The organism is Pseudomonas sp. MD330_10 (genome assembly GCF_042610415.1).
In the GTDB taxonomy this organism is placed as follows: Bacteria; Pseudomonadota; Gammaproteobacteria; order Pseudomonadales; family Pseudomonadaceae; genus Aquipseudomonas; species Aquipseudomonas rhodesiae.
The window spans coordinates 141,501-198,562 of the sequence record NZ_JBHGZU010000010.1; the positions used below are offsets into that span (position 1 = coordinate 141,501).

At 62.2% G+C, this 57,062-nt stretch carries 47 protein-coding genes (2 of these 47 cut by a window edge); 17 read left to right on the forward strand and 30 right to left on the reverse strand.

Annotated elements, in window-relative coordinates; all coding sequences use genetic code 11:
• Positions 1–3,020, reverse strand: partial view of a dermonecrotic toxin domain-containing protein gene (locus ACFZPT_RS17395; RefSeq protein WP_080758741.1) — the 5' portion only. Its footprint begins 1,309 nt before the window's first position; the window shows 3,020 of its 4,329 coding nt (coding positions 1–3,020); its start codon is at positions 3,018–3,020; the stop codon falls past the left edge of the window.
• 149 nt (positions 3,021–3,169) lie between these two features.
• Here ACFZPT_RS17395 and ACFZPT_RS17400 point away from each other — a divergent pair, with 149 nt between their 5' ends.
• The 4 genes from ACFZPT_RS17400 (at position 3,170) to ACFZPT_RS17415 (ending at position 5,244) form a co-directional block, all read left to right on the forward strand.
• Complete coding sequence (locus ACFZPT_RS17400; protein ID WP_034098244.1) at positions 3,170–3,460, forward strand: DUF5629 family protein; 291 nt, start codon at positions 3,170–3,172, stop codon at positions 3,458–3,460.
• Positions 3,447–4,622, forward strand: coding sequence for a lactonase family protein (locus ACFZPT_RS17405; protein ID WP_034113907.1), 1,176 nt, complete (start codon positions 3,447–3,449; stop codon positions 4,620–4,622). The genes ACFZPT_RS17400 and ACFZPT_RS17405 overlap by 14 nt, the downstream gene beginning before the upstream one ends.
• Before the next feature lie 156 nt (positions 4,623–4,778).
• On the forward strand, positions 4,779–4,958 hold the full coding sequence (locus ACFZPT_RS17410; RefSeq protein ID WP_034098240.1) for a hypothetical protein: 180 nt from the start codon (positions 4,779–4,781) through the stop codon (positions 4,956–4,958).
• A 160-nt stretch (positions 4,959–5,118) separates the two neighbouring features.
• On the forward strand, positions 5,119–5,244 hold the full coding sequence (locus ACFZPT_RS17415) for a hypothetical protein (RefSeq protein ID WP_256203866.1): 126 nt from the start codon (positions 5,119–5,121) through the stop codon (positions 5,242–5,244).
• Positions 5,245–5,258: 14 nt separating this feature from the next.
• Here ACFZPT_RS17415 and ACFZPT_RS17420 read toward each other — a convergent pair whose 3' ends face one another.
• The 11 genes from ACFZPT_RS17420 to ACFZPT_RS17470 form a co-directional block, all read right to left on the reverse strand.
• Positions 5,259–5,852, reverse strand: coding sequence for a glutathione S-transferase (locus ACFZPT_RS17420; protein ID WP_034098238.1), 594 nt, complete (start codon positions 5,850–5,852; stop codon positions 5,259–5,261).
• Complete coding sequence (locus ACFZPT_RS17425; RefSeq protein ID WP_034113905.1) at positions 5,849–9,487, reverse strand: AAA family ATPase; 3,639 nt, start codon at positions 9,485–9,487, stop codon at positions 5,849–5,851. The genes ACFZPT_RS17420 and ACFZPT_RS17425 overlap by 4 nt, the downstream gene beginning before the upstream one ends.
• A complete protein-coding gene (locus ACFZPT_RS17430; RefSeq protein ID WP_047882359.1) occupies positions 9,484–10,725 on the reverse strand; it encodes an exonuclease SbcCD subunit D C-terminal domain-containing protein in 1,242 nt (413 codons plus the stop codon). The genes ACFZPT_RS17425 and ACFZPT_RS17430 overlap by 4 nt, the downstream gene beginning before the upstream one ends.
• Positions 10,726–10,815: 90 nt before the next feature.
• Positions 10,816–12,453: a BatD family protein gene (locus ACFZPT_RS17435; protein ID WP_034113902.1), complete on the reverse strand. Its 1,638-nt coding sequence runs from the start codon at positions 12,451–12,453 to the stop codon at positions 10,816–10,818.
• On the reverse strand, positions 12,450–14,198 hold the full coding sequence (locus ACFZPT_RS17440; RefSeq protein ID WP_034113901.1) for a tetratricopeptide repeat protein: 1,749 nt from the start codon (positions 14,196–14,198) through the stop codon (positions 12,450–12,452). Before ACFZPT_RS17440 ends, ACFZPT_RS17435 begins: the two co-directional genes overlap by 4 nt.
• Entirely contained in the window at positions 14,195–15,283 is a 1,089-nt protein-coding gene (locus ACFZPT_RS17445; protein WP_034098229.1) for a VWA domain-containing protein, read from the reverse strand. The genes ACFZPT_RS17440 and ACFZPT_RS17445 overlap by 4 nt, the downstream gene beginning before the upstream one ends.
• Positions 15,276–15,770, reverse strand: a complete 495-nt coding sequence (locus tag ACFZPT_RS17450) for a DUF4381 domain-containing protein (RefSeq protein WP_034098227.1) — start codon at positions 15,768–15,770, stop codon at positions 15,276–15,278. The genes ACFZPT_RS17445 and ACFZPT_RS17450 overlap by 8 nt, the downstream gene beginning before the upstream one ends.
• Positions 15,767–16,699: a DUF58 domain-containing protein gene (locus ACFZPT_RS17455; protein ID WP_034113900.1), complete on the reverse strand. Its 933-nt coding sequence runs from the start codon at positions 16,697–16,699 to the stop codon at positions 15,767–15,769. Before ACFZPT_RS17455 ends, ACFZPT_RS17450 begins: the two co-directional genes overlap by 4 nt.
• Before the next feature lie 5 nt (positions 16,700–16,704).
• On the reverse strand, positions 16,705–17,664 hold the full coding sequence (locus ACFZPT_RS17460) for a MoxR family ATPase (protein WP_034098224.1): 960 nt from the start codon (positions 17,662–17,664) through the stop codon (positions 16,705–16,707).
• Positions 17,665–17,837: 173 nt separating this feature from the next.
• Positions 17,838–18,188: a hypothetical protein gene (locus tag ACFZPT_RS17465; protein ID WP_034098222.1), complete on the reverse strand. Its 351-nt coding sequence runs from the start codon at positions 18,186–18,188 to the stop codon at positions 17,838–17,840.
• 91 nt (positions 18,189–18,279) lie between these two features.
• Entirely contained in the window at positions 18,280–19,890 is a 1,611-nt protein-coding gene (locus ACFZPT_RS17470) for a dermonecrotic toxin domain-containing protein (RefSeq protein WP_034098220.1), read from the reverse strand.
• A gap of 504 nt (positions 19,891–20,394) precedes the next feature.
• Between ACFZPT_RS17470 and ACFZPT_RS17475 the strand changes: the two genes are divergently transcribed.
• Entirely contained in the window at positions 20,395–25,263 is a 4,869-nt protein-coding gene (locus tag ACFZPT_RS17475) for an NAD-glutamate dehydrogenase (protein WP_034098218.1), read from the forward strand.
• 493 nt (positions 25,264–25,756) lie between these two features.
• Here the strand turns inward: ACFZPT_RS17475 and ACFZPT_RS17480 are convergent, their stop codons facing one another.
• The 3 genes from ACFZPT_RS17480 to ACFZPT_RS17490 form a co-directional block, all read right to left on the reverse strand.
• Positions 25,757–26,443 carry a GntR family transcriptional regulator gene (locus tag ACFZPT_RS17480; RefSeq protein WP_034113899.1) on the reverse strand — a complete coding sequence of 229 codons (687 nt, stop codon included), beginning with the start codon at positions 26,441–26,443 and terminating at the stop codon, positions 25,757–25,759.
• A gap of 17 nt (positions 26,444–26,460) precedes the next feature.
• Positions 26,461–27,162, reverse strand: coding sequence for a FadR/GntR family transcriptional regulator (locus tag ACFZPT_RS17485; protein WP_034098214.1), 702 nt, complete (start codon positions 27,160–27,162; stop codon positions 26,461–26,463).
• Between the two features lie 70 nt (positions 27,163–27,232).
• Positions 27,233–28,558 carry a C4-dicarboxylate transporter DctA gene (locus ACFZPT_RS17490; protein ID WP_169867879.1) on the reverse strand — a complete coding sequence of 442 codons (1,326 nt, stop codon included), beginning with the start codon at positions 28,556–28,558 and terminating at the stop codon, positions 27,233–27,235.
• Positions 28,559–28,776: 218 nt separating this feature from the next.
• On the opposite strand from ACFZPT_RS17490, the gene ACFZPT_RS17495 reads away from it, so the two are divergent.
• Entirely contained in the window at positions 28,777–29,406 is a 630-nt protein-coding gene (locus tag ACFZPT_RS17495; protein ID WP_034113898.1) for a DNA-3-methyladenine glycosylase I, read from the forward strand.
• A gap of 116 nt (positions 29,407–29,522) precedes the next feature.
• Here ACFZPT_RS17495 and ACFZPT_RS17500 read toward each other — a convergent pair whose 3' ends face one another.
• The 4 genes from ACFZPT_RS17500 to ACFZPT_RS17515 all read right to left on the reverse strand — a co-directional run bounded on the left by ACFZPT_RS17500 (position 29,523) and on the right by ACFZPT_RS17515 (position 33,954).
• On the reverse strand, positions 29,523–30,956 hold the full coding sequence (locus ACFZPT_RS17500) for a PLP-dependent aminotransferase family protein (protein WP_034098208.1): 1,434 nt from the start codon (positions 30,954–30,956) through the stop codon (positions 29,523–29,525).
• Positions 30,957–31,026: 70 nt separating this feature from the next.
• Positions 31,027–31,794 carry an SDR family oxidoreductase gene (locus ACFZPT_RS17505; RefSeq protein ID WP_034098207.1) on the reverse strand — a complete coding sequence of 256 codons (768 nt, stop codon included), beginning with the start codon at positions 31,792–31,794 and terminating at the stop codon, positions 31,027–31,029.
• 9 nt (positions 31,795–31,803) lie between these two features.
• Positions 31,804–32,871, reverse strand: a complete 1,068-nt coding sequence (locus ACFZPT_RS17510) for a phosphotransferase family protein (RefSeq protein WP_034113897.1) — start codon at positions 32,869–32,871, stop codon at positions 31,804–31,806.
• Positions 32,872–33,000: 129 nt separating this feature from the next.
• Complete coding sequence (locus tag ACFZPT_RS17515) at positions 33,001–33,954, reverse strand: 2-hydroxyacid dehydrogenase (protein WP_034113896.1); 954 nt, start codon at positions 33,952–33,954, stop codon at positions 33,001–33,003.
• A 260-nt stretch (positions 33,955–34,214) separates the two neighbouring features.
• Here ACFZPT_RS17515 and ACFZPT_RS17520 point away from each other — a divergent pair, with 260 nt between their 5' ends.
• The gene (locus tag ACFZPT_RS17520) at positions 34,215–35,492 is read left to right on the forward strand and encodes a serine/threonine transporter (protein ID WP_034113895.1); all 1,278 of its coding nucleotides are present in this window, start codon (positions 34,215–34,217) and stop codon (positions 35,490–35,492) included.
• A 123-nt stretch (positions 35,493–35,615) separates the two neighbouring features.
• Here the strand turns inward: ACFZPT_RS17520 and acnB are convergent, their stop codons facing one another.
• Complete coding sequence (gene acnB / locus ACFZPT_RS17525) at positions 35,616–38,225, reverse strand: bifunctional aconitate hydratase 2/2-methylisocitrate dehydratase (RefSeq protein ID WP_034098200.1); 2,610 nt, start codon at positions 38,223–38,225, stop codon at positions 35,616–35,618.
• A 398-nt stretch (positions 38,226–38,623) separates the two neighbouring features.
• Between acnB and ACFZPT_RS17530 the strand changes: the two genes are divergently transcribed.
• Positions 38,624–39,094, forward strand: coding sequence for a DUF1289 domain-containing protein (locus ACFZPT_RS17530; protein WP_034098199.1), 471 nt, complete (start codon positions 38,624–38,626; stop codon positions 39,092–39,094).
• Positions 39,095–39,167: 73 nt separating this feature from the next.
• Here the strand turns inward: ACFZPT_RS17530 and ACFZPT_RS17535 are convergent, their stop codons facing one another.
• Positions 39,168–40,031: a universal stress protein gene (locus tag ACFZPT_RS17535; RefSeq protein WP_034098198.1), complete on the reverse strand. Its 864-nt coding sequence runs from the start codon at positions 40,029–40,031 to the stop codon at positions 39,168–39,170.
• A 150-nt stretch (positions 40,032–40,181) separates the two neighbouring features.
• Between ACFZPT_RS17535 and ACFZPT_RS17540 the strand changes: the two genes are divergently transcribed.
• Complete coding sequence (locus ACFZPT_RS17540; RefSeq protein ID WP_034113894.1) at positions 40,182–40,784, forward strand: tRNA-(ms[2]io[6]A)-hydroxylase; 603 nt, start codon at positions 40,182–40,184, stop codon at positions 40,782–40,784.
• Here ACFZPT_RS17540 and ACFZPT_RS17545 read toward each other — a convergent pair.
• The gene (locus tag ACFZPT_RS17545) at positions 40,740–41,939 is read right to left on the reverse strand and encodes an MFS transporter (protein WP_099311723.1); all 1,200 of its coding nucleotides are present in this window, start codon (positions 41,937–41,939) and stop codon (positions 40,740–40,742) included. The two genes, ACFZPT_RS17540 and ACFZPT_RS17545, sit on opposite strands and share 45 nt — an antisense overlap.
• Before the next feature lie 160 nt (positions 41,940–42,099).
• Here ACFZPT_RS17545 and ACFZPT_RS17550 point away from each other — a divergent pair, with 160 nt between their 5' ends.
• Positions 42,100–42,807, forward strand: coding sequence for a winged helix-turn-helix domain-containing protein (locus tag ACFZPT_RS17550; protein ID WP_034098194.1), 708 nt, complete (start codon positions 42,100–42,102; stop codon positions 42,805–42,807).
• The gene (locus ACFZPT_RS17555; RefSeq protein WP_034113892.1) at positions 42,808–44,085 is read left to right on the forward strand and encodes an ATP-binding protein; all 1,278 of its coding nucleotides are present in this window, start codon (positions 42,808–42,810) and stop codon (positions 44,083–44,085) included.
• Positions 44,086–44,113: 28 nt separating this feature from the next.
• On the opposite strand, the gene ampC is transcribed toward ACFZPT_RS17555, so the two are convergent.
• Positions 44,114–45,256 (reverse strand): class C beta-lactamase, encoded by a 1,143-nt coding sequence (gene ampC / locus ACFZPT_RS17560; RefSeq protein ID WP_034098190.1) that lies wholly within the window; start codon positions 45,254–45,256, stop codon positions 44,114–44,116.
• Positions 45,257–45,390: 134 nt separating this feature from the next.
• Between ampC and ACFZPT_RS17565 the strand changes: the two genes are divergently transcribed.
• Together ACFZPT_RS17565 and ACFZPT_RS17570 are read left to right on the forward strand one after the other, a co-directional pair.
• The gene (locus ACFZPT_RS17565; RefSeq protein WP_034113891.1) at positions 45,391–46,269 is read left to right on the forward strand and encodes a LysR family transcriptional regulator; all 879 of its coding nucleotides are present in this window, start codon (positions 45,391–45,393) and stop codon (positions 46,267–46,269) included.
• Between the two features lie 84 nt (positions 46,270–46,353).
• Entirely contained in the window at positions 46,354–47,538 is a 1,185-nt protein-coding gene (locus ACFZPT_RS17570; RefSeq protein WP_034113890.1) for a DUF2252 family protein, read from the forward strand.
• Positions 47,539–47,631: 93 nt separating this feature from the next.
• Here ACFZPT_RS17570 and yghX read toward each other — a convergent pair whose 3' ends face one another.
• The 3 genes from yghX to ACFZPT_RS17585 all read right to left on the reverse strand — a co-directional run bounded on the left by yghX (position 47,632) and on the right by ACFZPT_RS17585 (position 50,042).
• Positions 47,632–48,519 carry a YghX family hydrolase gene (gene yghX / locus ACFZPT_RS17575; RefSeq protein ID WP_379555682.1) on the reverse strand — a complete coding sequence of 296 codons (888 nt, stop codon included), beginning with the start codon at positions 48,517–48,519 and terminating at the stop codon, positions 47,632–47,634.
• 44 nt (positions 48,520–48,563) lie between these two features.
• Complete coding sequence (locus ACFZPT_RS17580; protein WP_034113887.1) at positions 48,564–49,058, reverse strand: PaaI family thioesterase; 495 nt, start codon at positions 49,056–49,058, stop codon at positions 48,564–48,566.
• 99 nt (positions 49,059–49,157) lie between these two features.
• On the reverse strand, positions 49,158–50,042 hold the full coding sequence (locus tag ACFZPT_RS17585; RefSeq protein WP_034113886.1) for a DMT family transporter: 885 nt from the start codon (positions 50,040–50,042) through the stop codon (positions 49,158–49,160).
• A gap of 89 nt (positions 50,043–50,131) precedes the next feature.
• Between ACFZPT_RS17585 and ACFZPT_RS17590 the strand changes: the two genes are divergently transcribed.
• Positions 50,132–51,457, forward strand: coding sequence for a PLP-dependent aminotransferase family protein (locus tag ACFZPT_RS17590; protein ID WP_034114316.1), 1,326 nt, complete (start codon positions 50,132–50,134; stop codon positions 51,455–51,457).
• A 24-nt stretch (positions 51,458–51,481) separates the two neighbouring features.
• Here ACFZPT_RS17590 and ACFZPT_RS17595 read toward each other — a convergent pair whose 3' ends face one another.
• Positions 51,482–51,913 (reverse strand): nuclear transport factor 2 family protein, encoded by a 432-nt coding sequence (locus ACFZPT_RS17595; protein ID WP_034113885.1) that lies wholly within the window; start codon positions 51,911–51,913, stop codon positions 51,482–51,484.
• Positions 51,914–52,156: 243 nt separating this feature from the next.
• On the opposite strand from ACFZPT_RS17595, the gene ACFZPT_RS17600 reads away from it, so the two are divergent.
• The gene (locus ACFZPT_RS17600; protein WP_034113884.1) at positions 52,157–52,390 is read left to right on the forward strand and encodes a DUF6434 domain-containing protein; all 234 of its coding nucleotides are present in this window, start codon (positions 52,157–52,159) and stop codon (positions 52,388–52,390) included.
• Entirely contained in the window at positions 52,387–53,124 is a 738-nt protein-coding gene (locus tag ACFZPT_RS17605) for a CPBP family intramembrane glutamic endopeptidase (RefSeq protein WP_034113883.1), read from the forward strand. Before ACFZPT_RS17600 ends, ACFZPT_RS17605 begins: the two co-directional genes overlap by 4 nt.
• 29 nt (positions 53,125–53,153) lie before the next feature.
• Here ACFZPT_RS17605 and ACFZPT_RS17610 read toward each other — a convergent pair whose 3' ends face one another.
• Both ACFZPT_RS17610 and ACFZPT_RS17615 read right to left on the reverse strand, forming a co-directional pair.
• The gene (locus tag ACFZPT_RS17610) at positions 53,154–54,863 is read right to left on the reverse strand and encodes an amidase (protein WP_034113882.1); all 1,710 of its coding nucleotides are present in this window, start codon (positions 54,861–54,863) and stop codon (positions 53,154–53,156) included.
• 54 nt (positions 54,864–54,917) lie between these two features.
• The gene (locus tag ACFZPT_RS17615; RefSeq protein ID WP_034113881.1) at positions 54,918–55,706 is read right to left on the reverse strand and encodes a helix-turn-helix domain-containing protein; all 789 of its coding nucleotides are present in this window, start codon (positions 55,704–55,706) and stop codon (positions 54,918–54,920) included.
• Positions 55,707–55,789: 83 nt separating this feature from the next.
• Between ACFZPT_RS17615 and ACFZPT_RS17620 the strand changes: the two genes are divergently transcribed.
• Positions 55,790–56,104, forward strand: coding sequence for a DUF2834 domain-containing protein (locus tag ACFZPT_RS17620; RefSeq protein WP_034113880.1), 315 nt, complete (start codon positions 55,790–55,792; stop codon positions 56,102–56,104).
• 59 nt (positions 56,105–56,163) lie between these two features.
• Here ACFZPT_RS17620 and ACFZPT_RS17625 read toward each other — a convergent pair whose 3' ends face one another.
• Positions 56,164–57,062, reverse strand: the 3' portion of a protein-coding gene (locus ACFZPT_RS17625) for a GGDEF domain-containing protein (RefSeq protein WP_034098163.1). The gene runs 262 nt beyond the window's last position; only the last 899 of its 1,161 coding nucleotides appear in the window; the start codon falls outside the window, past its right edge; the stop codon is at positions 56,164–56,166.

The window sequence follows — 57,062 nt, forward strand, 5'->3', positions numbered from 1 at the left end:
GCCGGTGTGAAGCGTGGGTCGTCCTGGGTCTTCTCCATGACGGCCTGGGCCACGTCCACGCGCTTTTGCTGCTGGGTTTGCTGGCCCAGAAAGTGGCGGTACTCGCTGCTCAAGGTCTCGACGCGCTTGGCATTGAGCTGACGCCGTGCGGCGATGCGGTTGGACGGCATACCGCCGCGCAGACGCAGGCGCGTATCCACGCTCCAGTTCCCCTGTCGATCATTGCGCAAGGGCGGGCCTCGGCGGTCGCTGTCGACGGGGTCGACGATCAGTACGTCGCCAGTATTCGCTTCCATCCACACCCGAAACCACTGGCCGTCCAATTGGGCGTACCACTGGTTGTCGATGCGGTACAAGCCTTTGTGCGGCCCGCTCGCCACCGGCTCGGGCACATCGGGCGGCGGCGTGGTGCTGTAACTGTTCAGGCGTGCGCGCTGACTGGCGGTCAGGCGCCAGTGGGATTGAGCGAAACGGAAGTCCAACAGCGCTTTGTCGGTGCCTGGCAATACACCGGGCAACCCGACGCTGCCTTGATGGATACGCGGCGCGGGCGGGGCCGGCCAACGCTCGGCGAGCTGGCGCGGCAATGCCAGGGGCGGGCGCCGGCTCCGTGCTGGGGCAGTGGCGCCAGCGGGCAACGGCGGGCCTTCGAACAACGACAGGCCCAGGTTCAGCAACAGGTCGACACTGGCCAATTCCCGCGTTTGCGCATCCATGGCGTTCAGGCCCTGAATGTCTTGTTTAAGGCTGTTGTAGAGATTGCCCAGCCAGGTGGTGAGCAACAGCGGGCCGCGTAACAACGGGTACAGCACCCCACCGAACAACAATCCGCCACCTTCGAGCAGCAGTTTCCAGCGGCTTTCGTGGTTGGACACCGATTCGCGGTCGGCCTGGGCGACCAACGCGCGGGCGTTGCTGCTGTACAGGTACTGCATCAGACGACCGGTGATCAGGCATTGATGCAGTTCATCGTTCAGCCCGTCCTCCGACAGGGTGGCCGGCCCAGGCGTGCGCAGGGGGCTGAATTCATCGCCCTGGCCAAAACGCAGGTAATGGGGCTGACGAAAACCGCCGTTGGCATACACCGGGCGCGCGCTATCGCTCATCCACAGCAATACGCTGTTCTGCACCTCACCCGGGCTGGCGATGGCCTCCAACAGCGCTGCGCGGCTGGGGAATTCCAGCAAGGCTTGGGCGTAAAGCGGGCGATAGAGGATATGGGGACCACTGGCAATGTCCTGGGCTTCGATCAGGTACATGTTGGTCACCACGTCGGGGCTGGCCGCCGGATGACGCAACAGCGCCAAGTGGCGAATGACCACGCCCTGCTGATCGGCCACCGTCAGGGCCATGAGCGCGGCCACACGCCGGGCGCCGTCGCGGGTCATGCCGTTGACGCCGCGCAGGCTCTGCTCCAGGGCCAGCAGCGGCAGTTGCGCGGTGAGCTGGTCGGCGAACAGTGTTTCGCGTCGACGGGTTTCTTCACTGGGGCCCAGCAATTGGTCCTCCAGCAATCGTGGGTAATGCAGGCCGATGTCGACGCGTTCGATCAGGCCGTTCGAGCCGGTGAGGTAGTCGGCGGTCAGCCAACCCGGGACCGTCAGGCCGGCGCGATGGGCGATGCGCATCTCGCCGCTGGGGCGTGCGCTCAGGTTATTGATCGCCAGGTCGGTGAGGCTCATGCGTTCGTGCTGGGTGATGCCGACGGTGCCGGGGAAACCGGCGGAAATGGCAAAGGTCAGTTCCAGTTGGTCGGGGTCCAGTGCCGCTACGTCGGCCTGTGCCACGCCTTCAAGGCGCACCGCGTCGGCTTGCAGCTCGCGCAGCAGGCTGGCGACGGTGAAGGCGTGAATATCCGGGATGCCGCTCAGAAAGGTGCGGCCGCCGCCACGCCGCTTGGCACTGGCCAGGGCCAGGCTGTAGCGGCGGTAGGCGGCCTGGGCGCTGCTGTCGGCGCCCTTGAGGCCGCTGGGCAAATGGGTGCGCAGCGTGGCCAATAGATCCGTGGGCACGCTGGGCGCGTCGAGAAAGTACGCCGTCGGGTCGACAAGCCCGCGACAGTGCACCTGTAGCGCGGCGAACCCGCCATTGCCCGGCAGTCGCAGTGCGCCCAGGTGTTCCAACTGTTGATTGAGGATGAGCGCGGCTTGATGGTCGAATATATCGCCGTCCGGTTCGTAGCGTTGGATCAGCACTTCGTCGAGCTGATAACCGGACGCCATGCGTTGCCCCCAGGCCTGGGTCAACGCATCCATGGACGGGAACGCTTCGATAGTGCCGCCGGGGCTGCACAGCAATACCGTCGCAGTGCCATTGGTGGGGCGGGTCAGCACCAGGTGTGGGTCGAGCACCGTGACACGGCGCTCGGCGCTGCGCAGGGTGGTTTCCAGGCAATAGACCAATACCGCCTGGGCGCCGTGGCGGCTCATGCGTTGCTCACGGTCCGGGGTGGCGGTCAGTTGGTCGAGGGTTTGTCGGGCCGGTTCCGCCAGGTCGGTCCGGCGCAGGGCGGCGATATGCAGCGTGTCCTGGAGCAGGCGGGCCATCCAGCGCCATTGGCCGTTGCCGGTGTGGTCGCGCCAGTAATCGTTCAGCGCGTTCTGCAAACCCACGGGAACCGTGTCCGCCAGTTCTTTGATCAGGCCCTCGATGACTTGCATGTCCAGCCGCGATTTGCCGTCTTGCGGCAGTGTCAGCCGACGCGGCGGGCTGGTGGTGAGGTAGAAACTCAGGTTGCCGATGTCGCTGAAATCCAGGTTGGCGGTGCCGCCCAGGTAGTCCTGCACCACAGAGAGCAGCGGGCGGAATACCCACTGCTTGCCGTTGGGCGTGGCCAGGCGCGTCGCTGAGAGGTCGAGGGCCAGGGCAGGGTAGCGCTGGGCAATGGCATCGCTGAGCAGTTGGCTGACCACGTGGGCCACGTCCGGCAGCCCGGCAAAGTGAGCGGCGACCGCCTGCGCCGCGGTGTTGGTCACCCCCGGCAGCAGGGGGGCGGGGTGGACGGGGGTTGAGTCGGGCATTGGCATTCCATCGCGTTATGAGAAGGTGCCGAGCATGACAAAGCCGTCGCGCAGACCAGGCATAACCGGTTACCGCAAGCGCACAAAGCGCGCCAGGCGAGGGTGGATTGGCCTATCATCAGCGCCTTTCTTCCTGATGACTGATCCCGATGACTGCTACCGGCCTGCCCGCTGAACTTAACAACGCTGACATGCTCGAAATCGATGGCTTGCATGCCTTTGATTTCACTTCCGACGACAAAGGCCTGCGCATTACCTGCATGGACGGCCGCGCCGAAAAGCGCTGGTCGTTCAGCCTGATGCAGGTGCAGGCGGCAACCTTTGACGACGCCTTGCAAAGCTGGACCCTCACCGGTGATTCGGGCGAACACCGCCTGGTGTGCATGAGCGCCTTCACCGGCAACAATAATGACGAGGAAGACGAGCATGATGATGCGTAAATTCTGGCCGCTGCTGATGGCCGGCAGTGTCGGTGCCATGTCGGCGCAGGCCGCGCCGACAGACACCTATGAACTGTTGGTGGGCAGCTACACCGCCGGCTCCAGCGAGGGCATTTACCGCCTGCAATTCGACAGCCGCACCGGGCAGTTCCAGGGCAAACCTGTGCTGGCGGCCAAGGCCGCTAACCCGTCGTGGCTGACGGTGTCCAAGGACCAGAAGCGGCTGTTTGTGGTCAATGAAAATGGCCCCGGCCAGAAGGACGCGGTGGGGCGCGTGAGCAGCTACGCCATCGACCCGAAAAATCACCAGCTCACACTGATCAACCAAGTGCAGAGCCTGGGCAACGAGCCGACCCACTCCAGCGTCGCCGCAGACGGTCGTCACCTGTTCGTCGCCAACTATTCCGTACTGGAAGACCCAGGCGGCAGCCTGGCGATCCTGCCGGTGGACGCCACTGGCAAGTTATCCGCACCGGTGCAGTTGAGCGGGCACCCGGCCAGTCGGGTCAACCCGCAGCGCCAGGCCTCCAACCATGTGCACGCGGTGGTGTCGTCGCCGGACGGGAAGTACGTGTTCGCCAATGACCTGGGGGCGGACAAGATTTTTGTCTACCGCTACGACCCCAAGGCCAACCACGAGCTGCCCCTGACCCCGGCCGACCCGGCCTCGGTGGCATTGCCGCCGGGCAGCGGTCCGCGCCATTTGCTGTTCAGCGCCGATGGCAAGCACGCCTGGCTGACCACCGAGATGAGCGCTCAGGTCGCGGTGTTCGATTACGCCGACGGCAAACTCACACAAACCCAACTGGTCGACTTCGCCGCCGGGCAACCGGTGTCCGACAAAGCCGGCGCGGCGCTGCATGCGTCCCGTGATGGCAAGTTTTTGTATGTGAGCAACCGCGGCACCGCCAACCAGATCATCGTGTTTGGCGTGGACCCTGTCACCGCGCACCTCACCGAGCTGCAACGCCGCAGCGTGGAAGGTGACCATCCGCGCGAATTCAGCCTGGACCCGAGCGGTAAGTTCCTGCTGATCGCCAACCAGAAAAGCAATGAAATCGTGGTGGTCGAGCGCGACCCCAAGACCGGCCTGCTGGGTAAAACCGTGCAGAAATTGCTGATCGATGCACCCAGCGACCTCAAATTCCTGGTGCGTCAATAAGCCACAGGCCCCGTACGCCGGGGCCTGAGCTTTTGTATTAATTGCATTAATAGCGGCTACTGTTTCAAAGCATTTCTAAGGTTTAACCCTCGGGCGTAAGTTTGGTTCCAAGGCCTTCACCGGCCACTCAACCAACCGTACACAAGGGTTACCGACATGAATTTGAACCTGTTCTCCATCATCGCCGCTTCCGCTGTTTCCGCCACCGTAGCCTTGCCGGCGGCCGCCAGCGTGGAAGTCGCCGGTCGCAAGTCCAGCACCAGTGCCTACACTCAGAAATACCTGCAACAAAGCGCCAACTTCTATGCCGCGCTGGATCACAAAACTCAACACTGAGCCCTGCACAGCAGCAGACGCCAAACCACTGGAACGTCGATCGGCGTTCGAGTGGTTTGGCGTTTTTGCCTGGGGTGAAAAAAGCCGCTGTAATATCACATTGCCATGTGTTTAAATTTGACGCTCAACTTTTGACGCGCCCATTCCTGGAAACGACAGCATGGCCCTTCGACTCGCTGCAGCAATCCTGTTTCTGTATTCCGCCCCGATCCTGTCCTCCGTGCAGCCCCTGGAAGGCGAGCCGGAAGTGGCTCATGAGCGATTGTTGAATTTGGCCCAGGGCTAACGCGCTGGCACACCTTACGCCTTGGCCATCACGCCAATAAACAAGGGCGATTGCAGGAACTCATCCAGCCATTGCTGCAAGCGCGGGTAGGGCGCACGGGCAAACCAATCGCGGTCTACGTGGGCGAACTGACGCACGAACGGCGCCAGCGCCATGTCCGCCAGGCTGAGGTGCTCGGCCAGTAAGTAGGCGCGCTCAGCCAGCAAACCTTCCAGAGTGTGCAAGAACACTGCGCCTTCGGCCCGATAGTGTTCCATCGGGTATTCCGGGTAGCGTTCGGCGTATTTGTAGCGATTCAAGCAATGCTTGAACCCGCCGTCATTCTCGGCAATCAGCGCCAGCACCGCCGGGTCGCCGCCCAGCAACCAATCGTCGGGATCGTGCTGGGCCAGGGCCCACTGCATGATCGCCAGGCTTTCGTCGATCACCTGGCCGTCCACACTCAACACCGGCACCGTGCCCTTGGGCGAGAGTGTCAGCATCTCTTGCGGCTTGGCCTTCAAGCTCACCTCGACAATGCGCACCGCTACGCCGCTGTAGCGCAACGCCAGCCGCGCGCGCATGGCGTAGGGGCAGCGGCGGAACGAGTACAGCAACGCTTCGCTCATTTGACCTCCAAGGTGCTCAGGCCATTGCCCTGACGCTTGACCTGGATCTGCACCGGGATGCGTTCATGCATTTCCTGGACGTGGGAAATCACGGCGACTTTGCGCCCCTGGGCCTGCAAACCGTCCAGCGCGTCCATGGCCAATTGCAGGGATTCGGGGTCGAGGCTGCCGAAGCCTTCGTCGATAAACAACGACTCAATCTTCAAGGTACTGGACGCCATCGACGCCAGCCCCAGGGCTAGGGCCAGCGACACCAGAAAGGTCTCGCCGCCGGACAGCGAATGCACCGAGCGCAGTTCATCGCCCATTTCGGTGTCGAGCACCAACAGACCGAGCATGCTGCCGCCGCGCTTGAGGCGGTAGCGCCGCACCAGCTGGCGCAGCTGCACGTTGGCGTGATGCACCAGCAGATCCAGGTTGTAGGCCTGGGCGATCTTGCGGAAGGTGTCGCCGGTGGCCGAACCGATCAGGGCATTCAGCCGGGCCCAGCGTTGCCATTCTTCATAGGCCTTGGCGATCTGCTCGGCCAGCACGTTGTTGGCCTGTTGGCGACGTTGGTCTTCGGCCTGGCGCGCGCGCAGTTCGGCGCACTGCTTCTCCGCATCGGCCAGTTGCTGGCTGAGCGCGGCGAGGTGGTTGTCCAACTGTTCGGCGTCGAGGTTGCCATTGTGCAGGGCCTGGTGTTCAGCCAAGCGTTGTTCGCGCTCTTGCAGCAAGACCTTGGCTTGCTCCACGGCTTTTTCGCTGGTTTGCAGGCGCTGACGCAGTGCGCTGACCTGCGTGTCATCCATGGCCAGCAAGCGAGTGAGACCGGCATCGTCCAGTTCCGGGTGCGATGCACGCCATTGGCTCAGGCGCGCATCGAGCGCCTGTTGTTCGGTGTGCAGCGCCTGTTGGCGTGCCTGCCAAGCCTTAAGGTCGGCGGCCAGTTGGATCAAGGTGGTGCGGGTGTCTTGGAGTTGCTGGTTGGCGTCGCTCTCGCTCTGACGCGCCTGCGCCACCGCTTGCTCCAGCTGCTGCTGCCAGTGTTCCGCGCTGGTGTGGGGGCCCAGCAGCTCGGCGAGGGCTTGCGCGGCGGCCTGTTGCTGGCGGGTCAGTTCGGCCACTTGCTGGCTCAGCGCCTCCAATTGCGCCTGACGATGCTGTTGATGGGTCTGTTCTTTTTCGATGACCTGCTGACGTTCCTGTTGTTCTTCGCGTTCATCCCGTTGATGGCCTAACTGTTCCAGGCGCTGGCTGACCTGTTGATCGAGCTGCATAAAGGTCGCGGCGGGATCGTTGCGCAGGCCGTCCAGGGTGTCGGCGGGCAACAGGCTGGCGAATGCGTTGAGTTCCTGTTCCAGGCGCTCGCGGTCATTGGCCAGTTCGCGCTGCTGGTCGAGCCATTGCTGACGGGCTTGTTGGCTCGCGTCCTGGGCCGCTTGCAGTTGCTGCTGCAGGCGCCCGGCGTTCTGTTGCAGGTTGAGCAGGGCGCTCTGGCGCTGCTCGTCCTGGCTGATGCTTTGGCCGAGCTGAGCCAGCTGGGTTGCCAGCCAGGGGCTGCGTTGGGGGGCGTCCTGATTGAACAGCGCGGCGCTCAGCGGGTGGGCGTCCAGGCTTGGCTTCAGCGCCAGTTGTTGCGCGGCTAACTGCTCCTGCTGGTGCAGAAACTCCTTTTGCTGGGCGATCAAACCGCCCACTTCGCCCCGCAGCTCGGTGAGTTGCTCCTTGAGTGCATCCACCGCCTGTTGCGCCGTGGCTTGCTCGTTCTCGTCATGCCGGCCAAGGCTGTGCAGCAACGCTTCGGGTTGGTGATAGGGGTGCTCATGACTGCCGCACACCGGACACGGCTGGCCGTCCTGCAATTGTGCGCGCAACTCTTCGACGCTGGCGCTGCGGGCCAGGCGCTGACGTTCCAGCAGCTGCTGGGTCACTGTCAGCGTCTGCTCGGCCACGCTCAGATCGGCCTTGGCTTGCAGGCCGGCCTGGTTCAGTAGTTCGCGTCGCTGTTGGGCGTCGGCGAGTTTCTGGGTGAGGGTGGCGGCCTGCTGATCCAGCTGCTGCTGACTGTCCCACAGCCGCGTCAGGTCTTCGACGGCGCGTTGCTGCTTGCGATTGTCCTGCAACAGGCTGGCGAGCAGTTGGATCTGCTCGGCCACCGCCTGGGGCTCGGCGCCGGCTTCCTGGTACAGCAGGGCCAAGGCGTCGCGCTGACCGGTAAAGGCTTCGGCGGCGGTGTTGGCGCGGTGTTCCAGTTGTGCCAGTTCGGCCTGGCCTTTGTTCAGGCGATTGCCGATCAGCATCAAGTGTTGCAGGCGGTCGCGGTAAGCGGTCCAGGCATCGGCCAGGGGCGCCAGCGCGGCGCTGCGCTCAAGGTCGTCGGCCAGGCGTTGCAGGCGCTCGGCAACTTCGGCCTGTTTGGCCTGCAACGCGCTGAGGCGCGCTTGGCCTTCGCTGCTGGCGGCGGCCTGTTGCTGCTGGTCGGCGCTGTGCTTGGCCAGGTCTTTAGTCAAATGGGCGAGGCTGTTTTGCCCGTCGAAGGCCTGGCGCAGCAAGGGTACGGCGTCGCTCTGGGCTTGCAGCGCGGCCTCCAATGCGGCGTGGGCACTGGCTTGCTGCTGTTGGGCCTGGTCCTGACGCGTCAGCAACTGGGCCTGCTGCGCGATGTGCTGCTGAATCTGCGCGGCCAGCGGGGTGAGTTCCGTGGCTAGCTCGGTCTGGCGGGCGAAGTGATGACGTTGGGGCGCCAGTTGCTCCAAGCGACTGAGGTCTTCGCGCTGCGCGCCCAGGCTGTCCCAGTCGGCCTGGGCCTGTTGCAGCTGTTGGGTGGCGTCGAGCTGGCGCTCCTGCCATTCGCGCAGTTCCTTGAGCCAGGTGTGCTGCGCTTCCAATTGCTTGAGCTGGGCTTGCTGCACCTTGAGCTGCTGCTGAGCCTCGGCCAGTTGCCGGTCCAGTTCGGCGCGGTCTTCGGCGCTCAGCGGCACCACGCCCACGGCCTGGTCTTGCAACTGTTTGTGCGCGTCCCTGGCCTCCTTGGCCTTGTCGAAGGCGCGGCGGCCGAGCTGGGTGTACAGCGCCGTGTCAGTGAGTTTTTCCAGCAGTTCGCTGCGCTCGTTGTCGTTGGCCTTGAGGAACGCGCTGAACTCGCTCTGCGCCAGCAACACGGCGCGGGTGAACTGTTCGAAATTCAAGCCCAGGGCCAGTTCCAACTGGGTTTTGTATTCGGTTTTCTGGCTGGCCAGCAGTTGCTCGCTGTCCAGATCGATCAGGCTTTGCCGGCTGTTCTGCAACTTGCCGCTGGCCTTGTCGCGGGCGCGATTGGCCTCCCAGCGCGCCCGATAGCGACGGCCGCTGACGCCGACAAAATCCACCTCGGCATAGCCGCCGCCGGTACCGCGCCGGAGCAGGGTGCGCGGGTCACCGATGGAAATATCGCTGTCGGCATCTGGCATCTTCGCCTGGCCAGTGTCGCCCAGGCGCGGCACTGCGCCAAACAGCGCCAGGCACAGCGCATCTAGCAAGGTGCTCTTGCCGGCGCCGGTCGGCCCGGTGATAGCAAACAACCCGGCGCTGGCCAGGGGCTCGGCGGTGAAGTCGATCTCGAACGGGCCGGCCAGGGACGCGAGGTTTTTCAGGCGAATGGCGAGGATTTTCATGGCTGCTCCTCCTGCTGTTGCACTTCCTGGAGCAACATGGCGAAGTCCTTCAAGGTCTGTTCATCCACTTCACTGCCATAGCTGTCCTGCCAGGCGCGGCTGAACAACTCCTGGGGCGTCAGTTGGTCGAGTTCGATCAGGCGCTCGTCGTCACTTTCATTGCCACTGCGGATACCGGCGTATTCGGCGGCGATGCGCACCAGCCGCACGGCCTTGCCTTGCAGGGCGCTTTCGATCTGTTGGCGCAGGTCCGGCTGCGGCTCGTCGAGGCGCACGCGCACTTCGAGCCAGGGGTGGCGCTGGGTTTCGGCCAGCAGATCGATGTCGGGCAGATCGGCGAGTTGCTTGAGGATATCCGCCAGCGGTGCTGCGTCCAGGCGTTGCAGCTCCACAGAGCGAGGGATCAGGATCGGTTCTACGCCCACCAGGCATTGGCCCTGGAAGGTCACATCGAGAATCTGGTGTTTGTAGCCGATCTCGGAAAACGACAACGGAATCGGCGAGCCGCTGTAGCGAATGCGCTCTTCGCCATTGACCTTTTGCGGCTTGTGCAAATGGCCCAGGGCAACATAGCCGACACTGTTGTCGAACAGGCTGGCGGGCAGCGCCTCGGCATTGCCGATGATCAGGCTGCGCTCGGAGTCCTCCGACACCGAACCGCCGGCCATATGCGCATGGCTGATAGCGATCAGCGCCTGGCCTTTTTTGCGTTTGGCATTGGCGGCGGCGATCAGCTTCTCATGCACCTGGCCGATGCCGCGCAGGTAGTCGTCGCCCAACTGCGCGCCGGTCACCTCCGCCGGGCGCAGAAACGGCAACGCCAGGCACCACGCGGCAATCTTGCCTTTGGCGTTCGGCAGCGGAATCAGCAGGCGTTCGGCATCCAGTTGCCCGTCATCGAGCCACAACACGCGGCCGAGGGCATGGGTGCGCAAGCGCCGCATCAACGGCGCCGGCAGCTCGATGCGCGAGCCGGAATCGTGGTTGCCGGCGATCATCACAATGGTCAGGTCGGGGTTTTGTTCATGGGCGCTGATGATGAAGTCATACAGCCGCTCCTGGGCCTTGAGGGGCGGGTTGACCGTATCGAAGATATCGCCAGCGATCAGCAGCGCATCGGGATGCTGAGTGCCGATCTGGCGCAGCAGCCACTCAAGGAAACAGGCATGTTCGAAGTCGCGTTCCTGGCCATGGAGGTTTTGGCCCAGGTGCCAGTCGGAGGTGTGGAACAGACGCAAGGCGAACTCCGTGGGGTGGAGAGAAAGGAGGGGAGTTTACCTGTATTGCCACCCCGTTGCTCCAAACCAGGCAGATCCACTGCGGGAGGGCTATTTGGGATACAACGGCGGCAAACTGGTGGTGTCCGTCGCCGGGTCCGCTTCACGTTCAGCCATGGGGATGGCCTTGATCGCGCGCCACAAGTCTTCGCCCAGCCAGTACTGGCCGCTTTCGCTGTAGAGCGCGCCGTTCAAGCCATCCAACGCATCCGACAGCGGTACGAAGCGCGCGGCCATGTCGGCCAGGGTTTCCGGTTGTTGCCGCGCCCAGGCATCCAGCGCCTGGCGGGTCGCCTGCGGGTCGTTGGCCTGGGTGGCGCGTTTGAGGTCGTCGAGCAACGTGCGCGGGCTGGGACCGGTTTGCGCCGCGCGTTGCACCGCTGGTTGTCGGCGGGCGCGCCACCACAGGCCGAAGCCCAGCAAGGTGGTGCAGGCCAGCAGCAAAGTGCTCAGTTGCCACAGCCACAGGCGGCTATCGTCCGGAGCAGTGATGATGGTGGGGGTGGCGGGGGTGTCCACCATCAGGCTCGGGTTATTGGCCACCTGCAGGGTGCGCGCCGGCAGGCTGGTGCGCTCCAGGTGGTCCTCATGGGTGTTCCACCAAACCACATCGACGGCGGGCAGCTCCAGTGCGCCGGCGCGGCTGGGCACCAGGGCTTCGCGGTCTTCGCGGCTGCCGATCAGGCCGCGGTCGCTGGTCTGGTTGCCGAGCACCGGTTGATCCGGGTAGCGACGCAGGCCGCTGATTTCTGTGCTGGGCAGGGCCGGCAGTTGTGCGCTGGAGAGGCCCTCGGCCTTGACCGTGAGGCTGCGGGTCAGGGAGTCGCCGACCTGCACCTGTTGCGGCTCGGGGTTCCAGCTTTCGCTCAGGGTCAGGCTACGGGCCGGCAGCCACGGGGCATTGGCCGGGTAGAGCGCCGGTTTGGGCTTGACGGTCAATTGCAGAGGCGCGGAGCTGACGTGGATCAGCTTGCCCGGCTTGGTGCCTTGCAGCGTATTTTCCTGAGGCGGGCGTGATTCAACCAGGGTGGCGCTGAAGGTCTGCGCACCGACCTCCAGGCTGCCGCTGTGCTGCGGGTAGATCGCATAGCGGGTTTCGATCACGCCATGACGGATGCTGTTGATGACTTTTTCATAGGTGCGCGATTCCCCCAGTTGCTCGACGCGGGCATCGGCGATCTGTAACGGTGTAAGGCTGCTGTCGTCATACAGCGACACCGAGTGGTACACGCGCACGGTCAACAGCGCCTGGGCCTGAACGTACACACTGGACTGGTCGAGGTTGGCTTCGACGAATACCGGCGCCAGTTCCGCGCTGGTGTTCTGGCTGGCGGTTTCGATCACTTGCAGGGTAATCGGCTGGGTCTGAAGCTCGCCCACTTGAAGCGGTGGGATCACCACGGTGCCGTTTTCCTTGGGCAGCAAGGTGATGATCCAGCGCGTGGTGGCGTGGTTGTCGCCGCCCAGGGTGGTGAGCTGGTTGATCTGCCGCGTGCCGCTGACTTCAAACTGCGCATCCAGGGGCGACAGGTCGGGCTTGCCGAACTGTGTGACATCGCTGGATTCCACCGTCAGTTCCACCGTTTCCCCGGAATTGAGGCGGCTGCGGTCAACGCTGGCGACCAGGTTCGCCGCCTGGGCGGTGCTGGCCGACAACGCGAGCAGAAGCAGAAGGGTGGGGCGGCTCATCGAGTCTTGTCCTGATGTTGTTGCTGTTCGTACCAGAATTTACGCCGCAGCAGTTCGCCGGGGTTATCCGGGATCTGCCGCAGCCATTGTTCCAGGGCCTGGCGCTGTTCATCCAAACTGGCATCGGTGCGGCGCGGCGGTGGGGTCGTGGTTTGTTCGTCGCCCAACTCGCTGCCCGGGACTTCATTGCCGCCGCTAGGCGGTTTGGCGCTGGCCTGGGGATCGCCGCTGCCGGCTTCGCCCTGGCCCTGAGGGGATGCTTCGCCGCCGGTGCCGGTTTGCCCGTCGGCGCCCGGTTGCGCAGTCTGGCCCGGTTGATGGGGTTCGTCATCTGGATTTTCCGCTGGTGACTCGGGCTTTTGCTCGGCCTGCGCCTGGGCCTGTTCCTGTATCAAGGCCTCCACCAGGGCTTTGTTTTTCAACGCTGGATGCAGATCGGGTTGGGCTTCCAGCGCCTGGTCGTAGGCGTCCAGCGCCGCCTCCAGCTCGCCGGCCTTGGCCAGGGCATTACCACGATTGTAGTGAGCATAGGCGTCATTGCTCTGGGCAAAGCGCTTGGCCGCCTCGGCGTAGTTGCCGGCTTGGTAAAGCGCCACGCCCTGCCACTGCGGGTCTTCGAAGCGCTCGGCGGCCTGGGCCGGGCGTTGTTTCTTGAGCAGGTATTGGCCTTGCTGGTCGGGGCGCAGCCACAGATCCGTCAACTCAAACGCGTAACTGGGTTGCGGTGCGCTCAGCAGTAATAAAGGCAGGCAGAACAGCCAGCCGCGGCGACCGGCGCAGGCCGCCAGTAGCAGCAATGGCAGCAGCAGCCAGTAACCCTGGTCGGCCCAGGTATCCAGGCGCAGGCGTTGCCCGTCGTCGCGCAAGGTCTGCGGCGCATCCAGCATGCCGAGTTGGCGCAGGTCTTTATCATCCAGCCGCGCGGCGCGGTAACGGCCGCCCATTTCACTGGCGAACGCCTTGAGGGTCGGGCTGTCCAGGCGCGGCACCAGGATCGCGCCTTGTTCATCCTTGAGGAACTCGCCGTTCTCTTGGGTCACCGGGGTGCCCTCGCGGCTGCCGATGCCAAGGATCGACAGGCTCGGCGCCTGGGCACTTTGCAGCAGCAGACGGATGCCTTGGCGTTCCTGCTTGGACAGCGACGAGCCGATCAGCAACAGCCGTCCTTGGCCCAGGCCGGCCTGGTTCAGCAAGCCCAGGGCTTTTTCCACGGCCAGGTCGGCACGATGGCCGGGCTCGGGCATGATCGAGGGGCGCAAGGCTTCCAGCAGGTTGCCGCTGGTGGCCAGGTCGTCCGACAGCGGCACCAGGGTGTGGGCACTGCCGGCGTACACCACGATGGCGGTCTGCGCGTCGCTGCGGGCCTGCAACAAGTCATACAGCTTGCGGCGCGCCTGCTCCAGGCGGTTCGGCGGGCTGTCGGTGGCAAGCATTTCCGGGGTCAATTCCAGCAGCACCACCAAGGGGTCGGATGGTTTCTGGCTGGACTGCTCCACCCGTTGCCAACTGGGGCCGAGCAAAGCCAATAGCGCCAGCAGCCAGGCGATACCGAGCACCACCCACGGCGATTTGCTTTCGCGCCCGTTGCCGCCGCTGAGCAGCACCCCATGGAAGGCCGGCGGCAGGATCATCTGCCAGCGCCCGGCGCGTTTTTGCCGATGCCACAGTTGCCACAGCAACCAGCCGAGCAGCGGCAGCAGCAATAGCCACCAGGGGCGGAACCAGTGCGGCCATAGGTCGATCATCGACGCCTCCGCAAACGCAGGCGTTTAAGGCGTTGGCGCCATTGCGGCTTGGGTTGCAGGAACATGCCCTTGCTCGCCAACTTGTCGAACCCGCGTTGCAACGCGTTATCCGGCCAGCGCTCCTGGATCACCAGCAACAGGCTCAAAATCAGCGCCAGTGCCAACGGCGCGCTGTACAGCGCCAGTGCCGGGCGGGCCTGGGTCGGTTGCTGCTCGACCGGTTCGAGGGTGTCCAGGGTCTCTTTGATGGCTAGCAGCTCTGCGCCATCGCGGGCCCGGAAGTACTGACCGCCAGTGGCCTCGGCAATCGCTTTGAGCGCCGGTTCGTCGAGGTCCAGGCTCGGGTTGACCCCAAGGATGCCCAGCGACCCGGTTTGTTCGGGGTCGGCGCCGATGCCGATAGGGTAGATCTTCACGCCTTCTTCGGCGGCCAGGCGCGCCGCGGTCAGCGGGTCGATCTGCCCGGCGTTGTTGGCGCCGTCGGTGACCAGGATCAACACGCGACTCTGGGCCGGGCGCTGGCGCAGACGTTTCAAGGCCAGGCCGATGGCATCGCCGATGGCGGTGTTCTTGCCGGCAATGCCGATGCGCGCTTCATCCAGCCAGGCGCGCACGGTGCGGCGGTCGAAGGTCAGTGGCGCCTGTAAATATGCCTGGCTGCCGAACAGGATCAGGCCCACGCGGTCGCCTTCGCGGCTCTCCAGAAAGTCGCCGAGCAGGTGCTGGACGAGGTTCAGGCGGCTGATGTCTTCGTCCTGCCAGTGCATATCGGGGAAATCCATGGAGCCCGACACATCCACTGCCACCAACAGGTCGCGCCCACTGGCGGCGATCGGCAGCGGTTCGCCGAGCCATTCGGGGCGCGCGGCGGCGGTCAACAGTAACAGCCACAACACTACGAACGGTGCCTGTTGGCGCCAGCCCGGCAGGTTGGAGCGCGCGCGCCGGCGGGCCAGGCTTTCGAGGTCGCTGAGGTAGCTGACTTTCAGCGCCGGTTCGCCGCTGTCGGCGGCGGGCAAGACTTGGCGCATCAGCCAGGGCAGCGGCAGCAGGAGGAAGATCCACGGCCAGGCGAACTCAAACATGTTTGCGAATCCAGGTGTCGACGGCTTGGGTCAGACCGGCGATGGCCTTGTCGTCGAGTTTGCATTCGGGTTTGTAGGCGCCTTCCACCAATACCATCCAGCGCGTCAGGCCGGCGGCGGGGCAGCGGTTGTCGAGGAACGCCAGCCATTTGCGGCCGTTGAGGGTGTGGCTCTGGCTGTAGGGGTAGTCGTTGCGGCACAGGCGCTTGAGCAGGCCATTAAGTTGTTGCAGCCAAGCCCCGGCGGGCGCGCCGTCGTAGGGTTTGGGCATCAGCGCTAATTCGGCGAGGGCGGCGATGCGTAAAGGGTCCAGCGGTTGTTCGGCACGCACCACCGGGCGGCGCGTTGGCAGAAAGCGGCGCAGCGACCACGCGCCCCAGCCAAGCAGCGGAATCAGCAACAACAGCAGCCACCAACCCGGTGCGGGCGGCCAAAAACCTATGGCCGGCGGGGCGATCAGCGGTTGCAGTTGCTCAAGGCTGCTCATTGCTTTTTAACCGGGCGTTGTGGGTTGAGGTATTCGCGCAACTGCTCGACCATTTCGCTCTGGGTGCTCAACGGCATCAGCAGTACCCGCAGTTTCTGCGCGAGTAATTCCCAGCGCGCACTGCGGGCTTCGGCCTGGGCCTTGTAGGCTTGACGCAGGTCGTAATTGAGGGTGTCCAGTTCCAGTTGCGCGCCCCGCTCGGCGAAGCGCAGCAGCCCGGCGGCAGGCAGCGCATGGTCAAGGGGATCGGAGATCGGCAACAGCAGCAGGTCGCAATGGCGCGACAGCAGGCTCAATTGCTGCTCGGCGCCTTCGCTCAGCGCGCGTTCGTCACAGATCAGGATCACCAGGCTGCCCGGGCGCAGGACTTCACGGCCACGGCGCAGGGCCATGCCCAGGGCGTCGGCCTCGGGGCGGGTGTCGGTGTTTAAGCTCTGGTTGACCCGCACCAGGCGGTTGAGCAATTGCAGCAGGCTTTGCTTGCTGCGGCGCGGCTTGATTTCGTAGTGCTCGTTGTCGCCGAACACCAGCCCGCCGACCCGGTCGTTATGCCCCAGCGCCGCCCAACCGATCAGGCTGGCGGCCTGGGCGGCGAGGACCGATTTGAACATCTGGCCGGAGCCGAAAAACAGCCGGCAGCTTTGCTCCACCATGATGAAAATCGGGCGTTCGCGCTCTTCGTGGAACAGCTTGGTGTGCGGTTCCTGCGTGCGCGCCGTGACGCGCCAGTCGATGGTACGCACGTCGTCGCCGGCCTGGTACACGCGCACTTGGTCGAAGTCCACGCCGCGTCCGCGCAGCTTGGAATGGTGCAGGCCGATCAACGGGCTGCGTTGGCTGGGCGTGGAAAACAGCTGCACCTCGCGCACGCGGTGGCGCATCTCAATCAGCTCGCTGAGCGTGACGCGGATTCCATCGCTGGCATTCATCGATTTCAAGCGACGGCAACGACGTCGAGAATGCGTTGCACCACGCGGTCCTGATCGATCCCGGCGGCTTCGGCCTCGAACGACAGGATGATGCGGTGGCGCAGCACGTCGAACAGCACCGCCTGGATGTCTTCGGGGCTGACAAAGTCGCGCCCGGCCAGCCAGGCATGGGCGCGTGCGCAGCGATCCAGGGCGATAGAACCGCGCGGGCTGGCGCCATAGGCGATCCACTCGGCCATTTCCGGGTCGAACTTGGCCGGGGTACGCGTGGCCATGACCAACTGCACCAGGTATTCCTCCACCGCGTCGGCCATGTACAGGCCGAGGATTTCCTTGCGCGCGGCAAAGATCGCCTGCTGGCTGACGCGCCGCTCGGGCTTGGTTTCGCCGTTGAGCGCTTCGCCACGGGCCTGCTGCAAGATGCGCCGTTCCACGGTGGCGTCGGGAAAGCCGATTTTGACGTGCATCAGGAAGCGGTCGAGCTGGGCTTCGGGCAGTGGATAGGTACCTTCCTGCTCGATGGGGTTCTGCGTGGCCATCACCAGGAACAACGGCGACAGGTCGTAGGTGCTCCGGCCTACGCTGACCTGGCGCTCGGCCATGGCTTCAAGCAGCGCCGATTGCACCTTGGCCGGCGCGCGGTTGATCTCGTCCGCCAGCACCAGGTTGTGGAAGATCGGCCCTTGCTGGAACACAAAACTGCCGGTTTCCGGGCGATAGATTTCGGTGCCGGTGATGTCGGCGGGCAACAGGTCGGGGGTGAACTGAATACGATGGAACTGCGCTTCGATGCCTTCGGCCAACTCTTTGATGGCCTTGGTCTTGGCCAGGCCCGGCGCGCCTTCAACCAGCATATGACCGTCGGCGAGCAGGGCGATGAGCAGGCGCTCGATGAGCTTTTCCTGGCCGAGAATCTGCGTAGAAAGAAAGGTTCGCAGCGCGAGCAGCGCTTCACGATGTTCCATCGATGACGGTTCCTGGAAAGATGAGCCCGCGTGCTAAGAAACAAACACCGGGCTGGGGGGCACTACTTTAATGCATCGAGGGGCGTGGCGACTAACGGCGTAACGGGTATTTTTGGCAAAACTTGTAGGAATTTTGTGCGAAGGTGCACTTCCTGTTGTGAACACTCCCACCATTAAGTCCGGGTGTAGGTGCCGGTGCCTTTGAGGATGTTCTGCAAGGTTTGCTCCACCTCGGCCAGGTCGGAGGCGGCGGTGGCGTGGGTGATCTCCAAGTGATCCTTGCCCCCCAGTGCGTCGGCATCGCCGGCAGCCAGCTCGATGCGCAACGTCGTATCACTCAGGGTGACCTTCAGTCCATCCAGCGTCGACGGCTCGTAATCCCAGGTGAGCTCCACCTCGTCTTCGTCCGGATAACGGCTAAGCATGAACATTTCGCCGTTATTGCCGTGGCAGCACAGCATGGCCATGTTGTCTTCTTCGTCATCGCACGGGGTGGCGAGTAGGTGGGTGGTGGTCAGTTGCATGTAGAAGTCCTGTTTGAAAGGCGGCTTCGAGGCCGCCAGGCTTTAATTCTGCCATTACCTCAGGCTTTGTGCCGGCATTTGTATCAAACCCTCATCCGGGTTTCATAGCCAAGAGCTTGAGCGCGCTGCTTATGGGTTTGAACGCATTCCCCATACCGCTGCTGGCGATAGGGGAGATGGTGTTCAAGGCACCCTTTATGATGCGCTTGTCCGCATTCGGGCGTTTATTGACATGGCTGTCTATGCCGAAGCCGAGTTCTGCGCCACCCAACCCGACGCTTGCCGCTGTCAGTGCTATCCCCAGTGGCGGATAAGCGAGTCCAAGCGGAGCCAGAAGGAGCAGTCCATATTTCGCCCAACTCAGGTATTTGATCGCCGTGTTGGCCTTGTAGTCGCGATTGAGTACAAATTGAAAATCAGTAGCGCTTTTCAGATCTTGCTCGGTGCGCTGCTGGAGTTCCTCGAACGGGTTGCCTTGGACTGTTTCGCCATCGAACAGGCCACCCTCGTTAAAGTAACCTAACTCTTCCTGTTTGGAGACTGGCAGGCCATCTTGTTTAAGCCACTCGCGAGTTTGTTCTATATGAGCATCGACACCTTTGGATATGAACTCGTTGGGGAGATCCTGCGGGCGGAAATAAAGTTTGAAGTTCTCGAATTTCTCCGGGTCTTTCAATTGCTCGGCCAGCCACTTATTCATTTCTGTCTTCGAGTCAAAACCCTTCAACATGGACGCTTGATCGGGAAGGTACAACAGGACCCTGCCTGTGGACTTATCCTGAGTGTAAAAGGCGCGCATTTTATAACCTTTGAAGGTGAGGAACTTCGTTTCCAGGTTTGGGTCGGCCTTATAGGGTTGTTCCAGGTCATTGGACGTCAGGGATGAGTAACTTTTGTCGGCGGGTAGGCCGGCGACACCCATGGCAATTTTTCGATCGTTTTCAGTAAGGGACTGATCATGGTGTTGTGTGTGCGACGCCTTCAAAAAGGCGCCTCGCGATGCCTGGCTGTAGGTATGGCGGGTGTTGTTGTTCCAGTAATTTTCCAAGTATTGGTCATAGGGGGTTTTATAGCTGTTGTCCCAGACCATCTGTTTGAAGTCGGCTGCTGAGATATCGACTCTGTTACTGGCGTCATAGATATTTTCCGAGCCTGGCTGAGGCTCTGTGTAAATACCTTGGAAATGGCTGGTGAACCCGCTTTCGTTGGGGCGCGGGAACATGCCAAGGGCATCCGGTTCTTCTGTATGCCTTGAACTTTCTCTTATTTCAAAAGGGCCGTCTTCTTTTGAACGTATTGCGCCGTTATAACTCGGTTCGTCCTGCTGGTTGAGCCTCGCCGCCTGGGTCAGTGAAATTTTTTGCACAATGACCCCGCTATAAGGTGGCGTGTTGGTGCGATGGTCATAGTGAATACTCACCAAGTAGGTTTTATCGGGGTCAATATCTTTTCCGAACCTTTCCTTTAATTGGCGCCTGACCTCAAGTGAGGTGACTTGATCAGGTGTTTTTGGGGGCGTGTAGTCGGTGCGAAGTTGTTCCACGGCCTTATTGACCGACACTGGCGCTTTGAAGTAGGCCGCCGGGAACTCCTGCCGCACTGCAGGGGCTGCATCGTTCGTACTTGAGCGTGTAGAAGGCATTGCGGAAGGGGCAGCGGCTGCGGCGCCAAGAGTGGGGTTAGAGAGTGGATGCACGTTCATTTGAGCCTCATGGAGTAGTCATAGAATGAAATTGGGCTCGAACTAAGTGACAGAACTTTGCAATACGGTTCCTATAGGGAACTAAGATTTAGATTGTGTGAGCGTATGAAATTTTACCTTCCGGCCTTTGGACCCTTTTATGCACAGCAGCCCCGCGTTCAGCCGCAGCCAGCACCTGTGCGGCTATCAGGGTTGCTCTTGGTGCAACCGGGCATTGCCGGGAGATGTCCGAATATGTCGCAGTGCAGCAAGCAGTCTGCTGACTGCACTCGTTAAGCTGCGCGTTGGATGGACTTTCTGCGCGACTCTGACCTGCCCGTCGTACCGTTATCGGCAGGCGGTGCATCCAGTGGACGTCGAATGTGACCTTATTGACTTGTCCAGCTTCACCCACCTGTCACTCGGATTCGTTTATGGTTACTGACAAACCGAGATGACGGTCTCCCCACCAGGGGATAACACGCGACGCTTCCATCAATAACAAGCCCAAGCGGAGTACCACAGATGGCGTTCTTCACCGCAGCCAGCAAGGCCGACTTCCAGCACCAACTGCAAGCGGCACTGGCGCAGCACATCAGTGAACAGGCACTGCCACAAGTGGCGCTGTTCGCTGAACAATTCTTCGGCATCATTTCCCTGGACGAACTGACCCAGCGTCGCCTTTCCGACCTGGCCGGTTGCACCCTGTCTGCCTGGCGCCTGCTTGAGCGCTTTGACCACACCCAACCGCAAGTGCGGGTCTACAACCCCGATTACGAACGTCACGGCTGGCAGTCGACCCACACTGCGGTCGAAGTGCTGCACCACGATCTGCCGTTCCTGGTGGACTCGGTGCGCACCGAGCTTAACCGTCGTGGCTACAGCATCCACACCCTGCAAACCACCGTGCTCAGCGTGCGTCGCGGCAGCAAGGGCGAGCTGCAGGAAATCCTGGCCAAAGGCACTCAGGGCGAAGGTATCCAGCAAGAATCGCTGATGTACCTGGAGATCGACCGCTGCGCCAACGCCGCCGAACTGAGCGTGCTGAGCAAAGAGCTGGAGCAGGTGCTGGGCGAAGTGCGCGTGGCCGTGGCCGATTTCGAGCCGATGAAAGCCAAGGTCCAGGACCTGTTGGCCGGTATCGACGCCAGTCAGTTCAGCATCGATGGCGAAGAAAAAGCCGAGATCAAGAACTTCCTGGAATGGCTGGTAGGTAACCACTTCACCTTCCTGGGCTACGAAGAATTTGTGGTACGTGACGAGGCGGACGGCGGTCATATCGAATATGACGCCAGCTCGTTCCTCGGTCTGACCAAGTTGCTGCGCGCCGGCCTTACCGCCGAAGACTTGCGCATCGAAGACTACGCCGTGTCGTACTTGCGCGAGCCGACCGTATTGTCGTTCGCCAAGGCCGCACACCCAAGCCGCGTGCATCGCCCAGCCTACCCGGACTACGTGTCGATCCGTGAGATCGACGCCGACGGCAAGGTCATCAAGGAATGCCGCTTCATGGGCCTGTACACCTCGTCGGTGTATGGCGAAAGCGTACGTGTGATTCCTTATATCCGCCGCAAGGTCGCGGAGATCGAGCGTCGCTCGGGCTTCCAGGCCAAGGCGCACCTGGGCAAGGAGCTGGCGCAAGTCGTTGAAGTGCTGCCCCGCGACGATCTGTTCCAGACCCCGGTGGACGAGCTGTACAGCACCGTGATGTCCATCGTGCAGATTCAGGAACGCAACAAGATCCGCGTGTTCCTGCGCAAAGACCCATACGGTCGTTTCTGCTACTGCCTGGCCTACGTGCCGCGCGACATCTATTCCACTGAAGTGCGCCAGAAGATCCAGCAAGTGCTGATGGATCGCCTCAAGGCCAGCGACTGCGAATTCTGGACATTCTTCTCCGAATCCGTACTGGCGCGCGTGCAGCTGATTCTGCGGGTCGACCCGAAGAACCGACTGGACATCGACCCGCTGCAATTGGAAAAAGAAGTGATCCAGGCCTGCCGCAGCTGGCAGGACGACTATGCCAGCCTCGTCGTGGAAAGCTTCGGCGAAGCCCACGGCACCAACGTGTTGGCGGACTTCCCGAAAGGCTTCCCGGCCGGCTACCGTGAGCGCTTCGCCGCGCATTCGGCGGTGGTCGACATGCAGCACCTGCTCAGCCTCACCGAAGCCAACCCGCTGGTGATGAGCTTCTACCAGCCGCTGGGCCAGGTTTCCGGCCAGCGTGAGCTGCATTGCAAGCTGTATCACGCCGATACGCCGCTGGCGCTGTCCGACGTGCTGCCGATCCTGGAAAACCTCGGTCTGCGCGTACTCGGTGAGTTCCCGTACCGCCTGCGCCACGCCAATGGCCGCGAGTTCTGGATCCATGACTTTGCGTTTATCGCCGCCGAAGGCGTGAACCTGGATATCCAGCAGCTCAACGACACCCTGCAGGACGCCTTCGTACACATCGTGCATGGCGATGCCGAGAACGATGCGTTCAACCGCCTGGTGCTCACCGCCGGCCTGCCATGGCGCGATGTGGCGCTGCTGCGTGCCTACGCCCGTTACCTCAAGCAGATCCGCCTGGGCTTCGATCTGGGTTACATTGCCAGCACTCTGAACAACCACACCGACATCGCCCGCGAGTTGACTCGGCTGTTCAAGACCCGCTTCTACCTGGCGCGCAAACTCACCGCCGACGACTTGGAAGACAAGCAGCAGCGTCTGGAACAGGCGATCCTCAGCGCCCTGGACGACGTTCAGGTGCTCAACGAAGACCGCATCCTGCGTCGCTACCTGGACCTGATCAAGGCCACCTTGCGCACCAACTTCTACCAGACCGATGCCAACGGCCAGAACAAGTCGTACTTCAGCTTCAAGTTCGACCCGCGCGCCATTCCCGAGCTGCCCAAGCCGGTGCCGAAGTTCGAGATCTTCGTGTACTCGCCACGGGTCGAAGGCGTGCATCTGCGCTTCGGCAACGTTGCGCGGGGCGGTCTGCGCTGGTCCGACCGTGAAGAAGACTTCCGTACCGAAGTGCTGGGCCTGGTAAAAGCCCAGCAGGTGAAGAACTCGGTGATCGTGCCGGTGGGTGCCAAGGGCGGCTTCCTGCCGCGTCGCTTGCCACTGGGCGGCAGCCGCGACGAAATCGCGGCCGAGGGTATCGCTTGCTACCGCATCTTCATCTCCGGCCTGTTGGACATCACCGACAACCTGAAAGACGGCGCCCTGGTGCCGCCGGCCAATGTCGTGCGTCATGACGACGATGACCCGTACCTCGTCGTAGCGGCGGACAAAGGCACCGCGACCTTCTCCGACATCGCCAACGGCATCGCCATCGACTACGGCTTCTGGCTGGGTGATGCGTTCGCCTCCGGTGGTTCGGCCGGTTATGACCACAAGAAAATGGGCATCACCGCCAAGGGCGCGTGGGTCGGCGTGCAGCGTCACTTCCGCGAACGCGGCATCAATGTGCAGGAAGACAGCATCACTGTCGTCGGCGTCGGCGATATGGCCGGCGACGTATTCGGTAACGGCCTGTTGATGTCCGACAAGCTGCAACTGGTCGCAGCTTTCAACCACCTGCACATCTTTATCGATCCGAACCCGAACCCGGCCACCAGCTTCGTCGAGCGCAAGCGCATGTTCGAGCTGCCGCGTTCGGCCTGGACCGACTACGACACCAGCATCATGTCCGAAGGTGGCGGTATCTTCTCGCGCAGCGCGAAGAGCATCGCGATCTCGCCGCAGATGAAAGAACGCTTCGATATCCAGGCCGACAAGCTGACCCCGACCGAACTGCTGAACGCCTTGCTCAAGGCGCCAGTGGACCTGTTGTGGAACGGCGGTATCGGCACCTATGTCAAGGCCAGCACCGAAAGCCACGCCGACGTGGGCGACAAGGCCAACGACGCGCTGCGGGTCAACGGCAACGAACTGCGCTGCAAGGTAGTGGGCGAGGGCGGTAACCTCGGCATGACCCAGCTGGGTCGTGTGGAATTCGGCCTCAATGGCGGCGGTTCCAACACCGACTTTATCGACAACGCCGGTGGCGTGGACTGCTCCGACCACGAAGTGAACATCAAGATCCTGCTCAACGAAGTGGTGCAGGCCGGCGACATGACCGACAAGCAGCGCAACCAGTTGCTGGCGAGCATGACCGACGAAGTCGGCAGCCTGGTGTTGGGCAACAACTACAAGCAGACCCAGGCCCTGTCCCTGGCCGCGCGCAAAGCCTACGAGCGTGCCGCCGAGTACAAGCGCCTGATGAGCGACCTGGAAGGCCGTGGCAAACTGGACCGCGCCATTGAGTACCTGCCGACCGAGGAGCAGCTCACCGAGCGTGCCTCCACTGGCAAGGGCCTTACACGTCCGGAACTGTCAGTGCTGATCTCCTATAGCAAGATCGACCTCAAGGAAGCTTTGCTTAAGTCTCTGGTGCCGGACGACGACTACCTGACCCGTGACATGGAGACCGCGTTCCCACCGAGCCTGGTGGCCAAGTTCGGCGAGGCCATGCGTCGTCACCGTCTCAAGCGCGAGATCGTCAGCACCCAGATCGCCAACGATCTGGTCAACCACATGGGCATCACCTTTGTGCAGCGGCTCAAAGAGTCGACCGGCATGAGCCCGGCGAACGTAGCCGGTGCGTATGTGATCGTGCGTGACATCTTCCATCTCCCGCACTGGTTCCGTCAGATCGAAGCCCTGGATCACCAGGTCTCCGCTGACGTGCAGTTGGAACTGATGGACGAGCTGATGCGCCTGGGCCGCCGCGCCACGCGTTGGTTCCTGCGCAGCCGCCGTAATGAGCAGGATGCTGGTCGCGACACCGCACACTTCGGTCCGCACCTGGCTGCGTTGGGTCTTAAACTCGATGAACTGCTGGAAGGCCCGACCCGCGAAGGCTGGCAGAACCGCTACCAGGCGTACACCGAAGCCGGCGTGCCGGAGTTGTTGGCGCGTATGGTGGCAGGCACCACGCACCTGTACACCTTGTTGCCGATCATCGAAGCCGCCGACGTCACCGGGCACGATGCTGCCGAAGTGGCCAAGGCCTACTTCGCTGTAGGCAGCGCGTTGGACCTGCCGTGGTACCTGCAGCAAATCAGCGATCTGCCCGTGGCCAACAACTGGCAGGCTCAGGCCCGCGAAGCGTTCCGCGACGATGTGGACTGGCAGCAGCGCGCGATCACCATTTCGGTACTGCAAATGGCCGATGCGCCACAAGACATGGAAGCCCGCGTGGCCCTGTGGCTTGAGCAGCACCAGGACATGGCCGATCGCTGGCGCGCGATGATGGTGGAAATTCGTGCCGCGGTCGGCACGGACTACGCCATGTACGCCGTGGCCAACCGTGAACTGCTGGACCTGGCAATGAGCGGTCAGTCGGTGCTGCAATCGGCTTGATGCCCCGGTGAAACACCTGGGGGAGGGGGCTTGCTCCCGATAGTGGTGTATCAGTCATGTATAGGTTGACTGACACACTGCCATCGGGGGCAAGCCCCCTCCCACATTTGGGCCTCAGTTGGCTTCAGGTTTGTATGCGGGCTTGGCCAGCAAGAGGCATAGAAAGCACCTCGCAACCAAGCCTGGCGCGTACAAAATTGTGGGAGGGGGCTTGCCCCTGATAGTGGTGTATTAGTCATGTATAGGTTGGCTGACACACTGCCATCGGGGGCAAGCCCCCTCTCACATTTGGGTTTCAGATGGCTTCGGGTCTCTATGCTGTCTTGGCTAACAATAGGCATAGAAAACACGCCGGCACCCAGCCTGGTGCGTACAAAATTGTGGGAGGGGGCTTGCCCCCGATAGCGGTAGATCAGTTACATCCAGGTTGACTGACACACTGCCACCCGGGGGCAAGCCCTCTCCCACATTTGGGTCTTCATTTATCTGAAGGTCAGTGATGTTTCAGTAGTTTGCTTTCCAGGTGATCCAGGTGTTGGGTCATCAGGGTCACCGCAGTGTTTGAGTCGCGCTGCTCAATCGCATCCACAATGGCCACATGTTCCTGCCACGCGCAATACGTGCAGGCTTTTGCTTCAAATTGGGCGATGACCAACGATGTCAATGGCACCAGGCTGTTGAGGAACTGCGCCAACGGCGCATTACCGGCGATCGCGGCCAACTGCAAATGAAACTCCCCTGATAATCGAATCGCCGGCCCACGCTGGTCGCGCTCAATGCACTCGCGCTCGCGGGCGATCAGCTCGCGCAAGGGGCGAATCTGCGCGGGTGTGGCCTGGGCGCAGGCCAATTGCACTACGGTGACTTCGGTCATGCGCCGGGCTTCGAGGATTTGTCGGGCTTGCAGGCTGTCCGGCGCGGCGACCTGGGCGCGTTGATTGGGACGCAGGATGATCACCTGCTGATGGGAAAGTTTGGCCAGCACCCGGCGAATCACGCTGCGGCTCACGCCAAAGGTTTCGCCCAGGCCTTCTTCGGTAAAGCGGCTGGACGGGGCGATGCGTTGTTCGAGGATGGCGTCGAACAGGCGCGGGTAGATGTCGTCCACCGAGGGTTTTTTACCGGCCACCAGGCGCAGGGCAGGCAGGATCGGGTTGCGTTGCAAGGCGTGGGCGGTCATGGCCGGTCTCCAAAAAATCAGCTGCCGAGATGGTCGTCCGGGATGTTCAGGGCAATGCCCATGCGCAGACCCTCCTGGAGGATATGCCGACGCATTTCGGCGCTGGCCAGGGCGCTGTTCTTGTTACGTATGGCGCGCACCACGGCTTCGTTTTCCTGCAGGCGTTCGGCCAGGTGTTCAGGCGAGTTACGCAGTACCTGGGCGCTTTGCTTGAGGGCGTTGCGGGTCTGCTGCACCACGTTCTGAAAGATCGGGTTGGAAGTCAGCGCGAACAGCTCTTCATGAAAATCGACATAGGCGTTCAGGCCCGCTTCGGCATCGCCGGCGTCCAGGGCTTCGCGCATGTCCATCAGGGTCAGGCGTAACTGGCCGACTTCCTTGCTGCTGATGGACTGGGCCACCAGGCCGACGATAAAGGGTTCGAGGGTGTAGCGCAGTTGCAGAATGTCTTCGAGGCTGGCGTCGGCTACGGCGTCGCTGGACTGCGGATCGCTGACGCTGGTCTCCAACACGACCACGCCTTTGCCGGGCATGGAACGCACCAGGCCGAGGGTTTCCAGTACGATCACCGCTTCACGCAGACTGGGGCGGCTGATGCCCAGCTGTTCGGCCAGTTCGCGCTGGCCGGGGAGCATTTCGCCGCGGCGCCACTGACCCCGCGCCAGGGCGGCGCGTAGTTTTTCTACCACTGAATTGACGACGGTTGAGGTGCTGATCACGTCGATGGCTCCTTGATGATGCTGATACGGTGGGAGCAGTTTTGCCGCTCCCACCTGGGTAGTGTCGCCTTCAGAATTCCTGGTGCGCCGGCAATACCGGTTTCTTGGCCTGGAAGGCATAACCCTGCTGGCCGTCCAATACCTTGTTGGCGCGCTGGAGGTCGATGTCTTTTTCCCAGCGGGCAATGGCCACGGTGGCGACGCAGTTGCCGATCAGGTTAGTCAATGCGCGGCCGATGCCCATAAACCAGTCCACCGCTAGCACCAGCACCAGGCCCACCACCGGAATCGCTGGGATCGCGGTGAGGGTGGCCGCCAGAATCACCAGCGCCGAACCGGGGATGCCATGGGCGCCCTTGGAGGTGATCAACGACACCAGCAGGATGGTCAGCAGGTCGGTCATCGACAGCGGTGTGCCGGTGGCGTTGGCGATAAATACGATGGCCAGGGTCAGGTAGATCGAGAACCCGTCGAGGTTGAACGAGTAGCCGGTCGGAATCACCAGGCCCACGGTGGAACTGCCAATGCCCAGGTGCTCCAGTTTGCGCATGATCTGAGGCAGCACAGCGTCGGAAGAGGCAGTGCCCATTACGATCAGCAGCTCTTCGCGCAAGTACTTGAGCAGCGGCAGCATGCGCAGGCCCGACAGGCGCATTACCACGCCGAGGATCACGCCGACAAAGGCAAAGCAGGTCAGGTAGAAAAGGCCTACCAGGCTGCCCAGGTGTTGCAGGGAATCCAGGCCGTAGGTGCTGGTGGTGAAGGCGATGGCGCCGAACACGCCAATGGGCGCCAGGCGCACGATCATGCCCATGATGCGGAAAATCACATGGCTCAATTCGTTGATCAGTCGCGAAATGCCCGACGCCGCTTCGCCCACCAGGTTCAGCGCGCTGCCGAACAGCACCGAAAACAGTAGAACTTGCAGCACGTTGTTGTCGGCAAACGCACCGATCACTGAGTTGGGAATCAGGTCCATCAGGAATTGGCTGGTGCCGCGGATGTGCTGGCCCTTATCGGCCAGTTCGTTCAGGCCGGCGGAAGAGAGCTGTTCCAGATGAATATTGGCGCCGGTGCCGATGCCGGTGCTGAACGCCATAACCAGGCCGATCACCAACGCGATGGTGGTCAGCACTTCGAAATAGATCACCGACTTAAGGCCGATGCGCCCGACTTTTTTCAGGTCGCCGGCGCCGGAAATGCCGCTGACCACTACGCAGAACACGATCAGGCCGATCAGCATCTTGATCAGTTTGATAAAGCCGTCGCCGAGGGGTTTGAGTTGCGAAGAGAATTCGGGAAGGGCCAGGCCGCAAACAACGCCTAACATCAGGCCGATCACGACTTGCAGGAAAATCGAACGCGAGCACCATCTGAGCATGGGAGGGATCTCTATTCGGCGCCCTGGTGGTTCCAGGGCTTAATTGTTGTGGTCATACCGGTAAGTCCAGTGCAGGGCCAGTCTACGCCGGGTTTTTTTGAAATCACAAGTAATAATTCGGCGGTTGGCAGGTCCCGGTCTGACCAGTGGGTCGGTAAGGGCGATGCTTGAGCGGTTGGCGGCGTGCAAAATTTTTCGCTTATCATCCGGCGCTCGGCACAGAAGGGGGGCGAATGGACACACCAGGTTTGAGCATCGATAAGCACGGGCACCGACACTGCGCCTGGCGCGGCGCGGCGCCGGAATACCTGCATTACCACGACCATGAGTGGGGCGTGCCGGTGGCCGATGATATTCAGCTGTACGAGAAAATCTGCCTGGAAGGGTTTCAGGCGGGGATGGCGTGGATAACCATCCTGCGCAAGCGCGAGCAGTTTCGTGCAGCGTTCGACGGCTTTGATTTTCGCCGCGTGGCGCAGTACGGCGAGGCGGATATCCTGCGTCTAATGCAGAACCCGGGCATCGTGCGTAATCGGGCGAAGATCGTCTCCACCATCAACAATGCGCGGCGTGCCTGTGAGCTAGTGGACGAGACCGGCTCTCTGGCGCAGTGGTTATGGGCCTTCGAACCCGGCCCGCAAGAGCGCCCGGCCGTGGTGGACCTGGCTTACTGGACGGGTAACCCGACATCACCGGCCTCGGTGCGTCTGTCCAAGGCGCTGAAGAAGCGTGGTTGGACGTTTGTAGGGCCGACCACGATGTATGCGCTGATGCAGGCGATGGGGATGGTCAATGATCATCTTGAAGGATGCGCATGCCGCCCGCAGATTGAAGCGCTGCGGCGCCAGTTCAAGCGGCCCTGAATTGCCGACTCGGGCGGTTGAAACTGTGGGAGGGGGCTTGGCTCCGATGACGCTGGCTCAGTCGACCTCTCGTTAACTGCCCCAAAAATCCCGCCCGGCGGTCGGGTTATAGAGCGTCATGCAATCTTCAGCAGAATATCGCGCACCCTGTCCAGGGCCGGGTCGATATCCAGCAGTTCAATGGCGCCGAACCCGACAATCAAGCCTGCACGCACCGGAGTGTCATGGAAGAACACCTCCAGCGGGTATAGGCCGACGTCCACCTGGCGCGCCAGCTCCCGCAGCAGCGCAATATTGACCGGCACCTTGCACAGCGCCGCCAGGTGGAACCCCGCCACTGTGGGCACCGCTTCGAACCATGGCGACAGATCGCCCGCCAGGCGCTCCAGGATACGTTCGCGGCGCCCGGCGTATACCGTGTGGCAGCGTCGGATGTGCTTGAGCAGGTAGCCCTCGCTGATGAACTTGGCCAATGCCCATTGCGGCAGTGTGGAGCTGTGCTGGTCGGTCAGTTGCTTGGCCTTGAGTACCGCGCCGTGGATCGCCGGTGGCAGCACCACGTAGCCCAGGCGCAACTCGGGCAGCAGGGTCTTGGAAAAGGTGCCGACGTAAGCCACTACGCCGCGACTGTCCAGGCTTTGCAGGGAATCGGTAGGGCGGCCCTCGTAACGGAATTCGCTGTCGTAGTCGTCTTCGATGATGATCGCACCCAGGTCGAACGCACGCGCCAGCAAGGCTTCGCGGCGCGCCGGGCTCATGGGCATGCCCAGGGGGAATTGATGGGACGGTGTGACATAGATCAGGCGCGTGCCGTCGGGGATCTGGTCGACCTGGATACCCTGTGCGTCCACGGGCACGCTGGCGACATGGGCGCCCCGTGCCGTGAACAGTTGGCGCGCGGGGGTGTAGCCGGGGTCTTCCATGGCGACAATACTGCCCGGTTCCAACACCACGCGGGCGAGCAAGTCCAGTGCCTGTTGCGCGCCGTTGGTGACCACGATGTCGCTGTCGCGGCATTTGACCCCTCGGGAAAACGCGATATGCCCGGCGATGGCACTGCGCAACGCCGGCAGCCCTTCGGGTTGACTGTAGAAGCCGCTGTGCTCGGCGATACGCCGTAGGGCATGCTGGGTGCAGCGCCGCCATTCATCCTGGGGGAACTGCTGGCGGCTGGTGGCGCCGCCGATAAATTCGTAGCGCAGGCGCTTGTCGTTGGCGGGGTGATGCATGGGCGAGGGCAGCGCTTGCCATTTCGCCAGGTTGGCGGAGCAGGCCAGATCTGTAGCGGTTTGTACGCGATCAGGTTGTGGTGCCCAGGCGTTGACGAAGGTCCCGCGGCCAATCCTGCCCACCAGCAGGCCTTCATAGGTCAACGTGGCGTAGGTATCGGACACCGTCTTGCGCGATATGCCCAATTGCTCGGCCAGCAAGCGGCTTGGCGGCAGTTGCGCACCTGCCGTCAGGCGCCCGGCGGCGATGGCTTCGCGCAACTGCTGATAAAGCTGCGCCGCCAGGTCCTTACGCCCGTTGATGACGATGTGGAGTTCCATGTTTCATCCTGAGACAGATCGATCGGCGCCAAGATTACTCGTAAATCGATCTGTACCGCTGCGCCGGCACTCAGGACAGGAAGCCACCGTCCACATTCAGCGACACGCCGGTGGTGTAGCTGGAGGCGTCGCTGGCCAGGAACAGTACTGCACCCGCCATCTCGCTCGGGTCGGCCACGCGCTTGAGGGGGATCTGCGCCAGGGCCATTTTCAGGATCGAGTCGTTCTTGACCAGTGCGGAGGCGAATTTGGTGTCGGTCAGGCCCGGCAGCAGCGCGTTGCAGCGTATACCGAACTCGGCGCATTCCTTGGCGAACACCTTGGTCATGTTGATCACCGCGGCCTTGGTCACCGAGTAAATGCCCTGGAATATGCCGGGCGAGATGCCGTTGATCGAGGCCACGTTGATGATGCTGCCGCCGCCGTTTTCGCGCATCAGCTTGCCGGCTTCCACCGACATGAAGAAGTAGCCACGGATGTTCACGTCCACGGTTTTCTGGAACGCGCCGAGGTCGGTATCCAGCACATTGCAGAACTGCGGGTTGGTGGCGGCGTTGTTGACCAGGATATCCAGGCGCCCGAACTGCTCGCGAATACCGGCGAATACTTGGCTGATCTGCTCCATTTCACCGATGTGGCAGGCCACCGCTGTGGCCTTGCCGCCGTCGGCGATGATCGCATCGGCCACATGCTGGCAGCCTTCGAGCTTGCGGCTGGACACGATCACATGGGCGCCTTGCTGGGCCAGCAACTTGGCGATGGCCTCGCCGATGCCACGGCTGGCGCCGGAGACAAATGCGATCTTGCCGTCGAGGTCGAACAGGTGGGTCTTGGACATGGGGATTCCTTAAAGGGCTGATTTGCTGATGACATTCAGGCTCATTTGCTCAAGCAGTGCGTTCATCTGAATGAACTGCGCGAAGCGTTTGTCCTGGGTCTGGCCATGGAAGAAACGGTAGTAGATCTGCTGCACGATGCCGGCCAGGCGGAACAGGCCGTAGGTGTAATAGAAATCGAAGTTATCGATCCGGATGCCCGCGCGTTCGGCGTAGTAGTCAACGAATTCTCGGCGGGTGAGCATGCCCGGCGCGTTGCTCGGCTGGCGGCGCATCAATTGCACCGGCGCCGGGTCGGCGGCTTCGATCCAGTAGGCGAGGGTGTTGCCCAGGTCCATCAGCGGATCGCCCAAGGTGGTCAGTTCCCAATCCAGCACGCCAATGATCTGCATCGGGTTATGCGGGTCGAGGATCACGTTGTCGAAGCGGTAGTCGTTATGCACGATGCTGGAGGTGGGGTGATCGGCCGGCATCTTGTCGTTGAGCCAGGCGCGTACCGCCTCCCATTTTGGCGCATCGGGGGTCAGGGCTTTTTCGTAACGGTCGCTCCAGCCGCGAATCTGCCGCGCCACGTAGCCTTCGGGCTTGCCCAGGTCGGCCAGGCCGCAAGCGGTGTAGTCCACTTGGTGCAGTTCGACGAATTTGTCGATAAAGCTTTTGCACAGTGCTTGAGTCTTCGCTGCATCCAGGCCCAGCTCGGTGGGCAGGTCGGAGCGCAGGATGATGCCGTTGACGCGCTCCATCACATAAAACTCGGCGCCGATCACCGACTCATCGGTGCAATGCACGTAGGCCTTGGGGCAATAGGGGAAGCCATCCTTCAGTTGGTTGAGAATGCGGAACTCGCGGCCCATGTCGTGGGCGGACTTGGCTTTGTGCCCAAAAGGTGGGCGGCGCAGTACGAATTCCTGATCGGGGTATTCCAGCAGGTAAGTCAGGTTGGAGGCGCCACCGGGAAACTGGCTGATGGTGGGCGTGCCGCTCAACCCCGGGATGTGGGCCTTGAGGTAGGGATCGATCAGGCCGGCATCGAGTTCCTCGCCGGGGCGAATCTGGGTGGATTGGTCGTTCAGCGCCATGCTTATCCCTTCTGCTTATTCTAAAGGCCTCGGACTATTGGCTAATCTAATGCGCGCCACCGCCCAGCCACAAGGTCGAGGCGGTTTAATAGGTTAGCGTGTTGCAGGATGATCAACGTGCCTGATCGGTCATTTTACGGGCGGGGGCAGGGCGACCGGGGTGAGCACCGGGCGCCCGGCGAAATACTCCACCAGGTTGTCGGCCACGCGCTGCACGGTGTCATGGGCGGCCTCGGGCGACAGCCCGGCGACATGGGAGGTGAGTACGGTATTGCCCAGGCGCTTGAGGGCGTCGGGCACCTTGGGTTCGTCGTCGAACACATCCAGCGCCGCACCGCCGATGCGCCGCTGTTCGAGGGCGGCAATCAGGTCGGCGGTGACCACCACGCTGCCACGCCCGATGTTCACCAAGTAGCCATGGGGACCGAGGGCGTCCAGTACGCGTCGGTCAATCAGGTGCCGGGTGCCGTCGCCGCCGGGCGTGGCCAGAATCAAGAAGTCCGCGCTGCGCGCCAGATCCAGAGCCGTGGCGCAGTAGGTGTAGTCCACGTCATCCCGTGGTTGGCGATTGTGGTAACTGATCTCCATGCCAAAACCCAGGGCTGCGCGCTTGGCGATCTCCAGGCCGACGGCGCCAAGCCCGAGAATGCCCAGGTGCTTGCCGCCCAGGGACGGACGCATCACTTTGGGCCACTCGCCACGCCGCACTGCGGCGTCGTTCTGCGGGATGCCGCGTACCAGTGACAGCAACAGCGCCATGGCGTGGTCGGCCACCGACGGTGCATTCACGCCGGCGCCGTTTGTAACCACGATCCCGCGATTGCTGGCGGCTTGCAGGTCGACGTGTTCATAACCGGCGCCGATCACGCAGATGATCTCCAGCTGTGGCAAGGCGGCGATTTCTTCGGCGTACAGGCCCAATGGGCCACGGGTCAGCACGGCCTGGATCTGCCCGCCGTGGGCTTTGATGGCGTGGGCGCGTTCGGCGGGCGTCGGCGCCAGGATCACATGAAAGTCGTTGCTTTCGATGATGGGCAGGTAGTCGTTGATGGTTTCAACCAGGACCATAACAGTGGTGGTCATCGTAAGGCTCTTCCTTGGAGGGTAGACAGGACCAGTATGCTGGATTTGTAAGACAGAGCGTTTTATCGGGAAGGAAAATTTACTGCTCGTGGGTCGGGCAAGTTCGTGATTGTCTGCGGCTGCACCGGTCAACCATTCCTCAGCTAAGTCTTTGCTTCTTCACGAGAATCCCGGACAATCCGGCCCCTTCTATGGTCGAGACGCTGCCTGTCAGGTTTTTCTGACTCGTCCCGGCCGTGTAAATGCGGAGATCCGACCGGATGAATGATCAGGCCAATAGCGTCGACGAACGCTATGCAACGACACCTGCAACCCTCACGCGCTGGAGCCGCCAGGACACCACCTGGATGCTCGGCCTGTTCGGCACCGCCATTGGCGCCGGTACTTTGTTCTTGCCGATCAACGCGGGGCTGGGCGGCTTCTGGCCCCTGGTGATCCTGGCGCTGCTGGCATTCCCGATGACGTTCTTCGCCCACCGTGGCCTGACGCGGTTCGTGCTGTCCGGTCGTGAAGGCTCCGACATTACCGACGTGGTGGAAGAGCATTTCGGTATCAAGGCCGGGGCGTTGATCACGTTGCTGTACTTCTTCGCGATTTTCCCGATCCTGCTGATCTACAGCGTGGCGCTGACCAACACCGTCGGCAGCTTCATGGAACACCAGCTACATATCCTGCCGCCGCCACGGGCGATCCTGTCGTTCGTGCTGATCCTGGGCCTGCTGGCCGTGGTGCGCTGCGGCGAGCAGGTGATCGTCAAGGCCATGAGCCTGATGGTGTATCCGTTTATCGTCGCCTTGCTGTTCCTCGCGGTGTACCTGGTGCCGCACTGGACCGGCGGCATCCTCAGCACCGCCCGCGAGCTGCCGGCGCCGTCGGCGTTGCTCAATACGCTGTGGCTGGCGATTCCGGTGATGGTGTTCTCGTTCAACCACTCGCCGATCATTTCGGCGTTCGCGGTGGATCAGAAGCGCCAATACGGCGCCAATGCCGATGAGCGCAGCTCGCAGATCCTGTCCCGCGCGCACCTATTGATGGTGGCGATGGTGTTGTTCTTTGTGTTCAGTTGCGTGCTGACCCTGTCGCCGGCCCAGTTGGCCGAAGCCAAGGCGCAGAACCTGTCGATCCTGTCGTACCTGGCCAACCACTTCAACAACCCGACCATCGCGTTCGCCGCGCCGCTGATCGCGTTCGTGGCAATCGCCAAGTCGTTCCTGGGCCACTACATCGGTGCCAGTGAAGGCCTCAAGGGCTTGGTGCTTAAAACCGGTCGCCGCCCGGCCGCCAAGACCCTGGACCGCATGACTGCCGCCTTCATGCTGGTGGTGTGCTGGATCGTCGCCACGCTCAACCCCAGCATCCTCGGTATGATCGAGACCCTCGGCGGCCCAGTGATTGCGTCAATCCTGTTCCTGATGCCGATGTACGCCATCCGCAAAGTGCCGGCCATGGCCAAATACCGTGGGCAGGCGTCCAACGTGTTTGTCACGGCGGTTGGTCTGGTGGCGATTACGGCGTTGGTATATTCGCTGATGGCTTAAGTGGTGTGGGAGGGGGCTTGTCCTCTCCCGTCATTGTTTTGTCTTGCCACTAATGGCTTATTCCAGACACAAAAAAACGCCGCGTATCTTGCGATACGCGGCGTTTTTCACATCAACACACCGTTAAGCTTGCAGCACCGGGATGTTGGCGCTGGCCGCGATCTTGCGGAACTCGGCGATCTGGTCGAAGTTCAGGTAGCGGTAGACGTCGCTGGCCATGGTGTCCAGCTTGGCCGCGTAGCCCATGTACTCCTCGACGGTCGGCAGGCGACCCAGGGTCGAAGCGACAGCCGCCAGCTCAGCCGAAGCCAGGTAGACGTTCGCGCCGTCACCCAGACGGTTCGGGAAGTTACGGGTCGACGTCGACACCACGGTGGAGTTCGGTTCTACCCGTGCCTGGTTACCCATGCACAGCGAGCAGCCCGGCATTTCCATGCGTGCGCCAGCCTTGCCATAGATGCCGTAGTAGCCTTCTTCGGTCAGTTGGTGAGCGTCCATCTTGGTCGGCGGCGACAGCCACAGACGGGTTGGCAGCTGACCCTTGACCTGTTCCAGCAACTTACCGGCAGCGCGGAAGTGACCGATGTTGGTCATGCAAGAACCGATGAACACTTCGTCGATCTTCTCGCCGGCAACGCTGGACAGCAGACGGGCATCGTCCGGGTCGTTCGGTGCGCAGAGGATCGGCTCGTTGATCTCGGCCAGGTCGATCTCGATGATTTCGGCGTATTCGGCGTCGGCATCGGCTTCCATCAGCTCCGGGTTGGCGACCCAGGCTTCCATCGCTTGGGCGCGACGTTCCAGGGTGCGTGCATCGCCGTAGCCTTCACCGATCATCCAGCGCAGCAGGGTGATGTTGGAGTTCAGGTACTCGGTGATGGACTCTTTGGACAGCTTGATGGTGCAACCGGCAGCCGAACGTTCGGCCGAGGCGTCGGACAGTTCGAACGCTTGCTCCAGGGTCAGGTCGTTCAGACCTTCGATTTCCAGGATGCGGCCGGAGAAGGCGTTTTTCTTGCCTTTCTTCTCTACGGTCAACAGGCCAGCCTGGATCGCGTAGTAAGGAATGGCATGAACCAGGTCACGCAGGGTGATGCCAGGTTTCATTTTGCCTTTGAAACGCACCAGGATCGATTCCGGCATGTCCAGCGGCATGACGCCGGTGGCGGCGGCGAACGCGACCAGACCGGAACCGGCTGGGAACGAAATGCCCATCGGGAAGCGGGTGTGGGAGTCGCCGCCGGTGCCGACGGTGTCCGGCAGCAGCATGCGGTTCAGCCAGCTGTGGATGATGCCGTCGCCTGGACGCAGGGATACACCGCCACGGGTCATGATGAAGTCAGGCAGGGTGTGGTGGGTGGTCACGTCGATCGGCTTTGGATAGGCCGCGGTGTGGCAGAAAGACTGCATCACCAGATCGGTGGAGAAGCCCAGGCACGCCAGGTCTTTCAGTTCGTCACGGGTCATCGGACCGGTGGTGTCCTGAGAACCTACGGTGGTCATCTTCGGTTCGCAGTAGGTGCCTGGACGCACGCCTTTGCCTTCCGGCAGGCCGCACGCCTTGCCGACCATCTTCTGTGCCAGGGTGAAGCCTTTGCCGGTGTCGACCGGGGCTTCTGGCAGCTTGAACAGATCGGTCGGGCCCAGGCCCAGCTCGGCACGGGCCTTGTCTGTCAGGCCACGGCCGATGATCAACGGGATACGGCCGCCGGCGCGGACTTCGTCCAACAGCACTGGGGTCTTCATTTCGAAGGTGGTCAGGACTTCATCGGTGCCGTGCTTGCAGACTTTGCCAGCATGCGGGTACAGGTCGATCACGTCGCCCATGTGCATGTTGGTGACGTCGAACTCGATTGGCAGTGCGCCGGCATCTTCCATGGTGTTGTAGAAGATCGGAGCGATCTTGCTGCCGAAGCAGAAGCCACCGGCACGCTTGTTCGGTACATAAGGAACGTCGTCGCCGAAGAACCACAGTACGGAGTTGGTGGCGGATTTACGCGACGAACCGGTACCGACCACGTCACCGACGTAGGCGATCGGGAAGCCTTGGCCGCGCATCTCTTCGATCTGCTTCATTGGGCCGGTCTTGCCTTGCTCGTCCGGCACGATGCCTTCGCGCGCCATTTTCAGCATGGCCAGGGCGTGCAGCGGGATATCAGGGCGGGACCAGGCGTCTGGGGCAGGGGACAGGTCGTCGGTGTTGGTTTCGCCGGTGACCTTGAACACGCGCAGGCTGATCTTGTCGGCCAGGGTCGGGCGGTTCTTGAACCACTCGCCGTCGGCCCAGGACTGCAGCACCGCTTTGGCGTGTTCGTTACCGTTCTTGGCTTTTTCTGCCACGTCGTGGAACGCATCGAACATCAGCAGGGTGTGCTTGAGTTGAGCGGCGGCAACAGGTGCCAGCTCGGCATCGTCAAGCAGCTCGACCAGGGTCACGATGTTGTAGCCGCCTTGCATGGTGCCAAGCAGTTCAACGGCGCGCTTCTTGTCGATCAGGGGGGAAGTGGCTTCGCCCTTGGCCAGGGCAGACAGGAAACCGGCCTTGACGTAGGCAGCTTCGTCAACACCTGGTGGAATGCGGTTGGTGATCAGGTCAACGAGGAATTCTTCTTCGCCAGCCGGAGGATTCTTCAGCAGCTCGACCAGGCCTGCGGTTTGTTCGGCGTTAAGCGGCTGGGGAACGATACCCAGGGCTGCACGCTCTTCGATATGTTTGCGGTAGGCTTCAAGCACAGTTATTACCCTCATCAGTGGTCCCACGGGACGCTCATCCAGAAATGAACGGCACGCATGCGCTCGGGGGCTTTTTGGGCCGCAAAGCCAGCGCTGCCGGCATTCCTTACAGAAGCTGCTTTCAAAGTTTTACGCCTGCAGAACGGAGCTGATGAGGGTTGGCGCTGATGCTCGACCTACCGGGTCATTCACCATCGCCAACACCGTTCTGAAGGAACGACTGTGCTCGTGACGCTTTGAAAACAGCTTCCAGCGGATTATTGGCGCCTTACAAGGCCGGATGATTCTACGGCAAAAAAAAACTAAAGGTAAGTTGCCATGTCACGTTTGCCGGGTGATCGAGCTTAGACAAAGGGCTAACATGGCGCACTGTTTCGCTGATTTGCGTGTTGCCGCCCATGTCCAATTCAACCATCAAGACTCCCTGCGTTGGTCTGTGCTCCACGGTCTACGGCGATCTCGTGTGCCGCGGCTGCAAGCGTTTCCATCACGAAGTGATCCAGTGGAACGGCTACGACGAGGAGGCAAAGCGCGCGGTATGGCTGCGCTTGGAGCAGTTGCTGGTACAGGTGATGGCCGGCAAGCTTGAAGTATTCGACCCGCAGAAACTGCGTTGGCAACTGGAACAGCGCAAGATCCGTTTCGTGCCGCACCAGTCCGAGTACTGCTGGGCGTATCAGTTGATTGCTCGCGGAGCGCGGGTGATTTCCAATTTGGAGGCCTATGGCATGGTGCTGTTGCCGGAGTTTCGTGACTGGGCCCTGCCGGAACTGCGCGATGCTATCGACCGTGAGTTTTTTATCCTGTCCGAGGCTCACTACCAGCGCTATATCGCGCCGGCTTTCCTGAACGATGCGCTGGCTGACTGACAGCGCAATTCCAAATATGAGAGGGGGGCTTGCCCCCTCCCACTTTGGATCTCAGTTGTGTTGGAAGTTGGCGTCAGTCCTTGGCAGCCAGCTCTTGCAACTGATCCATCAACGTCTCCGGTTTGAGCACCAGCACATCGCTTTCCACTTTATCCAGCACCACCTCCGCGGTGTTGCCTATCAATGCGCCGGTCAGGCCGGTGCGCGCCACGGTGCCGATAATGGTCACCGCCGCTTGCAGCTTGCTGGCCATATGAGGAATCAGCACATCCGCCGGGCCTTCTTCGATATGCAGGTGGGTATCGTCCACATCGAATTCGGCCTGGAAGGCTTGGCACTGCTCGCGATACCGTGCCTCGATGCTTTCCTTGAGCTGGAACGTGGGGTCCGCCGCCGACAGCATCGGCGAGGGATGGGCGCTGATCACATGTAACTGGGCCTTGGCCAGGTAGGCGATGTCGAAACCATGGTCGATGATCGAATGGTGCAGCGAGCGGTGCTCCACATCGCTGTTGCCCACATCGATGGCGGCCAGGATCACTTTGCCGGCCCAGGGTGTGGCGGTTTTGACCAGCAGCACCGGCGCGGGGCAGTAGCGCAGCAATTTCCAGTCTGTCGGTGTCAGCAGGGCCTTTTTCAGCGGGCTATCAGGGTAGTGCTGCTTGATCACCAAGCCACAGCCTTCAGCCTGCTGCACCGCGATGACGGTGTCATGCAGGCTATCGTTCCAGGCCTGTTCGGTGGTCACGCTGTAGCCTTCTTCGGTCAGGCTCGCTTTGAGTACGCTGAGCAGCGCGGAGTGCTCGTGTTTGCGGTCGCACACCAACAGATGCAGATGCGCCCCGGTCACCCCGGCGATCAGCTTGGCGCGCTTGAGGGCCAGGCTCTCGGAATGTTCGGTTTCAAGGACCACCAGGATGCTGCGGACGTCTTGCATGGTCGGTTACTCCGGAAACAAGGGGGGTGTCACAACTATAGTTGCTCCGCGCCGGGCGTCATGTTGATGCACATCAAGCCCGGTGGCTGGTGGTCTGCGGCACGGTCGGTATAATCGGCGCCCTTTTGTGATCCTTTGCCCGTGAGCCCGATGAACCTGCCCGAAATCCACGAATTCCTCGGTTGCCGTACCCCTGACGCCTGGGTCCAGGCCGCATTGGCCGATCAGGACACCTTGTTGATCGACCACAAGAACTGTGAATTCAAGGCCGCCAGTACGGCACTGAGCCTAATGGCCAAGTACCACGCCCATGTCGACCTGATCAATATGATGTCGCGCCTGGCCCGGGAAGAGTTGGTGCATCACGAGCAAGTCATGCGCCTGATGAAAAAGCGCAAGGTCGAACTGCGCCAGCTGCACGCCGGGCGCTATGCCTCGGGACTGCGCAAAGTGGTGCGTAGCCATGAGCCGGTCAAATTGGTGGATACCCTGGTGGTCGGCGCGTTTATCGAGGCGCGCAGTTGCGAGCGTTTCGAAGCGCTGGTGCCCCATCTGGACGACGAGCTCGGCAAGTTCTACTTCGGTCTGCTCAAAAGCGAGGCCCGGCACTTTCAGGGGTACTTGAAGCTGGCCTACCAATATGGCGACGCCAAGGACATCGCCCAAGTGATCGAGCGGGTAAGGGCGGCCGAGCAAGAGCTGATCGAGTCACCCGACGTCGAGTTCCGCTTTCACAGTGGCGTGCCAGCCTGAGGCGACCGCCAGGCCGATCAGCGCGGTGATCCCGGTTAATAACAGGATCACCGTTTGTGTGCCCAGGGGCGTGGCCAACAGCGCAATCGCCAACCCCGCCAGGGGTTGCGCCAGGTTGTTGAGCAGGGTAATCACCCCCACCGTCTTGCCGAAGTCCTGAACCGGGATGACCCGCTGGCGGGTGCTGCGCAGGTACACGTTGAACATCTTGTCGAAGCCGGTGATCAGCAGGAAACCCACGGTATAGACCCACACAGCAGGGCTGATCGCGGTGATCAGCGCACCGATTGCAATCATCGAATACCCCAGCCCACCCATAAGCTTCAAGGGTAAAGTGGCGCGGGCCAGGTAGAACAGAATCGCAATGGTGACCAACGCCCCGCCAGCCTGGAGCAGGGCGTAGGCGTCCTTGCCGGCGGCGAACTGGCCGGTGACCAACGCCGCCGAGGTCGCCAGCGTGACACCGACGATCAGGTTGACGCCGACCGCCAGAATAATGATGCGCTTCAACGCCGCCAGGCGGCCGATGTGGCCCAAGGCGATACGCAGCGGTTGCAGCCAGATGTCGGAATGCTGCGCATGACTGGGCAGGCCCATCGAGGTGTGGCGTTGCCAGATCAGCATGGCCAGATCGGCCAGCACGAACAGCCCGGCCACGCCTGCTACCACCCACGGCCAGCTCCATATTTCCAGCAGCAACGCCGCCAGCAGTGGGCCGAGCACCAGGCCGCTCTGATCGGCAATCTGTGAATAGGACAACGTCTTGGCGTAGCTGTACTGTGCGAAGCCATGGGGCATCACGACTTCCCGCGCCATAATGCCTAGGGTCGTCAGCACCCCGCACAGAGCCGACAGGATCACCAACCAATAAATCCCATCAAACAACCCATACAGCACCACCGCGATCGCACATGCCAATGCCCGATAGACCTGGCTGATATGCAACATCCGCAGCGGCGAAAACTTGTCGCACAACGCGCCGCACACCGGGAATGCCAGGTAGCGCGGCAGGGACTCGACAAAAAACGCAAGGCCCGCCCACGCCACGCTGCCGGTGGTCTGGAACACGAGCAGCGGCACGATAAACAACAGAATCTGGTCCGCCAGCCGCGACAAGAACAGCGACACGAAGAACGCCAGGTAATCCTTGCGCATACAACTCCCTGTAGATGGCGTAAAAAACTGCGGGCTATTTGTTAAAAACTCTTAAAAGCATGAAGCTTGGCCCATCGATGCCGGCCGGCCGCTAAAGTGGTGCAGCTTGCCACCTATACTGCGCGCTCTTCAATCAATCGCCGTTTGCAACTGAGAACCTATGGAAAACCTGGGGCTGGGCAAGGTCCTGCTTGTCGAGGACGACGAGCGGCTGGCAGGGCTGATCGCACATTTTTTGTCGCAGCATGGCTTTGACGTGCGCGTGGTACACCGGGGCGACGAGGCCCTGGCGGCCTTTCTAGACTTCACGCCAAAGATGGTGGTGCTCGATTTGATGCTGCCGGGCCAGAGTGGCTTGCAGGTGTGCCGCGAGATCCGCCGGGTGTCGGACACGCCCATCGTGATCCTCACCGCCAAAGAGGACGATCTGGACCATATCTTGGGCTTGGAGTCCGGTGCCGACGACTACGTGATCAAACCGATCAAACCACCGGTGCTGCTGGCGCGCCTGCGTGCATTGCAACGCCGCCAGGCGCCGGAGCCTACGGTGCGCGGAGCCCTAGCGTTCGGCCGGTTGGCCATCGACCGCAGTTGCCGGGTGGTCAGCCTAGGGGACGAGCGCATCGACCTGACCACCATGGAGTTCGAGCTGCTCTGGCTGCTGGCCAGCAATGCTGGCAGCATCCTGTCGCGCGATGACATCCTCAACCGCATGCGCGGCATCGCCTTCGATGGCCTCAACCGCAGTGTCGACGTGTACATCAGCAAGCTGCGCGCTAAGCTCAACGACAACCCTCGCGAACCGGTGTGCATCAAGACCATCTGGGGCAAGGGCTACCTGTTCAATCCATTTGCGTGGGAGGTCTAGGTGCTGCGGCTGTACCTGCGTTTATATCTGATCCTGGCGTTGGGCCTGGCAGGCGCAATCTGGCTGGTCAACTACACCTTCGACGAGCTGCTGCCCGACGCCAACGAAACCTACAACCGCGAGGCCATGCGTGGCCCGGCGTATGGCGTGGTCGAACAACTGCGGCCATTACCCAGTGCACAGCGCCAGGCCCGGCTCGCCGAACTGCAAGCGCACTATGGGCTGCGTCTGCAATTGGTGCACAAAGACATCCAGGCGCTAACCTCCCGAGAGCAAGCGCTGCTGGCTCAGGGCCTGCTGGTGGTGCGTGGCGACTTCAAGGAGTTCCTCGCCGCTATCGACGCTGGCCCGCAGTTGCTGGAGATCAAACTGCCGGAAGAACCCAAATGGCTGTACCTGTGGGCCTATGGTCTTCTCGGGGTGTGCCTGGCCCTTGTGCTGTATTTTTGGGTACGCCCGCATTGGCGCGACCTGGAACACATCCGCCTGGCTGCCCAGCGTTTCGGCGATAACGACCTGGGCTCACGCATCCTGCTGCCGCGCCGCTCCACCGTGCGCGAGCTGGCCGGCCACTTCAACCAGATGGCCGAACGCATCGAAAGCCTGATCGCCAATCAGCGCGAACTCACCAACGCCGTGTCCCACGAATTGCGTACACCGATTGCGCGGTTGTCGTTCGAGCTCGACCAGCTCAAGCAACAGGCCGACCCGCGCCAACGCGGCGAACTGATTGCCGACATGTACGCAGACCTCGGCGAACTGGAAGAGATGGTCTCGGAGTTGCTCACCTACGCCAGCCTGGAACGCGGCGCCACCCAGGTCACCCGCGAGCGCATCGAAGCCCACAGCTGGCTCGACAGCGTGATCGGCAGCGTGGCGCTGGAGGCCGAGGCGGCCGGTGTGCAGTTATCGTTGCGCGTGTGCGAGGTGGATTTTATCCAGATCGAACCGCGCTTTATGGCCCGCGCGGTGATCAACCTGTTGCGCAACGCCATTCGTTACGCCGAACGCCGGGTGCACGTGTCACTGCTCGCATTCGGTAACGGTTATGAAGTGCGCGTGTGTGACGACGGCCCCGGCGTGCCTGAGGGCGGCCGCGCGAAAATCTTCCAACCCTTCATGCGCCTGGACGCCAGCCGCGACCGCCGCACCGGCGGCTTCGGCCTGGGGCTGGCCTTGGTGCAGCGGGTGTCACAGTGGCACGGCGGGCAGGTCGAGGTGCGGGATTCGGAATGGGGCGGGGCGTCGTTTCGCATGACCTGGGCGTACGCCGAATAACCCGCAGAACCACGCCCGCCTGAGTGCGTTATGGGGCCAGGGCACTCAAGATGGCATGTGCCACTTTCACCCGTTCGGCGTTCGGGTAGTTCCTGTTCGCCAGGATCACCACGCCTTTGTCCTGGCTCGGTACGTACGCCACGTACGCGCCAAACCCGCTGGTGGAGCCGGTTTTGTTGTACAGCACATTGGCCGGTTGCGCCTGGGGCTGGGTGAACCAGCTGGCTGCATGGGGTTGCAGGGCCATGGGCGTGGAGTTGCCGTCGATCAACGCTTGCAGCGAAATGGGGTAGGGGTAGTACTCCCAGCCCAGGGCCTGGGTCATGCCGTCCACGCGGTAATAACCGCTATGGGTGGTGGCGATGGCCTGTTGCAGCGGCTGTTCCAGGGTTTGCGGGTGCATGTTCGCCTGGACGTAGCGTGCGAGGTCGTGGGCGCTGGTCTTGATGCCATAGGCTTCGCTGTCCAGCGCGCCGGGGCTGACGCGCACGGGCTTGTCCTGTTTGTCATAGCCTTGGGCGTAAAGGGCCATTTGCGCCTTTGGCACGTTCACATAGGTGTGTTTCAGGCCCAGTTTGGGCAGCAGTGTTTGCTCCATGGCGACGTTGTACGGCTGCTCTAGGCTTTGCGCGGCCAGATACCCGAACAGGCCGATGCTGGGGTTGGAATACAGCCGCTGTGCGCCGGGCGCATAGGTGGGTTTCCAGTGCTGGAAGTAGTTGAGCATGCCGCCTGCAGTGTCAGCGGCTTGGGGGAACTGCAACGGCAAACCGCCGGCGGTGTAGGTGGCCAGTTGCAACAGGCTGATCTGCTCGAAAGCGCTGCCCTTTAGGGCCGGCAGGTGCTGGCTGGCCTTGTCCGATAGCGTGAGTTTGCCGGTGGCTTGGGCGTAGCCGCCCAGGGTGGCGGCGAAGGTTTTACTGACCGAACCCACTTCAAATAGCGTGTTTTCGCTGACCGGCTGTTGGGTTTCTCGGGAGGCAAGGCCGTAATTAAAGTATTGCACCTGGCCTTGGTGAATCACCGCGACCGAAAGGCCGGTGATGCCTTGCTGGCGCATCAGCGGCTCGATGCTGGCGTTGACCACGGGGCGCAGGTCGGTACTGGCGATGCAACTGCCCGCGCCGAGCAGCAGTGCAGAAAGAACGAGGGTGTGTGCGTAGTGACGCATGGTGGTTGGCTTCCCTATAAGTGTCGCGATAACAATAAAGGCCTGCGCAGGCGCCGCAAATCTAGGTGGATTTCATTCGGTCGACAAACGATCATATCTCGCACCTGCCATTAGAAAAATTGGGGCTCAAACCCATGTTGCGTTCCCATCTGCCCCTCAATGCCTTGCGTGCCTTCGAAGCCTCGGCCCGGCACTTGAGCTTCACCCGCGCCGCCATTGAGCTGTGCGTGACCCAGGCGGCGGTCAGCCATCAGGTAAAAAGCCTGGAGGCGCAACTCAATGTGACTTTGTTCAAACGCTTGCCGCGCGGGCTGATGCTCACCCGCGAAGGCGAAACCCTGCTGCCGGTGCTGCGTGAATCCTTCGATCGCATTGCCCAGACTTTGGGCCAGTTCGAAGGCGGGCATTACCGCGAAGTGCTGACTGTGGGCGCGGTGGGCACCTTCGCGGTAGGCTGGCTGTTGCCGCGCCTGGCCGACTTCCAGGCCCGCTACCCGCTTATCGACCTGCGCTTGTCCACCCATAACAACCGTGTCGACGTGGCCGCCGAAGGCTTGGACTACGCAGTACGTTTCGGTGCCGGCGCCTGGCATGGCACCGATGCCTGCCATCTGCTGGAAGCGCCGCTGACGGTGCTGTGCATCCCCGCGATCGCCGAGCAACTGCATACGCCACACGACCTGTTGAAACACACGCTGCTGCGCTCCTATCGCGCCGATGAGTGGAGCCTGTGGTTTCACGCTGCGGGTTTGCCCGTCGACACCCTGGTGCCGCGCAGCATCGTGTTCGACTCCTCCCTGGCGATGATGGATGCGGCGCTGCAAGGCATCGGCGTTGCGTTGGCACCGGCGCTGATGTTCACGCGGCAACTGGAGAACGATCTGATCCGCCAGCCTTTCGATGTCGGCATCAACACCGGCAGTTACTGGCTGACGCGCCTGCAATCGCGGGCCGAAACCTCGGCAATGTTGGCGTTCAAGGAGTGGTTGCAAGTGCAATCCGGCGACGTCTGAGCTGTCCTAGTGCCATTATCTTGAAACAAAATGAAACATTCTCCCGGGCGCTGCGATCTACTGTGGCCCCACCTGAGGCTGTTCATGAAAATTCCACGCCCCTCCGCTCGCATGCCGCACCTGACTCAACTGCGCAATCTGAAGATGGCGCGCTCGGCTCACGCCTATGTGCGCGGCAGCACCGTACAGTTTTACGAGTGGCTGCACAGCCTGCCGGGGCGCCGCTTGCCCCATGGACCGGCGATCTGGATCTGCGGCGACTGCCACGCCGGCAACCTGGGCCCGACCGGCGACAACAACGGCCGTATCGACATGCATATCCGCGACCTCGACCAAACGGTGATCGGCAACCCGGCCCATGATCTGGTGCGCCTGGCCCTGTCCCTGGCCACCGCCGCGCGGGGTTCGGACCTGCCAGGTGTGACCACTGCGCGCATGCTCGAAGAAATGATGCTGGGTTACGAGCAAGCCTTCAAAGACAAGCCGGATGAAGCCCCGCCGCGCCCCTCCCAGGTCAAGGCCGGCATGCGCAGCGCAGTGGCACGCACCTGGAAGAATCTGGCGCGGGAACGGATCGAAAGCGTGCGGCCGACGATCCCCTTGGGCAAACACTTCTGGTCGCTGTCGCGCGCGGAAAAAAGCGCGTTGGAGCACGTCTGCGCCTCGGATGACATTCACCAGTTGGTCACCTCGCTTAAAGGTCGGCCAAAGGATGCCAAGGTTGAACTGCTGGACTCTGCATATTGGGTAAAAGGCTGCAGTTCCCTTGGCCTGATGCGCTATGCGGTATTGCTCGGCGTGGGTGACAAAGATGATCAGGAATACTGCCTGATCGATATCAAGGAAGCCGTTGGCGCAGCCGCACCCCGAGCGCCGCGGGCGAAGATGCCTCGGGACAATGGTCGTCGCGTGGTCGAAGGCGCACGCCATCTATCGCCAGGATTGGGCGAGCGCATGGTGGCGACGCGTTTTCTGGATCACGGCTTTTTTATCCGCGAACTGCTGCCCCAGGACATGAAGTTGGAGCTGGATGAACTGAGCGAAACCGATGCCATGCACGCTGCCGGTTATCTGGCCCGCGTAGTCGGCATCGCCCACGCCCGCCAGATGGATCGCGCCACCCGCAAAGCATGGATGGCAGTGCTCCAGGAAAACCGCACCCGACAACTGGATGCGCCGTCATGGCTATGGACGAGCGTGGTGCAACTGGTGGGCAGCCATGAACAAGGCTACCTCAACCATTGCCGGCGATATGCTCTGGAACACTGATCCTCAGCGTGCCGTGATGAGCAGGGCAAGCCTGCTCATCACAAGCGTTGCATGTGCTAGCTTTCGGCAGGCAGCCCCCGCTGACAGTCGATCTCACGCCAGGTATTTGCGAAACCACCCCAAGGTGCGCTCCCACGCCAGGTTCGCCGCCGCTTCGTCATAGCGCGGTGTCGAATCGTTGTGAAACCCATGGTTGGCGCCCTGGTAGATATACGCCTCATAGGTCGTCCCGGCCGCTTTCAACGCTTGCTCATAGGCCGGCCAGCCTTCGTTGATTCGCGTGTCCAGCTCGCCGAAGTGCAGCATGATCGGCGCCTTGATACGCGCGACGTCCTTGGCGCCCGGTTGGCGCCCGTAGAACGACACCGCCGCGCCCAGGTCGGGGTAGGCCACCGCCGCCGCATTGGTCACGCCGCCGCCGTAGCAGAAACCGGTGATGCCGACTTTGCCGGTGCTGCTGTCGTGTTTCATCAGCCAGTCGATGGCGGCGAAGAAGTCGTTCATCAGTCGGGTCGGGTCGATTTTCTCTTGCAGCGCTTTGCCTTTTTCGTCATTGCCGGGGTAGCCGCCGACCGATGTGAGACCGTCCGGCGCCAGGGCGATGAAACCGGCCTTGGCCAGGCGTCGCGCGACGTCTTCGATATAAGGGTTCAAGCCGCGGTTTTCATGCACCACCACCACCGCCGGCAGTTTGCCGCTGGCATTGGCCGGGCGCACCAGATAGCCGCGTACCGTGCCGTGGCCTTGGGGCGAGGAGTAGGTGATGTAGTCGGCGACGATGGCCGGGTCAGTGAATTTCACCTGTTCGGCCAGGGCATAGTTAGGACTCAGCGCCGCCAGCAGCGCCGATGCGGTCAGCCCGCCCAAGGTGAACAGCGCGGCGCGGTCGAGAAATTCGCGGCGGTTGATCGTGCCGTGGGCATAGCCGTCATAGAGTTCCAGCAGTTCGGGAGCGAAGTCTTTGGCGGTCAGACGTTCCATTAGTGCAGTCCTCAATAAGCGATGGCAGTGAGGGTAGCCCAGGTTCAGTCGTTGCGACCGTGGGCAGCGGCAGCCAATTGGCCGGTATCGACGCGCACGAACACCGAATCACCGATGGCCGTGAGCACATCGCCGGAGTACACCTCGCAGATTACCTGGGTTTTGCGCCCGACTTCGCCCTCGACCCGCGCACGCAACGTCAGCGGCACGCCCATGGGGGTGGGCTTGATGAATTTGATACCCAGGTTGCCGGTGACGCAGTCGATACGCGGCAGGCTGCCGGGTTCGCGCTGTTCGGCCTGATAGTGATAGGCCATGGCGGTCCAGTTGGAGTGGCAGTCCACCAGCATGGCGATCAGGCCGCCATAGACCAGGTCCGGCCAGCCGCAATAGCGAGCGTCGGGCTGATACTCGGCGATCACATGGATGCGGTCTTCGTCCCAGCGACTCTTGATATGCAAACCATGGGGGTTGCTGCTGCCGCAGCCGTAGCAGACGCCTTCCGGCGCGGTAGTGTCCTGCAGTGAAGGGGCGTGCATGTCGCATCCTTTTATTTTGTGGTGATAGCTCTGTTTAGCAGGACAAACGACGAATGGGAATAAAACGCTGAGCTAATGGTGCCGCTGCGCGACGACGGATCACCGCGCAAAGCGCCTGGCGCCCGCCACACATGCGATCACCATGAGCGTCACCAGCAGCATGCCCAGGCTGACCTGTTCATGCAGCAACCCAGCCGCCAGCGCCAGGCCGAAGAACGGTTGCAGCAACTGCAACTGGCCGACAGCCGCAATACCGCCCTGGGCGAGGCCGCGATACCAGAATACGAAGCCGATCAGCATGCTGAACAACGCCACGTAGCCCAGGCTCAGCCACGCCGACAGGCTGATCCCGGAGACGCTCGACGGCGCCAGTAAAAGGCTCAGCGGCGCCACCACTGGCAGTGCCACCACCAGTGCCCAACAGATCACCTGCCAACCGCCGAGGCTGCGCGACAACGTGGCGCCCTCGGCATACCCCAGGCCGCACACCAGCACCGCCAGCAGCATCAGCAAATCGCCAGCCGGAGCGGCGGTCAGGCCCTGCGACAAGGCGTAACCCACCACCAATGCGCTGCCCAGCAGCGAAAACAACCAGAACACCGGGCGCGGCCGCTCCCCACCGCGCCACACCGCAAACACCGCAGTGGCCAGCGGCAACAAGCCGATAAACACGATGGAGTGGGCGGAGGTCACGTATTGCAACGCCATGGCGGTGAGCAGGGGGAAACCGATCACCACGCCCAGCGAGACGATCGCCAGAGGCAGCCACTGCTGGCGGGTGGGCCGTTTCTCCTTGAATACCCGTAGCAGCAACACCGCCAGCAGCGCGGCGAGGGTGGCGCGGATCATGGTCAGGAACACTGGATCGAATTCCATCACCGCCAGGCGCGTGGCCGGCAGTGAACCACTGAAGATCACCACGCCGATAAAACCGTTGATCCAGCCCTGGGTGCGGGTGTCCGGGGTGTCGAGGGAACGTTCCATAAGGTCTGCCTGAAAAAGAGAAGTTGCGTGGGCGTCATCCTAGGAGCGAGGATTGGGACAATCAAAAAATTGTCATGGATACAGGCGCCATGCCGCGAGCCCGTTACAAACTGCTGGTCGACCGCTTCGCCCACGCCATCCGCTCAGGTGCGTTGGCGCCCGGAACTCGGCTGCCTACGCACCGTCAGTTGGCCGCCGAACATGGCTTGGCGCTGGCAACGGCGAGCCGCGTGTACACTGAGTTGGAGGCCATGGGCCTGGTCAGTGGCGAAACGGGACGGGGCACTTTTGTCCGTGAAATCGCCTTGCCGCCGGGGCAGGGCAGTGGGCAGATGAACGTGGCGGCGGGCCTGCTCGATCTGAATTTCAACTATCCGTCCTTGCCCGGCCAGGCCGACCTGCTGCGCACGGCTCTGCGCCAGTTGGCGCTGTCCGGCGACCTGGAAGCCTTACTGCGTTACCAGCCCCATGCCGGCCGTATACACGAGCGCGCCGCCGTCGCTCGGCACTTGCTTAGTCGCGGCTTAGCGGTGGCGGCCGAACAGGTGCTGGTGGTCAGCGGTGCGCAACATGGCCTGGCGGTGACCATGATGGCGCTGCTCAAACCGGGCGATGTGATTGCCGTCGATGCGTTGACTTACTCGGGGTTCAAGGTGCTGGCCGAAACCCTGCATCTGGAAATCCTTGCCCTGCCGGTCACTGCCTACGGTCCGGACCTGGCCGCTCTGCAGCAGTTGTGCCGCCGCCGCCCGGTGCGCGCGGTGTACAGCATGCCGACCCTACATAACCCACTCGGTTGGGTGATGGACCTGACGCAGCGCGAGCGGTTGGTGGACATCGCCCGCCAGCACAATCTGATGATCATCGAGGATGCGGCCTACGCGTTTCTCGCCGAAGACGCACCGCCGCCGGTTGCCAGCCTGGCGCCGGAGCGCACTGTCTATGTCGGCGGGTTATCCAAGAGTGTCGCCACCGGTTTACGCGTGGGGTTTGTCGCGGCACCGCCGGCGTGGGTCGGCGCGCTGGAGCGCAGGGTGATGGCCACCACCTGGAATGTGCCCGGCATCATGAGCGCCATCGCCGTGGGCTGGCTGGAAGACGGCACTGTGGCTCAGTTGGAAGCGCAAAAGCGCGAGGACGCCAAGGCGCGGCAGGCGTTGGCGGCACAGGTGCTCAAGGGGTTGGATTACACCTGTCATCCGTCTTCGTATTTTTTGTGGTTACCGCTGGCCGAAGACGCTCGCGCCGATCAAGTGGCAATGGCCTTGCAGCGCCAGGGCGTGTCGGTGTCCACCGCCGAGCCGTTCGCGGTCTCGACCCATGTGCCCCATGCGCTGCGCCTGGCCCTGGGGTCGGTGGACATGCCGGCGCTGCGCGAGGCGTTGCTCAAGGTGCGCAACATCGTGGCGTGGTGAGCCGCGCTGGGCTCACCGGGTGTGTCAGAACTTGAACGCTTGCCGACCGATCAGCAGCCAGTGGCCTTTTTGCTTCTGCCAAACCTGGAAGTTCTCGATATCGGTCGGCACCTCGACGCCACTGTTCACCGCTTGGGCGTGAAAGTGGTTGCGTACCAATGCCGTATCGCCGTTCAAGGTGATGGTCTGCTTCTGCATTTCCAGGGTCTTGAAGCCGCTGCGGCCGGTTTCGATGTCGGCGATAAATTCCTGTTTGTTCTGGATCTTGCCGCTGGAGTGGCCGTAGGTCAGCTTCTCGGCGGTGAGGGCCTGCAATTGCTTGATGTCTTTATGCAGCATGGCTTGGGTCAGGTGGTCGACGGCTTGGGCTACATCCTGGTCGTCGGCGGCAGGGCCGGCGGCGACGTAGCCGCTGAACAGACATAGAAAGCCGATCAGCACTTTGATGTTTTGCATGGAGAGGTCCTTATTGTTATGGAGGCGAGACGACGATTAAGTCGTCGTACAACCATGCAATAAATCAGCTTGGGATGGAAAGTAAAATTTGGATTATCTAGAAAAATAGAGAGATGTATGAGGGGATTTATTTATGTGACGTCCTAACAGTGGGTGTCGAAAGGTTTTCAGGGCTTGGTGCTTTCCTGTGCGGACCGCGCACCGTTATGCTAGCGCCTTAATATCACTCAGCCGAGATTCAAAATGGACATTGACTGGCATCGTGACGTTCTCACCCGCGCCACCCCCATCACCGCGCAATACAAAAGCACCCAGAACGTTCGGCGTTTTATGCGTGATCAGTGTGGGGCGACGTTTAAGTTCGACCGGGCCTTTATGGCGTGGCTTCGTAGCGGCGAACCCAGCACTTTGGGCGACGTAGCCGATCAGTGGTGTCGTTTGCACGGTGTGAACAGGTCGGCGCTTGAGAACCGATGATCGCCCAGGCAATCGTGGTTCTGCTGGACTTTGGAGCGTACCTGGCGCCAGGCCTTTTGTTATTCGGCTTGTGGTTCGCGCTCACCCCCAGAACGCTGGTGGCTATGCGCATTCTGATTCTGCTGGCGGCATTTGTGCTGATGCGCGATGCAATGACGCCGCTGCGCATGTGGGCCCTTGGCAGCGAGATGCAGATCGCGTTCAGCGCGAACCCGGTCGTGCTCGCGACGTTAGGCGGGCTGTCGTTGCTGCTGATCGCAGGCCTTGCGCGCGTGGCCCCGCAGTTGTGGGCACTGGTGGTGTGGTACCGAGGAACCCGCTTAACGGGGTTGTTGATGGGGTTGGCGGTGGGATGTCTGATCGGCGTGCCATTGCGTGCCTACCAAGGGATCGACGCCCAACAGATCCCAGGCTATTGGCTGTGGTTGCCGGGCATGATCGTGTTGGCTTACGGCGCCAACGCGTTGGAGGAAGTGCTGTTTCGCGGTTTTTTACAGGGCCACCTGGAGCAGCAGGTCGCGCCGATTCGTGCGGCCTTGATCAGCGGCGTGGCCTTCGCCGCGTGCCATAGTTTCCTGGCCCTTAGCGTGACCCAACTGGGATGGCCTGTGCTGCTGTTTACCCTTGTGGAAGGGTTGGCCTGTGCCCTGGTGCGCATGCGTTATGGGGTAGTGCCTGCAACCGCCTGCCATGGCACGGCAATCCTGCTGATTGCCGTGCCCTACGTGGCCTGACGTGAAATGCGTTCGAGGCATCGAACCCGTTAGTGTGTGTTCAGTGGTGGGGTGCGCGGCGGGATCAGGCGTTTGCTGCCGGTTGCTTCATAGGCCGAGGCGAGGCGCAGTAACGCCGAGTCATCGTACGCCCGCCCGGCAAATGTCAGCCCCACCGGCATGCCGATATCCGCCATCACGCCCATCGGCACGGTGACGGTGGGCACGCCCAGGTGGCGGATGGCGAGGTTGCCGTTGGCCACCCAGATGCCGTTGCTCCAGGCGATGTCGGCGCTGGTTTCGTTGACATCCGCGTCCGCCGGGCCAACGTCGGCCACGGTGGGGAACAGCACCGCGTCGAGGCCGAGGTTGTCCATCCAGTCTTCCAAGTCGATGCGCCGGGTTTGTTCCAGGCCGCGCAGGCCGTCGGGCACGCTGGCGATTTCATTCCATGGCGTGATGCCGCGCTGGGCCATGCGTACGTACTCGTCCATGCCGGCGGCGAGGTCGTCTTCGCGGTTGGGCAAGGTGCCGGGGTCATGGGGGAAGATCTGCGGGCCATCAACGTCCGCCAGGCGGTTGAGTGCCGGGTCGTTATTGGCCCGCAGGAAATCGTCAAAGGCCCAGGCGGAAAGCTCCCACAGTTCATCGTGCAGGAACTGCTTGGACACCAGGCCACGGGTAAACACTGTGGGTGCGCCCGGGCGGTCGCCTTCGCAGTTGGAGACCAGCGGGAAATCCACCTCGATCACTTCCGCGCCGGCTGCTTCCAAGGCTTGGCGCGCGGCCTGCCATAGATCGATCACGCTGGCACGGGTGTGGATCTTCTGCCCGGTCGGGCCACCGATGCCGGGTTTTTCGCTGGTGCCGGCGTCCGGGTCGGCATTGATGTACATGCGCGGCACGCCAAAGCGCTTGCCGGCCAGGTCCGACGGGCTGGCGGCCAATTGTGCGTAGGACGCTGGGCGCACCGAGGCGACGCTGGGGATCGGCACCCAGGGTTGCAGGCGCCACAGGTCGCCACGGGTATCGGGGTCTTCGGCGACCACCACATCAAGCACTTCCAGCAGGTCAGCCATGGTGCGCGCAAACGGCACCACCACGTCCATGGTTGGGGTCAACGGCCAGTTGCCGCGCACCGAAATCACCCCACGGGAAGGCGTGTATGCGCACAGGCCATTGTTGGAGGCCGGGCCGCGGCCGCTCGACCAGGTTTCTTCAGCCAGGCCGAACGCGGCGAAGCTGGCTGCTGTCGCGGTGCCGGCGCCATTGGACGAACCGGAGGCGAACGGCGCGGTGAGGTAATCGGCGTTGTAGGGGCTTTCAGCGCGGCCGTACACACCGCGCTGCATGCCGCCATTGGCCATCGGCGGCATATTGGTCTTGCCCAGGCAGATGGCCCCCCCGGCGCGCAGGCGTTCGATGGTGAACGCGTCGCGATAGGCCACTAACTTGGCGAACGCCGGGCTACCGGAGGCCGCTGTCAGGCCTTTGACCAGGTAACTGTCCTTGGCCGTGTAAGGAATGCCATCCAGCGGTCCGAGTGTTTCGCCCTTGGCCCGGCGCGCATCGGACGCCTGGGCCTCTTCCAGAGCCTGGGGATTGCGTACCACCACAGCGTTAAGTGCGGTAGCCGTTTGCGGGCCGTCATAGGCATCGATCCGCGCCAGGTAAGCCTTGACCAGTTCAACGGCAGTGGTCTGGCCGGATTCAAGCGCCGCGCGCAGTTGGGCAATGGAAACTTCGGTAACTTGCATCACGTTTTTTCGCCGCCTTCAGATGGGAGGTATGGCGGCAGTCTACGGACAGATATTTCACAAAACCAGCGCGGAATAGTGCGCATAGGCGCCGCGCATTACTTCCCAAGTGTGCGCATCGGCGGGGATCAGGTGTTCGATGCGTAAGGAGGTGAGGGTAATGTCCTGGGGCATGCCGAAGGTGGTGAAGGTCGATAGAAAGTTCAACCCGCCCCGACGCGAACGGATGCGCGTCAACACCAGCGGCGGCATAGACGCTGGCAATTCGGTGACGTCCGGCGCCGGCAAACCGTCCAGCAGCGCGGCCAACCCCGGGTTACCCAGTGCTTCACGACTGGCGCGTTGCCAAGCCACGTTGCGGATCTCTTCGGCATTAATCAAGTGGTCGCCCAGGCCGCCCGGTTGTAGCAGGGTGGCCAGCAGGTTCAGGCCGTCAGTGGCTGGGGGCGCGATCCCGACCAGTTCAAACAACACCCCGGTGCTTGCATTGGCGGCCAGTACCTCCCAATGACTGCCTAACAGGATCGCCGGCGCGGGGTTGTTGGCGTGCAGCACATGGCTGACGGCTTCGCGAATCGCCGCCATGCCGGGCGCGGCAAGCGGGGTGGCGTTGTAGCGAGGTGCGTAGCCGGCGGCCAGGAACACGCGGTTGCACTGCTCCAGCGGTACGTCCAGCGCGGTCAGCAGGTTATGCAAAGTGCCGGGGCTGGCTTTGGCGCGACCGGTTTCGACGCAACTGAGATGGCGCTGGGACACTCCGGTGATCAGCGCCAGTTCCAACTGGCTTAGCTTGGCGCGGCGGCGTAATTGGCGCAGCTGTGCGCCGGCAGTCAAAGGGGTGTCCATGGACAATTCATGACCTCCTTGGTCATTGCGAGGAGCGTCACCTTATCACTAGGGTAGCGCTCGATCACATCACGGAGCAGACCATGCACAAACCTTTCACTGCCCTCGCCGCGTTGCTGGGGTTTTCCCTGTATACACTTGTGATCCTGCTCACCGCCGAGCAATCGCTATGGGCTTTTGGCCGGGAACTGCTGTCGCGCCCGGACACGGCGCAGGTGGTTATTGACCTGTACTTGATGGCGGTGCTGGCGTGCGTGTGGATGTATCGCGATACGCGTCGGCGTGGGCGGCCGATGATGTCGGTGCTGCCGTACTGGCTGCTGACGGCGGTATTCGTATCGGTGGGGCCGTTGTTGTATCTCGTGGTGAAGGGTTTTACTCCGCCGGCGCGCAGATAGCTCCGGTCTGGCAGATGCTGCTTGCGGTAGCGAACAGGCTCAGCACAACAGTCGGCGCTTCAAGCGCCAGCCCCCGTCCCACTCACCAACTGAATCCGGTCACGCCCACCTCGCTTGGATTCATACAGCGTGGCATCCCCCTGTTCGATCAACGCCGCCAGGCTGGCCGGTGGTTGCTCGAAGAGCAGGGCACCGATGCTCAGCGTGACCGGTTGCGGCGTGGCGAAGTGTTGGCCGGCCAGTTGCTGGAATTGCCCGCGCAGGCGGTTGCCCAGGTCGACGACCCGCTCGGCGCTGGTGGCGTTGAGCAGGATGACGAATTCATCGCCGCCCAGGCGCGCGGCGAGGGCGCCGTCGGGGGTGACGCTGCGGATCATTTCGCTCAATGCTATCAACAGCCGGTCACCGGCGGTGTGGCCGTGCAAGTCGTTGACGCCTTTGAAATGATCGATGTCGATCAGCAGCAACGCCCCCGGTTGCGCCGCCGAGGCCTGGGCCAGCAGGCGTGGTGCGCGCAGGTCGAGGGCGCGGCGGTTGTAGAGGGCGGTGAGTGGGTCGCGGGCGGCGAGGCGGGCGATGTGCTGTTCGCGGCGGTAGCGTTCCGAGCCGGTCATGGACAACGCGATCAGCATGATCGCCATGGCGCCTTCCACCAGGGACACCTGGATGATTTCGCCCTTGAAGGCCGCCAGGTCGATCAATGTGCCGGGGATCACCACCGACACGGCCTTGGCCACGTAGAAGGCGCCGTGAATCAGCAACACATAGCGCAGTTGCACCGCACCGACGCTCAGGGATTTGCCATGGGGACGCAGCAGGAAACTGGCGCGCAAGGTCGGCAAGGCCACCAACAGCGACTGCACCGCCAACATGGCTTTGGACCACGGCAGGTCGGCCGGGAGCATCAGCATGCCAAGCCACACCACCAGCATCAGTGCCCAAAGCGGTGAAAGGCGCA

What these genes read in the sequence shown, in the direction of transcription:
- ACFZPT_RS17400 (WP_034098244.1), top strand. Translation starts at nt 3,170, where the DNA reads ATGACTGCTACCGGCCTGCCCGCTGAACTTAACAACGCTGACATGCTC.
- ACFZPT_RS17405 (WP_034113907.1), top strand. Translation starts at nt 3,447, where the DNA reads ATGATGATGCGTAAATTCTGGCCGCTGCTGATGGCCGGCAGTGTCGGT.
- ACFZPT_RS17410 (WP_034098240.1), top strand. Translation starts at nt 4,779, where the DNA reads ATGAATTTGAACCTGTTCTCCATCATCGCCGCTTCCGCTGTTTCCGCC.
- ACFZPT_RS17415 (WP_256203866.1), top strand. Translation starts at nt 5,119, where the DNA reads ATGGCCCTTCGACTCGCTGCAGCAATCCTGTTTCTGTATTCCGCCCCG.
- ACFZPT_RS17420 (WP_034098238.1), bottom strand. Translation starts at nt 5,852, where the DNA reads ATGAGCGAAGCGTTGCTGTACTCGTTCCGCCGCTGCCCCTACGCCATG.
- ACFZPT_RS17425 (WP_034113905.1), bottom strand. Translation starts at nt 9,487, where the DNA reads ATGAAAATCCTCGCCATTCGCCTGAAAAACCTCGCGTCCCTGGCCGGC.
- ACFZPT_RS17435 (WP_034113902.1), bottom strand. Translation starts at nt 12,453, where the DNA reads ATGAGCCGCCCCACCCTTCTGCTTCTGCTCGCGTTGTCGGCCAGCACC.
- ACFZPT_RS17440 (WP_034113901.1), bottom strand. Translation starts at nt 14,198, where the DNA reads ATGATCGACCTATGGCCGCACTGGTTCCGCCCCTGGTGGCTATTGCTG.
- ACFZPT_RS17445 (WP_034098229.1), bottom strand. Translation starts at nt 15,283, where the DNA reads ATGTTTGAGTTCGCCTGGCCGTGGATCTTCCTCCTGCTGCCGCTGCCC.
- ACFZPT_RS17450 (WP_034098227.1), bottom strand. Translation starts at nt 15,770, where the DNA reads ATGAGCAGCCTTGAGCAACTGCAACCGCTGATCGCCCCGCCGGCCATA.
- ACFZPT_RS17455 (WP_034113900.1), bottom strand. Translation starts at nt 16,699, where the DNA reads ATGAATGCCAGCGATGGAATCCGCGTCACGCTCAGCGAGCTGATTGAG.
- ACFZPT_RS17460 (WP_034098224.1), bottom strand. Translation starts at nt 17,664, where the DNA reads ATGGAACATCGTGAAGCGCTGCTCGCGCTGCGAACCTTTCTTTCTACG.
- ACFZPT_RS17465 (WP_034098222.1), bottom strand. Translation starts at nt 18,188, where the DNA reads ATGCAACTGACCACCACCCACCTACTCGCCACCCCGTGCGATGACGAA.
- ACFZPT_RS17470 (WP_034098220.1), bottom strand. Translation starts at nt 19,890, where the DNA reads ATGAACGTGCATCCACTCTCTAACCCCACTCTTGGCGCCGCAGCCGCT.
- ACFZPT_RS17475 (WP_034098218.1), top strand. Translation starts at nt 20,395, where the DNA reads ATGGCGTTCTTCACCGCAGCCAGCAAGGCCGACTTCCAGCACCAACTG.
- ACFZPT_RS17480 (WP_034113899.1), bottom strand. Translation starts at nt 26,443, where the DNA reads ATGACCGCCCACGCCTTGCAACGCAACCCGATCCTGCCTGCCCTGCGC.
- ACFZPT_RS17495 (WP_034113898.1), top strand. Translation starts at nt 28,777, where the DNA reads ATGGACACACCAGGTTTGAGCATCGATAAGCACGGGCACCGACACTGC.
- ACFZPT_RS17500 (WP_034098208.1), bottom strand. Translation starts at nt 30,956, where the DNA reads ATGGAACTCCACATCGTCATCAACGGGCGTAAGGACCTGGCGGCGCAG.
- ACFZPT_RS17505 (WP_034098207.1), bottom strand. Translation starts at nt 31,794, where the DNA reads ATGTCCAAGACCCACCTGTTCGACCTCGACGGCAAGATCGCATTTGTC.
- ACFZPT_RS17510 (WP_034113897.1), bottom strand. Translation starts at nt 32,871, where the DNA reads ATGGCGCTGAACGACCAATCCACCCAGATTCGCCCCGGCGAGGAACTC.
- ACFZPT_RS17515 (WP_034113896.1), bottom strand. Translation starts at nt 33,954, where the DNA reads ATGACCACCACTGTTATGGTCCTGGTTGAAACCATCAACGACTACCTG.
- ACFZPT_RS17520 (WP_034113895.1), top strand. Translation starts at nt 34,215, where the DNA reads ATGAATGATCAGGCCAATAGCGTCGACGAACGCTATGCAACGACACCT.
- ACFZPT_RS17530 (WP_034098199.1), top strand. Translation starts at nt 38,624, where the DNA reads ATGTCCAATTCAACCATCAAGACTCCCTGCGTTGGTCTGTGCTCCACG.
- ACFZPT_RS17535 (WP_034098198.1), bottom strand. Translation starts at nt 40,031, where the DNA reads ATGCAAGACGTCCGCAGCATCCTGGTGGTCCTTGAAACCGAACATTCC.
- ACFZPT_RS17540 (WP_034113894.1), top strand. Translation starts at nt 40,182, where the DNA reads ATGAACCTGCCCGAAATCCACGAATTCCTCGGTTGCCGTACCCCTGAC.
- ACFZPT_RS17545 (WP_099311723.1), bottom strand. Translation starts at nt 41,939, where the DNA reads ATGCGCAAGGATTACCTGGCGTTCTTCGTGTCGCTGTTCTTGTCGCGG.
- ACFZPT_RS17550 (WP_034098194.1), top strand. Translation starts at nt 42,100, where the DNA reads ATGGAAAACCTGGGGCTGGGCAAGGTCCTGCTTGTCGAGGACGACGAG.
- ampC (WP_034098190.1), bottom strand. Translation starts at nt 45,256, where the DNA reads ATGCGTCACTACGCACACACCCTCGTTCTTTCTGCACTGCTGCTCGGC.
- ACFZPT_RS17565 (WP_034113891.1), top strand. Translation starts at nt 45,391, where the DNA reads ATGTTGCGTTCCCATCTGCCCCTCAATGCCTTGCGTGCCTTCGAAGCC.
- ACFZPT_RS17570 (WP_034113890.1), top strand. Translation starts at nt 46,354, where the DNA reads ATGAAAATTCCACGCCCCTCCGCTCGCATGCCGCACCTGACTCAACTG.
- yghX (WP_379555682.1), bottom strand. Translation starts at nt 48,519, where the DNA reads ATGGAACGTCTGACCGCCAAAGACTTCGCTCCCGAACTGCTGGAACTC.
- ACFZPT_RS17580 (WP_034113887.1), bottom strand. Translation starts at nt 49,058, where the DNA reads ATGCACGCCCCTTCACTGCAGGACACTACCGCGCCGGAAGGCGTCTGC.
- ACFZPT_RS17585 (WP_034113886.1), bottom strand. Translation starts at nt 50,042, where the DNA reads ATGGAACGTTCCCTCGACACCCCGGACACCCGCACCCAGGGCTGGATC.
- ACFZPT_RS17590 (WP_034114316.1), top strand. Translation starts at nt 50,132, where the DNA reads ATGCCGCGAGCCCGTTACAAACTGCTGGTCGACCGCTTCGCCCACGCC.
- ACFZPT_RS17595 (WP_034113885.1), bottom strand. Translation starts at nt 51,913, where the DNA reads ATGCAAAACATCAAAGTGCTGATCGGCTTTCTATGTCTGTTCAGCGGC.
- ACFZPT_RS17600 (WP_034113884.1), top strand. Translation starts at nt 52,157, where the DNA reads ATGGACATTGACTGGCATCGTGACGTTCTCACCCGCGCCACCCCCATC.
- ACFZPT_RS17605 (WP_034113883.1), top strand. Translation starts at nt 52,387, where the DNA reads ATGATCGCCCAGGCAATCGTGGTTCTGCTGGACTTTGGAGCGTACCTG.
- ACFZPT_RS17615 (WP_034113881.1), bottom strand. Translation starts at nt 55,706, where the DNA reads ATGGACACCCCTTTGACTGCCGGCGCACAGCTGCGCCAATTACGCCGC.
- ACFZPT_RS17620 (WP_034113880.1), top strand. Translation starts at nt 55,790, where the DNA reads ATGCACAAACCTTTCACTGCCCTCGCCGCGTTGCTGGGGTTTTCCCTG.